Genomic DNA, 44761 nt, shown 5'->3' with positions numbered 1-44761 from the left:
GGGATTTGATTTTGGGGAGTAGGGGTTGGGTGTCAGCAACGGGCAAGATGCCCGTTCCACTAGAGAGGGATTTGATTTTGGGGAGTAGGGGTTGGGTGTCAGCAACGGGCAAGATGCCCGTTCCACTAGAGAGGGATTTGATTTTGGGGAGTAGGGGTTGGGTGTCAGCAACGGGCAAGATGCCCGTTCCACTAGAGAGGGATTTGATTTTGGGGAGTAGGGGTTGGGTGTCAGCAACGGGCAAGATGCCCGTTCCACTAGAGAGGGATTTGATTGGGGGGAGTAGGGGTTGGGCATCTTGCCCGCCTGCAGCATTCTCAACAACGGGCAAGATGCCCGTTCCACTAGAGAGGGATTTGATTTTGGGGAGTAGGGGTTGGGTGTCAACAACGGGCAAGATGCCCGTTCCACTAGAGAGGGATTTGATTGGGGGGAGTAGGGGTTGGGCGTCTTGCCCGCCCGTGAAAGGTCGATCGATAGAGGTAAATGCTTTGCGGAAAGTGTTGTTAGCGCACTTATGCGGGAATCTGTAACACACCGGAATCACATTCGGTTCATCCAACTCCAGTTGGGGGCGAATGCCTGCTGCTAAAAGTTGGCTGCCTTCAGAATCGACGATCGAATTAAAAGTGCGATCGTCCCGGCCGCTGTTAAATGCCCGCACACCGTCGGCCCAGACAATCATTTGAGGCAAATGACCGGGCTTCAAAAGCCGCTGCAGTTGAAAGTCAACTACTTGTGCAGTTGCACCGTTGACTGAAAAGTTAAATACTTTTAAGCCCGGCCGGCCTCTTTGGGCCAAAGATTGTTTTAGCTGTTTGGGATCGACACCCTGCAATGCGCGGGAACTACCGACAATCAAAACATCTGGTGGGCCGACCGCAGCAACGTAGGATAGGTAAAGTTCGAGTTGTTCGTTGAGTAAATCGCTGCTGAAGCTGACTGTACTGGCTTGCGATCGGGTTGCGCCCGCTTGCTGCTGGGAATAAACCAGGTTTCTCATGTACTCGATTACTTTTTTCTCAGCAAACGCCCGTCTGGGACTGCCGGGGGGAACGGCTTGCATCCAAGCGACGGCCTGCACCCACAGGGCGGCTACTTCGTCCCAGTCTTGTTTTGAATTGGCTGATTGAGCCAAATTAGAAGCTTGGGTGGCAAAGTTAACTGACTCCGTAAAGGCATCGTTTTGGGGGCAAGAGGGAACGCTGAGGGATTTTCTGGTTTTGTTGCGGTTTTGAGCTAACAGAGACGTTGGGGACTGCGCTAGGACGGCGGATTCGATCGAACCCGATGGCGCTGCGGTGTTGGGCGACTTCGTTGACGAACATCCCAAAGTTACGGCTAATACAGCGGCTGCGGCGCAGGTACGTTTGAGGATGCTGGTGCTGATGCTAGCAATGTAGCGGCGAATCATAAAGCTTTCAGCGATCGCGAAACATTAATAGATATTACCGTAAGCGGCCATTGGTCTGCTGCCGCGATGGTGACGTTTTGAGTATTTATGTATGGGATTCGATGACTGCTTCGGCTTGCAGGGCGATCGACCTCAATTTATCCAATGTATCCTGGTTCGCACTCTGCCACAACCCCCGCTGACGAGCTTCTAGCAATCTTTCCGCCATATCTCGCAGTGCCCAAGGATTGTTTTCTTGAATAAATGCCTGCACTTTCTCATCAAAAATGTAAGCCTCTGCGATTCCTTCATACATAAAATCCTCTACACAATTTGCCGTAGCATCGTAAGCAAACAAAAAATCAACTGTTGCTGCAATTTCAAACGCGCCTTTATAACCGTGTCGCATCGCACCTTCTATCCATTTTGGATTCACAGCCCTGCTGCGATAAACCCGCGCAATTTCTTCTCGCAGTTGCCGCACTTTCGGATTCTCAGGAATTGAATTATCTCCAAAATAAGTTTCAGGATTTTTCCCTTGCAAATTGCGAATTGCGGCCGTCATTCCGCCTTGAAATTGATAATAATCGTCGGAGTCGAGGATGTCGTGTTCGCGGTTGTCTTGGTTTTGCAGAACTATTTGCATTTGGCCGAGGCGTTTTTCAAATGCTTCGGGTGCAGAACATCCCCATTCACCCCCCCTAACCCCCCCTTGTAAAGGGGGGGGACAAGAGTTGGAATTAGCCGCCCCTTGTAAAGGGGGGGGACAAGAGTTGGAATTAGCCTCAGAACTTAATTCACCCCCCCTAGCCCCCCCTTGTAAAGGGGGGGGACAAGAGTTGGAATTAGCCCCCCCTTGATAAGGGGGGGTTGGGGGGGTACTTGTATAGGCGTAACTGCTCCAATTAATGTAAGCTTTTGCTAAATCGCTGTCGTCTGTCCAGTTTTGAGCTTCTATTATGCCTTGAAGTCCTGCGCCGTAAGCACCTGGTTTTGAGCCAAACACTCGAAATTGCGATCGCCCTTGCGCCTCTTCCTGGCTCAAACCTGTAGATTCCCAATACAAAATCTCTTCCTTAACTTGTGCGGCTAAAGGGTTGTCTTCTGCAGATTCGTCTAAATCTGCCACAGCTTTTACCGCACTGTCAAACAAATCAATTAAATTAAAAAAAGCATCGCGGAAAAAGCCCGAAATTCGCAAAGTAACATCAACGCGCGGCCGCCCCAAAACTGAAACTGGCAAGATTTCAAAATCTACAACCCGGCGCGAAGGGCCATCCCAAACTGGTTGAACTCCTATCAGCGCCAAGGCTTCGGCGATGTCGTCTCCCCCCGTCCGCATGGTGGATGTTCCCCACACTGACAAACCCAAAGTTTTCGGATATTCGCCGTTTTCTTGGGTGTATCTTTCGATTAAAGTTTCCGCAGCAACTCTGCCAACTCTCCAGGCGGTTTCTGTGGGAATGGCGCGGATATCTACTGAGTAAAAATTGCGACCTGTGGGCAATACGTCTGGTCGGCCGCGAGTGGGCGCGCCGGATGCGCCGCTGGGTATGTGCCGCCCATCTAGTCCCCGCAAAAGGTTGGTAATTTCTTGGTTTGTTTGGAGGAGTGAAGGTAAAAGATAGTTGTTTATCCACTCTAATTCTTGTTGAGTTGCTTCTCCTATTTGCGGATTTGTAACCGCAGATGAACGCGGATTAGCGCGGATATTTTCGATTAAATTATCTACTAATTCAGCGGCTATTTCTTCGAGTTCTGCTGTTAAATCGCCTGCTGTGCGCTGCTGAATTATCGAGGTTGGATCGCAGGTTAAGGGGTCGAAATCGTAGCCTGAGTCTTCTGCTAGGGCGCGGGTTATGCCCGATCGCCCGTTGGTGGGATGGCGGGCGATCGCAATTATCAAATCCCGCAACTGTCTACCTTCGGGACACTGACCAAAAATGTGCAATCCGTCGCGAATTTGGGATTCTTTGAGTTCGCAAAGATAGCCGTCTGTGCGGGTGATAAATTCGGTAAATTCCGATTTATTTAGTTGTATTCCTAAGTCTTTATCTAAGTTTTCTTTGTTGGTGAGGGCGAGAATGCGATCGCGAATCATCGGTAATCGAGACGGATCTAAGCTTTGGGCTTCGCAATATTCGTCGATTAAGGTTTCCAACTGCTGCAAAGGCCCGTAGAGTTCGGCGCGAGTCATCGGCGGTGTCAGGTGGTCGATAATCACAGCTTGCGATCGTCTTTTTGCTTGGGAACCTTCCCCCGGATCATTGACAATGAAGGGATAAAAATTTGGCATCGCGCCTAATGCCACTTCTGGATAACATTTGTTAGACAATGCTATACTTTTACCGGGAAGCCATTCTAAATTGCCGTGTTTTCCGGCATGAATGATAGCGTCAATTCCCAACTTTTCTCGCAGCCAATAATAGTAAGCTAGATAATTGTGAGTTGGTTCTAAGTCTGGGGCATGATAATTTAACGCGGGGTCAAGTTCATATCCCCGCGATGGTTGAATTCCTACAAACACATTCCCAAACTGAATTCCCGGAATCGGAAAAGACGTATTGTTACTTATAAAGTCTTGTGCATAGCTTCCCGGAATCCCCCATCTTTTACAAATCCCATCTTGCACTTCCTGCGGCAAACTAGCAAAATATTCTTCATATTCTGCCAAATCCAAAGATTGATGAACAGGCCGCAATTCGCGTCCTTCCGGGTCATTTGTCACGCCAGAAGTTAACAGTTCAATTAACTCGTTGCCGCTAGCGGGGATGTTTTCAATTTGATAGCCAGCTTGCTGCATAGCTTTGAGGATTTCTACACAGCTAGCGGGTGTATCTAAGCCGACGCCGTTGGCTAAGCGGGCGTTGCGGGTGGGGTAATTTGCTAGAATTATGGCGATGCGTCTGTTGGCGGCTGGGGTTTGTTTCATTTTCACCCAATTCGCGGTTAAATCTGCTACAAATTGAATGCGATCGCCCGCGGCTACATAGCCTACTACATCTGTTTCTAATTCGCTGTTCCAAGTCTGTACGGCTTTAAAAGAAACAGCCCTAGTAATGATTTTTCCGTCTACTTCCGGCAATGCTACATTCATCGCCACATCGCGGGGCGAAAGTCCCTGAAGTTCCGTTTCCCACTGTTCCAAACCGCCGCCGCTGAAGATTGCTTGCAATACGGGAACGTCTAAGGATTTTAAGCTGTTTTGTTCCGGTTCTTGACTGCTGAAACCGGAGACTGCAAAACTTGTGGTATTGAGCAATAATTGAATTGGTTCTGATTCTTTGGGTTTAAAATACTCTAGCAATTCTATTTGCAAATCTGGTTCCCGCAGAGAAGACACAAAGACGGGAACTGGGACTAAATTTCGCTCTGCTAGAGCTTGACAAAGTGCATCAATTGGTGCTAAGTTTCCTGATAAGTAATGAGCACGATAAAATAAGATTCCGACTTTAGATTTAGAAGTAATGTCTCCGTGTCCGCAAGTTGGGGACGAGTCAATTTGCTTTTTCCAATCATAAATTCCGACGCGGGAAACTGTTTGAGGGAGGGGCGAATTATAAGAAGTTTTCAGGCAAGTATCGGCGGCAAATTTTAGTGCGTTAACAAAGTTTTGGACTCCGCCTTCTGTGAAATAGCGCCAAAGTTGATTTACTGCTGATAGCGATACATTGGAATGGCTGATTAAATCTGGATCGGGACTATCTTCTCCTGGCATTACAATCAGTGATGCGTTGGTTTTCTGCACAGTTTCCCGCAGGATTTCTAACCCGTAAGACCAATAAGAACGCCCTCCTAACAGTCTTAATATTATGACTTCGGCGCGTTCTAAAACTTCCTCGGCATAAGTATCAATTGTTAGTTGTTGCTGTAACTGAAGCAGGTTTACTGCGCGCACTTTGGGGAATTTTGTCGGCATTTTGGATGCGGCGGCTGCGAGTGTTTGAATGTCGGTGTCAGCAGCACTAATAAATACTATTGGTGCTGGGGTTTGCTGAATAAAAATTACTCCTTCTGCTTGAGGGTTCCAACCTCCGGGTGTGGCTGCTATTTTGTGCATTAATTTTTCCTCTATATATAACAAGTCGAAATTAAACGAAGTCTCAGAGGCACAGCCTCCCGCTTAATTATGCCACGAAAAAAGCGTTCGCAGCCTCGGAATGCAAGTCGTAGGATTTTGGAGAGGACTTGCATTCCGAGGCTGCGAACCAAATTACATAAAATATGAAAATTTTATAATGTTATAAATAAAACTCCTCCCATCATGATAGCAGCCCCTAAAAATCTTTCCTGAATATCTTTTTCCTTAAAAATGAAATGACCGAACAATACACCCATTAATACGCTAGTACGCTTAACCGCGATCACTTGCACTACCAAAGTTAATGTCAAAGCTTGCATTTGAAAAAGCACTCCCATAGCATTTAAAGACCCCATAGCAGCTAGCATTGGTAATTGTTTGAGAATTTTTCGCCCTGGATTTGGGGTTTTGTGCAATAAAACTGGCAGTAGCAAGACACTGATTGTACCAAACAAAGAGAATAACCAAAAAATAGGGGATGAATTTGTAACTCCTATTTTGTCAAAATTTGAGGCAATACTCCAGAGCAATGCGACGATTAACATCAATTTGGGCCCTGGTTCATTCAGCAGTGCTGTGAATGGGGCTAAATATCCTTTAGATTTCTCTTTTATATTTAATAAATAAGAGCCTGCTACGATTAGTAAAATGCCAATATAATCAAAAAAATTTGGATATTCACCGACAATTAACGGTGAAGTTACCAACATGAATAATGGTGTCAAAGCTACCAGCGGTAGTGTTAGGGATAAATCTGATACTTTGATGGCTTTGATGTAGAGGAGGGATGTGACAGCGTTGATGCTACCTCCGATTAATAGGGCGAGCCAAAATTGAGAGTTTAATGGCGGAATTCCTGTATAAACTACCCAGGGAATCAAAAAGATGACTGAAAAAAATGAGAGAGACCAAGCGACGACATATTCGTCACTTTTTTTGAGGTTTTGTTTCCCAAAAACGTCTTTAACGGCTTCAAAAAAAGCGGTCAAAATTCCAAAAATTAACCAAGTCAACCTAAATATGCGCTCCTGACTCGCTCGTCGTTTAGCAAATCTGCTCCAATACCTGTGAGAGTAATGTTACCAGCTTCTAGCACGTAACCCCGATCGGCAATTTGCAGCGCTAAACTGGCGTTTTGTTCCACTAAAAGGATTGTAACGCCCGTGGAGCGCAGGTTTTGAATAATTGCAAAAATTTCTTTGACGATCGCAGGTGCTAAGCCTAAACTAGGCTCGTCTAATAATAGCAGTTTAGGGCGCGACATCAACGCGCGGGCGATCGCTAGCATTTGCTGTTCCCCGCCACTGAGGGTTCCTGCTAGCTGGCGACGCCTTTCTGCTAAGCGCGGAAATATCTCAAATTGGCGCTCTAAATCGGCTTTTACTGCCGCCGAGTCCGATCGAATATAGGCCCCTAATTCTAAGTTAGTTAACACGGTTTGCTGCGCCAAAACCCTCCGCCCTTCTGGGCTGTGGGCTATTCCCAATTTCACAATTTCGTGAGCTTGACGGCGGCTAATGTCGCGCCCGTTATAAATAATTTGTCCTTGTCGCAAATTAACTATTTTAGAAATCGCTCTCAATGTGGTACTTTTGCCCGCACCGTTGGCACCGATGAGACTGACAACCTCGCCTGCATTAATCGTGAGATTAATATTTTGTATGGCTTGAATTCCGCCATAATTTACAGAAAGATTCTTCAGTTCTAAGAGGATATTTTGAGATATTTTGGGTGGGCTTTCGTGCATTTTCTGTGACTTTGAGGTAGATTCCGATTTACCGTTGGGTGGGGGCGGGTTTATGAAATTATTGGTATGAGGCAATTATTGTTGGTGAAACCCGCCCCTACAGAATGCGTGAGAATGGTGCAAGATGTGAGTTTACTCGTTCCCCGGCTCTGCCTGGGAAGGCATATCGAGAGGCTCTGCCTCGATTTTTCGTGTTACCAAACGAGGCAGAGCTTCTAGATCTCGGTTCCCAGGCTCTGGCTGGGAACCCGTGAAAATTTCTACGTTTCATCTCCCAAATAAGCCTCAATTACTGCCGGGTCATTCCTGACAACAGCCGGTTCTCCCAAAGCAATAAGCTGACCGAAATGCAAGACGGCAATGCGATCGCACAATCCCATAACAAGCGGTACATGATGCTCGATCAATATTACAGTTAAATTGAATTGTTGGCGCACTTCGCGGATAAATTCGCTTAATTTGTGCTTTTCATTGGGATTCATCCCCGCTGCTGGTTCATCTAACAGCAATATTTGCGGTTCTAAGGCTAAAGCGCGGGCAATTTCTAAGCGCCTCTGGTCGCCGTAGGGCAAGTTTTTGGCTTGTTCGCCCGCGCGATCGCCCAATCCCACTAAATCCAACAATTCTAAGGCTTTTCGCTGGGTTTTGCGTTCCATTGCGTTAGATGCGGGCAAGCCGAAAATCCCCGCCAGCACCGATAAAACTGGATTGCCCGATCGACTGTGGATGTGTCGGGCGATCGCCACATTTTCTAGGACAGAAAGTTCCCGAAACAACCGAATATTTTGAAATGTTCTGGCTATACCTTTATTAGCAATTTGATAAGGTCGCAGTTTAGAAATATTTTCATTTTGATAAATCAGATTGCCACTAGAGGCAGGTATCAGTCCAGTCATTACATTAAAGAGAGTTGTCTTGCCCGCGCCGTTAGGGCCGATCAATCCAAAAATTTCGTGTTTTTTAACTGTAAAAGATACGTTGTTTACAGCAATTAAACCGCCAAAGCGACGGGTTAATCCTTTGGCTGCTAAAACAGGATTGCTTGTTGAGAGGGTAAGGGGTTCGGAAATCATAAACACATCATAGAACGAATATAAGATATCTATAGCAATCCTCGCATCATTTGTGAATTTCTTACTCCCGATCGAGCGGGTTCGGGGAGGGTTGGGGTGGGGTAAAACATTTACGACTCCTGCAAGGATTCCTATAATTATGCCTGAGACGGCGGAATGTTCTTAAAGTGGCGCTTTTTAAGCAGTATTTAGGGCGATCGATTTCACCACAGACAAGCACAAATTTAGATCGCCCGGAGTCCTGAAACAGTTTGATGAGAATGTATACACAATTATTCAAATGGCTGAGACGGCTCATCAAACACAAGGATTCTAGCCCATGACGAAGCACTGCCGACAAAGATTAGCTGCCGTAATTGCCCTCTCGTTTCTATCTTTCACATCGCCTTTGCTGTTGACTCGCAATGCTGCGGCTGAAATTGGGGATGAACCCACAGCTAATCCCAAACAGATTGCCTCCCTCACCGACAAGTTAAAGACTAACCATGAAACGGCACTTGATCCAGCTATTAAGCTGTTACGAAAAATAGGTGAACCAGCCATCCCTGATTGGATGGAAGCTTTGCAAAATCAGAATTTGTCAGTCGGCCAAAGTGCTGCTGATGTTCTAAGACAAATTCGTTTTCCTGCTATTCCTGCCTTTGTCAAAACCTTGAAAGACTCAGATGTGCCGATTGGTGCAGAAGCTAAAACTTCACTGCCGCAGCTAATTCTCTTGCTGAAAGACTCCGATGCAACTGTGCGTAGCCGTGCAGGCTATGCTTTGGGAAGGATTGGTGCAGAAGCTAAAACTGCTGTGCCACACCTAATTCTGTTGCTGAAAGACTCCGATGCAACCGTGCGTAGCCGTGCAGCCAATGCTTTGGGAAAGATGGGTGCAGAAACTAAAACTGTTGTGCCGCACCTAATTCTCTTGCTGAAAGACTCCGATGCAAATGTGCGTAGCCGTGCAGACTATGCTTTGGCAAGGATGCGTGCAGAAGTTAAAACTGCACTGCCACAGCTAATTTCCCTACTTCAAGACTCAGATGTAACTGTGCGTAGTAGTGCAGCCTCTGCTTTGGGAAGTTTCGGTGCAGAAGCTAAAACTGCACTGCCGCAGCTAATTGTCTTGCTGAAAGACTCCAATCCAAATGTGCGTAATAGTACAGCCTCTGCTTTGAATAAAATCCGTGCAAAAGCTTAAACTTCACTGCAACAGCTAATTGTCTTGCTGAAAGACTCCCATCCAAATGTGCGTAGGTAGTGCAGCCTCTGCTTTGGGGACGATTGGTGCAGAAGCTAAAACTGTTGTGCCGCAGCTAGTTCCGCTGCTGAAAGACTCCGATGCAAATGTGCGTAGCCCTGCGGCCCCGGTCTTGCTAAGTATTGCTTTTCACCTTCAAAAAAAAGAAAAAACACTAACTTCGCCGGAGTTAAATCAGGCTGTATCAAACTTAGAATCAGCCTTGAAAACTTTGGCCCAACCTGAAGCTAATTTCTGACAATCAACGATCGCAAATCTCCGTGTATACATCAATGCTCTCAAAGCTGAACAAAGCAATCGCCCCTTCATCAAATCACTTCCCAAAAGTCCCTACATCTCGGGAATTTACTTATTTTTCCTCTTCCGAACCTTTGGCATCCGCCCACTGTGGCTGCTCAAAATCTACCAAACCTTAAAACCGAAATAGCCGACGGCAGAAACATCACCGTTTTGCTAGCCCAAATCTCTGGCAACCCACTCATTGCCAAGAAAAAAGGCACAACAGACGGCAATTTCACCAGCTAATATTTTTGAGTCAATGCTGCACTATTTAAACCAAATAAACCGCAGAATAACAGAGGATAAACTCAGCGATTCCACCGCTAGATATTAACGGCAAAGATGAGAGTCAATGGCAAGATTTATTGAAGGTAGCCGACTCCCAAAATTCATCACAAGCGATCGCAGGCTTTTTGTTAGCAGTAAAAAATTGCTATCTCGATAAAATTCCCGGTGCAAAAGATACCGACTTTCTGCAGCAAGAAATCACATCGCGCTATAATATTACAATTGCCGTACCGCTTCAATCTCCTCAAGCCGTCTCGCCCGGGTAATCTTATGACGATGTACGTACCGGATTCGCAGCATTCCCAGACAAAAGTCCTCCCTACGATGTACGATCTACCCAGTGAAGACCCGGAGGAACCCGGTTTGCCTGACGAATTCCACGACTTTCAACCCGAACTGCTGCGTCTAACCTGCCGCCCCGCCAATCATCCGCCAGAACAAATATTTATAGCGACAGACCTCAATCTCTACTACGATTCTAACCATCTCAATTGGTACAAAAGACCTGATTGGTTTGTCGTCTTGGGGGCTCCGAGATTTTATCGAGGTGACGAATTGCGCCTCAGCTACGTGATGTGGCAAGAAAATGTCAGTCCTCTGGTAGTAGTAGAACTGCTGTCACCTGGGACTGAAGATGAGGATTTAGGAATCACAGAAGAAACACCAAATAAACCGCCTACTAAGTGGCGAGTTTACGAACAGATTTTGCAGATTCCTTACTACTTTGTTTTCAGTCGGTACAACAATCAACTGAGAGTATTTCGCTTGATTGGCAATCGTTACCGCGAACAAGTTTTAACCGAACCTAGATTCTGGATACCGGAATTAGAATTAGGTATAGGTTTGTGGGAAGGTTGTTATCAAGGTTGTTCGAGGTTGTGGCTGCGCTGGTACAATGCTAGTGGCGATTGGGTTCTGACTCCAGAGGAGTTTGAAAGGCAGCGAGCTGAATTAGAAAGTCAGCGAGCTGAATTAGAAAGTCAGCGAGCAAACCGATTAGCCGATCGCCTCAGAGCAATGGGCATTAATCCAGAGGAGCTGTAAAATTAAATAGCAGCATGAAATTGTGCAAGCTGCAAGCGCTGTCCATAAAAACTTATTAACTAAAAATAAATTATGCCAGACTCTACCTCACTGCGCGATCGCTACCTAGCCCTAATCGACAAAATTGTCGAAATCACCCTCAAAGGTCAAATTCGCTCCAAAGAACAAGTTTATCAAATGCTGGTGCAAGACATTAGTACCGGTACTGGCGAAATCTTTGAACGCTGTTTCGGCGAACGCCTTGATGCCGCCGAAAATCAACTCAGAAATGAAAAAGACGAAATCAAACAAGCAAAGGCAAATCGCAGCCTCCGAGCTCTCAAAACCATCCAAGGAGAATGGGAACGCTGGCAGAAAGATAACCGCGTCGATCGCGCAATTGCCTCCTCAATTCAACAAATAGTTAGTGCCGAATCTAACGCCCGCCTCTTGGCATTATTGCAAGTAATCGATCCGAATAAAGAACATCCGCTGACTCTCGCTCAATTGCAGCAATTGGCAAAATCTCTGCACCAACAAATGCTGCAAACTGCTAATCCCGAAACCGAACAAGATTTGCAGCAAATCACCGCCGGCATCGCTAAAGGTTTAGAATCTTGGCAGCGTTTGGAACCGGAACTTGTGGGCTGGATTTATCAGCCGCAGCAGCTAGGATTTGCCGGTAGTCCCGAACAAAATGGGCCTTGGGCTTTTTGGGCCAAAAAAGTTAATAGTCCCTTTACCCAGGCTCTTTTGAATACTATAGCGCTTGGTGAATCTGTAGTTCAATTTGCAGCCCAGAAATCGAGTTTAGATTTAGGCATATTGGTGGAAGTGGCGATTATATTGCAGTGCTTGCAGCGGGCGTTGGCGACATGGTTTGACAAGCAAGTTTACGATTCCAAAGTGTCAACAAAAGCTTCAATTTCTACTTACATTACTTTTGCGGTAATTTGGAGTCAGCTAGCTAGTGGGTTTAATAATTCTACCAAGAGCGGCGAGCAGTTGGCAAATGCTTGTTTTCAAGTAACTTTGCAAATTTTGCGCGCTTTTTCTCAGCGGGAATACTTTCCGCTTTACGGGGGAATTTTTGCTTCGTTTGATGGTAAAGCTCTGCGGCATACTTTAGATTATTTAGACGAACCGCTGCGGCGAGTTGAAGGCACTCAAGCGAAAGCTCGGATTCTGACGCTTTTGGGTTATTCGATGCAGGCGGCTGGGGCCTACGAGCGATCGATCTTGCTGCACAAGCAAGCGCTGGAAATTGCCCGTACCGAAGGAGACAAAGCTTGCGAAGTTGCCAATCTCAATCACATCAGCCGCAACTATGTTGCTCAAAAAAATTATCAGGAAGCGATTAATTACAGCCAGCGGGCTTTAATTATGGCACGACAAGCGGGAGAGCGGCAAGGCGAGGCAAATGCTCTGGCTAATTTGGGTTACAGCGAAGTGTTTCAAGCGCGGCAGTTGGAGGAGGTGGAACCGGAGGTTTACGAGAGTGCGATCGGTTATTTGGAACAAGGTTTGTTGCTATCGGAAAAATTGGGAGACAGGCAAAGTCAAGCTTTTTGTTCCAGCAGTCTCGGTATCGCTAAAATTGCCCTGGAAAATGCTGAAGGTGCGATCGAATATTTGCTCAAAGGTTGGCAAGCGGCTCAATTCTCAGGGGATTTATATTTGCAAGGTCTGAATTTGGCTTACTTGGCTCAAGCTTATTACAGAATCAACTCACTAGAAAAAGCGATATTTGCGGGTAGCTTGGGGATGTATACTTTGGAGCAAATTGGTGCAATGGAGTGGCGTCAATCGGCTGGTTTGTTGACAATTTTGCGGGGTCAAATGGGGGCGGAATCTTTTAAACAATCTTTGGCTAAAAGTCGAGCGAATATCATTCCGGCGATCGGTGTTGATGGCTACGATTACATCCCGGAGTTGCTGGAAAAATATCAGCAATCTATTTAACTCTTTGTGGAACAGGCCGGAAAGCCTGTTGCTAAGAGGGGTGCAAAATGTAAGTTTTAACTCACCCAATAGCTGCATTATCAATAAGTCTTTCATGGGCGGGCTCTCCTGCCCACCCCACAACAAAATTTAAGTCTTTGTGGAACAGGCATCTTGCCTGTTCATGTGTTTTTATGCACCCCAATCTCCAAATAATTAATGCTCAACTATCACCGGTGTGCCAACTGCGACTTTCTCAAATAAAGCCTGTGCGTCTTTATCAAACATTCTGACACAGCCGTGAGAAGCCGCCCCCCCGATCGACTCTGGATTCGGAGTGCCATGAAAACCAATCACATTCTTGCCATCCGTCCAAAACCCCATCCACCTACTCCCTAATGGATTGTCTGGCCCAGCAGGAATAAGTTCTCCTGTCCAAGGATTTTGCCAAACTGGATCTTTGATCATTTGCATAACTTTAAAATTGCCTGTAGGAGTTTCCCACCCGCCTTTTCCCACAGCAACCGGGAAACTGGTTTGCACCTTATTTTGTCGGTAAACATAGACGCGGCGTTCTCGCAATTTCAGCACTAAACGCACTTCCTCAATAGGATTTACCGCAGGCTGTGGTTCCTGGGGAATATAACGAAATGGTTCTCCCAAGGGCGGCAGTTCTGGGGTTCCGAGATTGGGCAATTTTGTCTCGGATGTGGGCCGCTGCGCTGCGATCGCACTATTACTTGAATTAGCCACCAATTCGGCAGTCGCCTGCTGCTGGATGCCGATCGACAGTGCGGCTGCACTCAAGCTAAGCACAATTAGCTTATTAAATAAAAATTTGCTGTTCACCATTTTTTTTTTCGCTAAACTCCTAACCAGCAGTTCCTACAAAGTTCCTATCTAATTATCCGCCAACCGCACCAGATGAGAAAAATTTTGAGATGGCTTTTTGACGGCAACTGCGCTGTACAGTTTTTAGTTTAAATTCCAGCACTGATAACTTGTAACTCAACACCAAGCTTAGGCAATAATACCAAAACAACAACGTTTTTATAAGCTCCTAAGTGGAGTTACGCAATAGAATGTCGTGAGAAAACCCGGTTTATGCGTAAATAGTGCCAGAAAATGATTAAATTTGACCTCCGACTAATTTGATTTTTTAGCCATGTCCGATTGGCGATCGACTATTCAAACTATGGCGGTGCTCTATCCGGCAAGCACAATCTGTCTTTGGGTAGAGTTCCCCCCAGCAACAGTTAGGTGGGCGGAAAAAAAACTGCAACGGTCGAGCGAATAAACTCAATATATCACGGCAACACTCTAGAGATGCCAACCGCTGAACTTGTTGTAAATCGGGAACTTATGATGTAAAATTTAGTCTTTCAATACTTGTTCGATAATCTTTTTTTGAGATTGTCATAAATTTCCTACTCTGGGGATTAAACTGGATTAGGTATAGAAGTTGGGACTTTCGTGCAGCGGAAGCAAACCCGACCCTGAATAGCAGTTAATGTGAGGTTTCAATGCGTCTTCAGAACATCAAATTATTGACAGGTGCAACACTGTCGGTGGTAATTTCGGCGGTCTCAGTAAATCCTGCGATGGCTAACCCTGCAACTCAAATAGCCCAAACGCAGACCACCACAACAGCAAACACTACAACCATTGTCGGTTTTGTCAAAAGTATTGTCGGCGATGTAGTAACTATTCGCGAAGAAAGCGCGCCGTACAGGACTCTCAGGATTCAAAGATGCGTCCTGAGAATTATTGGCCTAGTACCGGGAATGAAAGTCAGAGCCACCGTCGCCGGCTCTCAGATACAAAATATCGCGGTGATCCCCGATTATAAGGTTGTAGCCACAACGGTTGCTCGTCCCGCAACCCCAGCACCGGCACCGCGTCCGGCTCCAGAACCGCCACCGCGTCCGGCTCCTCGTCCGGCTCCGGCTCCGGCTCCGATTCCGGCTCCCCGTCCAATTCCGGCTCCGGCTCCCCGTCCGGCTCCTGTGAGAGGACTTTGGTAGACCTAGGTTATACCATTTTAGATTTTAGATTTTTGATTTTCGATTGAAAATTGGCAATGACAATCAAGCAATTTGATCCGGGGCCCCCGCATTTATCAGTGGGGTTGCTTTCTTCAATCTAAAATCTAAAATCTAAAATTGATTCAGTGATTGAGCTCAAGGTTTGGATCACAGGTCTACAGTTGCATTGTTTTGTACAACTGGTATCAATAAATGGAATTAAGCCACCGCGCCGGCGGTGGCTTAGCTGTTTAATAGCAGTTAGAATAATAGAATTGTCCAGCAATTATTGAGAAATCGCTGCTATGTATTACCTGCGTTTCTTGCTGCTAATTCTGCTGTTGCCGATGATTGCGTGCGATCGAGCTACAGATGCGATCGCCCCTGCTGTGGGCGACAACGGCCCCCTGTCGCAAATTCCCTCCCGTGCACCGCTGGCAAATGTTGGGACAAATCAAATTGTACCCACCAAACCCCTGTCGCCGCAGCCAATCCGCATTGTTGCAACTGCTTTGCCGCAACCAGGAGCCAGCGAAAGCGCCTCAAAACCTCCTCAAGTAGTACCCATTCCCGCATCGCCAGTCCTGCGAGTGCCTCCTGGCTTTGTCGTCAACGTTTTTGCTGACAATTTAGACGCTCCCCGATGGCTAGCTTTGACGCCGACAGGCGATGTTTTGGTAACAGAAACCCGGCAAAATCGGATTACACTGTTGCGAGATGCCAACGGCGACGGGGTTGCTGAGGTTCGCAAGACTTTTGCAAGTGCCCAAAACGGGTTAAATATTCCCTTTGGCATGGCTTTTGCCGATCGCTATTTTTTCCTCGGAAATACCGCTGAAGTCCGCCGATTTCCCTACACAAAAGGGCAGGAACAATTGACAGGTACTGGTCAAAAAATTGCCGATTTACCGGGCGGCGGCTACAACCAACACTGGACGCGAAATGTTGTCGTTTCCCCAGACAAGAGCAAGCTTTTCGTCTCAGTTGGATCGCAGTCTAATGCCGATGTCGAACCGCTGCCGAGGGCGTCTGTTCAAGTCATGAATTTGGACGGCAAGAACCAGCAAATTTTTGCTTCGGGTTTGCGAAATCCGGTGGGATTGGATTTTCACCCAAAAACCAATCAACTCTACACGACAGTCAACGAACGCGACGGTTTGGGAGATGATTTGGTGCCGGATTACTTGACCAGAATTCGTCAAGGTGAGTTTTACGGCTGGCCTTACACTTATTTTAAGCCGAATTTGCTCGACCCGCGCCACGCCAGAAACGGCAATAGCGATCGACCTGATTTAGCTGCTAAAACATTAATGCCAGACGTGCTGTTTCAGGCGCATTCGGCGGCTTTGGGGCTTCAGTTTTACGACGGCAAAACGTTTCCAAAAAGATTCCTGAACGGCGCATTTGTGGCGTTTCGCGGCAGTTGGAACCGGAACGCTGGAACTGGTTATAAAATCGTGTTTGTACCTTTTAATGCGGCGAATGGACGCCCTCAAGGTTATTATGAGGATTTTCTGACGGGTTTTCTCACAGATCCGTCGGGCCCGAAAACTTGGGGGAGGCCGGTTGGTTTGCTGGTTTTACCTGACGGGAGTTTGCTGTTTACTGAGGAAGCGAACAACCGGATTTATCGGGTGCAGTATCGCCGCTGAGGATTGGGCGATCTATTAGATACCGACTTTTTCAAGAAGTCGGGGATCGGGTTTTTTAGTCAGCTTCAAACCTTGCTAACTTGAGATTCGCCGGAAATTTTTTGAAAAATTAATAACCTATCTTGTTCAGCAGTTTCGCGATTTAAATCAGACAGTTCGTAATAGGAATCTGTTTCGGGCAAGTAGATTGGCGGTAAATTTTCAGGCAGGATTAAATAAGTGTTTTTCACCTGTAAATCATTATCTATATCTAATGAATATAGAAATCCGTCAACAGGATTTACAATTAACTCGTGCAATGAAACTTGTCCCTCTATGTAAAGCTTGAGAGTTAGTGGTGCAACTCTGAAAACCAACCAGCGATTGTACAAATTATCTACATCGCACCAAGAATAAAGATAGCTATCGCCGTATTCATTCTCAAAAAGCGATAGTAGCGGGCCGTCGAAATACTCTAAATTGACTATACTTCTGAGAGTTAGAGGAAATTTACTTAGTTTAAATCCTATTAATTGTTCCATATTTTTGTACCTTACAATAAATAAACAATATGTTATTACAAATTTTGCTGCTAAATCAGCAGTAGCAAATTCATGTAGGCTCAAGTGACCGTTATCATCTATTTTGGAGACAATTCCATCTGTTTTGTCGATCGCTCCTGCTGCTATGTGAGTCCCCAGAGAATCGCGCAGTTTTTTTCTTTTTTTTGTTAGTTTTAAATAACGTTTTTCGGCATTTTCCCTGGTATCAAATAATGATAGCGCATAACCTTGACATCTGGTTGCTTCAGTTTCTGGTTTTAGGTTGCGCTGCGGAGTTATTATCAGCACTGGTTTAAAGTTATTAATAGATCGTTCATCATTGGGTTCAAATACAAATCTAAAAGCCACCATTTCTTTTGGTTCATAGTCCTGTGGCGGGCATTGAGTTGAAAGCTTATCTATATATTCTTGGTGTTTGAAGCACATATTGATAATTTAAGTAGCCTAAAGGTTTTGCGATCGCGCTTTAAAATCCCGAACCGGGTTGTTTGAGAAACTCGGCTTCTTCGGGGGTTGTTTCGCGTCCTAGAATTTGATTGCGGTGCGGAAATCTCCCAAAACGCTCGATTATTTCCCAATGCTGCATCGCGTATTCAATGAGTGAATCGCTGTCAGGTTCGCCGCTGAGTTGGCGAAATCGTTTGACAGATTTTTGCTGGTTTTCTAAATTTTCGCTGTGTTGAAAAGGCAGATAAACAAATAATTTTTGTACAGTAAGCAATTCGCGATCGAAGTTATGATTAATAGCGTATTCGGCGGTGGCTAAAGCTTTGTTGTCTGTTGCGAAGGCTTGAGGCGTTCCGCGAAACATATTACGCGGAAATTGATCGAGCAGTATAATTAATGCGAGGCAGTTGTTGGGGGAATCTTGCCAGGAGTCGAGTTGACCGGAGGCGGCTAGTTCGTATTGCTGCAGAAAGCGCCATCGCACTTCTGCATCAAAATCCTCATCTTTTTCAAACCATTTCTTGTGGACTTTGCCAAACTCAGGAGAGTTCGATCGACTAAACCAAAAATCTAAAACTTCATTCATTAGCAATCTAGTAGGCGATTGATTGTTGATTAAAGCTTCTGTGTCTGTAGTTGCACAAAATGCGCTATCTGTCCAACTACAAACCGCAGCGATTAATGATTAGCAATAATCACTTATGAACCTTTGTTGTCCGGTGCTTAAAGTTACAAACTAGCAAACAGTCTGTCCCAAGTTTTGCCTCCCACAACTCCGTCTACAGGAATATGAGCTTGCCGCTGAAATCTTTTCACTGCATCTTCGGTTGTCGGACCGAAAACGCCATCAATTACGATCGGGTGTGCGGACAAGCCCCGCGCGTTCAACAACTTTTGCAGTTTCTTCACATCGTGCCCTTTCGAGCCACATTTTAAAATCCTTTTATGGTGTTTCACTGCTGGTCGATGGCAATCATCAGTGTAGCAAACTGCGGAGCCCGCTGCATAGTTGGCTCTACTTGTGCCCGTCAAAACTAATAGGGCGAGAACTGCTAGTAAATAATAAAAAGTCTGTGATCCGGCCATACTTTCCCTGTTAATTTTTCAAGCGTTTTTTGCAAGTTGGACGATTGTTTGAGGGTGAGAAACCGGGTTTCTGGGATGGGGGCATCCAATCTTGATTAACCAGGTTTCTGGCAACAGTCAACCGACATTCTACAATATAAGTGGCTTTACTGCAAAATCTCCGATCGTGCAAGTTAAATTTTGTTGCTCTTTGGTAGCAGCAAAGGTAACAATTACTTCGCAGGCAACTGCAACCGTCAGCATTACCAAGTTTCGCGCCAGCGGGTAATCGCAAACGTCATCATTTGCCGCTGAAGGAACCCGATAGTGTTGGTTCCAAATTATTTCGGAGTAATCGGCAGCTAATCCGACGTGCACGCAGGGAATAGAGGCACTGGCACAGTAATCCTTGACTGCTTGCCGCGCGACACTGTTATCAAAAGTATCGATGACTGTGGCGCTGACAGCAAGCAGCCGATCGGCATTTGCGGGTGTCAATTCTTTTGAGTGCGCGTCAATGCTGACTCCCAAAGCGCGATAGAGGTTGTTGGCAAGAATTTTGGCTTTGAATGCGCCGATGTCCGATCGATAATAGGGTTGAGTGGAAAGGTTGCGTTCCTCGATGCGATCGCGATCGATGACTTTTAACTGACAAAAGCCCGATCGCGCGAGATTTTCTGTTATATTCGCACCCAAAGCGCCCGCGCCGCACACCGTTACCGGAAAATTTTTGATCTGCGACATCACTGCGGCACTTCTGTAAAGTTGTTCGTGAAAAAATATAGTCATGGTAATCAAGAATTAGCGATTTTCGACGACTCCAACTAATGATTGCAAGTCGAAGTCTTTGTCCAATCCGCTGAGACAAATGCCAGCACTCATAACTGTCAAATCATTTTTGGCGATCGCAGAAGTGTGATGTTCTCCGGTTCCGCTAGTCCATTCAACCAGCCAGTAATCTTTGCGATCGAAAAAATCTCGCAATTCACCGCCACCCATTTTCAACGCCCGCTGCAAGCGCTTTTCTTCCCGCACTTTCGGATCGAAATCTTTAATATTTCTGGACACCAATTGGTAAACAGTTCGCATGGACGGCGTCATCCCTTTAAAGCGAACTTCTTGAGGCAAAATCAACTTTTTTAAAGCTGCTTTCAATTCCTCAGACGGCAGCGGATCGGCGCGCCTGTCAATCTCTTCAAACCACAAACAATGACCGTCCCAGCGCGCAACAATCGGCTCAAACTGCGAACCTTCTGTTACTAAATGGACTGGTACGGGTTTCGCAACACCTGTGCGCTGTTTAGCATCAGATTCGTTAACAGGATAAGCCAGCCATGTTTGCCCTTGCAGCACGTAAGCCAAGTGCAAGCGAACGGGGAGGAGGAGTTGCAAATACTCGGCCACTTGCGGCAAACTCGGCTCCTTAATTACCGCAGCAATTCTCTCATTTACTGGCCCAAAAATAGCCCATCCTTCAAAGTTGCGTGGCTGCGGTTGAAAAGTATAAACCATTGAGCTAACTCTTATCCGCACGCTTCCCCCGCGCACGCAGGGAGCCAGGAATTGGGTATCGAGTAGCTGCCCTTCTTCTGCCGCAAGTTGGCTGAGAATTCTGCGAATATCTGCCAATGGATTGACCTCCGTAATCTTACTTATTTTACAGAACGCACTTTTAATTAAAGCCAATACAAAGAATTGTAAACAATCTTGACACGAATGAATATCCTAATATAATATTGAGCGAGGATATAATTTTAACCTTGTAAATATCTCAAGTAAATATGCTGCCAAAGCTTTTTTCTAAGTTGGTTGTAGTGACAGCTCTGACACTTCCTATTTTGGGATCCGCCCAGGTAGCTAAAGCTCAGACCACCTATGGAGCTACTGCTTATTCTGCGACTTCTGGCGCCACTGGTATTAGTTGGAATCATGATTCACAGAGAGGGGCACTAAACGCAGCAGTAGCCGCCTGCAATGAAGAAACAGGAGGTGCTGACGACTGCGAAGCGCTGACCTATAATACCGATAATTGTGGAGCGATCGCATTAGGCGAAGGAGGAGCAGGTGCGGGCTGGGGTGACGACAAATCAGCAGCAGAAGCTCAAGCTCTCGCCGCTTGCAGCGAACTAGAGGGTGGCCGTTGTAAAGTGAAGCTTTCAGCTTGCAACGAATAATTAAACTGATAAAAATCGGTCGGAGTTGTTTATATTTTCGCTGGTAAAACAGCTTATAAAATGGTAAGTGTAAAGTGTTCTTCGGCGCACCTTACACTTACCATTCGGCTAAGAGTAGGGTGCACCTGGTGCACCTTACAGTTAATCTCCTACTTCGGAAGTAACTGCATCTGGTGGCAGCAAACTTTCTAATCTATCTTTAGACCAGTATTCAGTAGGATAAGCGAGTGCAATAATATCAGAGAGTCGAATCAGCCACGTAACTTGTCCGTAAGCATCGATATTTTCCGCCTGTTCGTTAGGGGGAACTATCACCAAAAGTTCCGCAAACTCCCCGAACAAATTAATCGGGATGCCACCGAAACTGCTATTATTTGTTTTAATCCAAACTTTACTGCCTCGATCGAGAGCTTCTTGGAGTCGCTGGCAGATCAAACTAGATTTTTTGACCTGGGATTTTTTGGCTTTCGACTTTTTTCCCATAGTTTTAAGAAGTTAAAGTAGTTGTATTGTGGGTTGCACAGTTCCTTGAACCGTGGGTTGAGATTTAGCGCGATCCTCTTCGTTGGCGTAGCCCCCGTAGGGGCAGGCTGCGCTAACGCGGTTTGGTATTGAAACGGACAAAATGAAAAAGGGATCTCGCCCCGTCGCTACCCCATTAGTCTAGTCTATAAGAAAGTGCTGTACTGCGATCGTAATAACAATTTAATCGCAAAATCGGGAAATGACCCCAGCTCAATAAAAATGCGACTCTAGCCAAGCTTCAAACCCTTAATTCATCAGTGATTCCCAATCTCAAATCTCAAATCTCAAATCTCAAATGGTATGACCTGCGGTGGCACTGTTACAAAGTCAGTCAACGATGCCCGTGTTTCAACTGTGTCCAAATGCAGTATAATCGGCTGAATCTTCCCAAATCGTTTAAATAAAACAATGGACTGGCGAAAGCTCATTCATCCAAACCCGAAAGCTTCAACAAGTCAACCAGCAGCGCCAGAAACTCGATTGTCTGTAGAATTTTTGCTAGGGCTCTTTGCTGCGGGATGGACTCAACAGCAGGTGTTAGAAAAATATCCTGCACTGACTTCGGAAAAGTTGCGCGCTGCTTTGGCTGGTGCGGATTCCCAGTTAGTCTCCTCCATCGCTAATCCAGAATTACAAGCAATTATTGATCAAATTAGAGAATAATTTACAATAGGGAAAAAGTTGTCGCTTGAGGATATTGAGGAAGATGTTTGGGAGTAAAGAGCGATATTAAATCTCAACTTCCCCCTAAATTTTCTCTAACTCTTTCCCGAAACTCCAACACAGCCTCAAGGGGGTCGGGGCGTTGTACATACTCTGCAATCAGTGATAAATCCAAATTCGGCAACAACTCGCTTTGCTGCATTTTTTCATATTCCTCTCCCCGAAGATGATAAACCTCAAAGCGCCGATTTTTCCAGAACCAAACCTCTCTGATTCCGAGCTTTTTGTAAACTGCTAACTTGTCCAGGCCGCCACTACTGAGTACAACCTCGATCGCTAAATCAGGAAATTCTTTTTCTGTACCGATACAATAGCACTCATCCGGTTCTGTACCGCCCTTTTTTGCTTGAATGCGGAAGGTAGTTGAACCCAATCCCCAAAACCGAGTCCGTGTTTCTTGAAAATACGCTTCTAGCAGCATCCCAATATTGGTTTTATCTCGATCGTGACGGCGACTTGGGGCCATAATTTCCAGCACTTCATCTAAATAAGTAACCCGATACCAAGGACTATCTCCGAGTTGAGTCAGTAGTTGTTCATACTGTTGCCAACTTACCCCGCTGGTAATAAATCTTTCCACGGGATCTTCGGTGAAAAGCTCTAATTCGGTTGCTAAATTTTTGATTAATATTGAAGTCACCGAACTATCCTCTTAAGTAAGGAAGGGTAGACACTGCCCACCAGCATAACTGACGGGCAATGCCTAAATTATATCACTTATCATCCCTCACAGGCAGCGACGTATCCAGAATTTCCATCAACAATTCCAGCCGCGAAGGACGACTCAACATCGGCACTAAATTAGGTAAGGAGTAATAATCACCCGCAAACGTAAAGGTTTCCACCGAGACTTGTTTGTCCTTCAATTGCTTCTGGACATATTCGCACCAAGAACCAACTCGCACAATCACAACATCAGGAATTACCCCCAAACTGCGGCAGTAATTCTGATAAGCATCTGCAAAATAAGGTGCAGCGTTTTCACCTTCATCTGTTACCAGAATGAATTGCTCGACAACCTGCTTTTTAATTCGCATTGCTTCCACCGCGCAACCGCAACTTGTGCCGCCGCCACCGCGAATGTGCTTGAAAGCGCGTTCCCAGTCTGTCAATTCGCTGCCGTTTGCTTCCACTGGATAGGGCAGGGTGTCAAAGGCGTAGACGAACAGTGCAGCCTCGGAAATGCCCGAAATCAAAGCAGCGAGACGCTTCCCGACTTCGATCGCACTTTCCATGCTTCCAGACTTGTCAATCAACAAACCGGTTGCTTTCGCAATCTTGCCGCGCTTCTTCACCTGTTCATTTGTCACCGCTTCCAGCTTCGCCGCCGTTGCTGCGTCGAAGTTCGCCCCCGCACCCGCAACACTGGCTTTGTAAGCAGAAACCCGATCGCACTTTGCCGCTTCATCCAGCTTCGAGTCAATCAACTGCTTGACTTCCGCGTGATCCATCGCGCCGCGCGACTGAATAGATTTCAAATTGTTGATGACTTCCTGCGGCGACATCGAGTTAATCAGCGCGGCCAAAACTGTTGGCGTTAGCTGTCTGATCGCACCAACTGCGATCGTATACGGAATCTTGTACTCAACAATCAAATTCGCCTGTTCCGCAGGTGTCGCCGCCTTTGCCAACTGCTTCAAAACGAATGCCAGAGAGTCTTCCGGCGGATTGTCTTTAAACAGGATAGCATTAGCGCGATCGCTCGGCTTGACGTGCAGCGTTGCGTACAAATGCTTCATCGCCTTGCGGTTGCGGATGGCGGCGCGATCGAAAAACTGTGCATTCTTTTCCCGCGATTTCAGATAGCGAGTGACAGCAGTGCGCGCGCTGCGCGGCACCTTATTCTGGTGCTGCTTCATAAAGTCCACAATCCGCGAAACCTCGTAGGGAGGGAACTCTTGCAGCATCATAAAACCGGCATCTCGGTGTTCCGTCAGCGCCGAAGTCAGCAAATTTCCGGCAAAAACTTCCTTGTGATCGCGCACGTCGCCGTGACGTTGATACCACACTGCTAAATGACCGTAAAATATTGGGTCTAATTCGATAATTAACTTGTGAATTTCTGCTACTTTTTCTAATACACGGTGAGGAGTGGTGAGCAGAGAGTTGAGCAGTTCCAAACGTAAATCGCGTTCTACTGTATTCATATTCATTGGTGTCACCTAATATTTTGCACCTATCGCCTTAGTCCGCCAGGGATTGAAATCCCTGGCTCAAAGCTAAAGTCCTCTTAAGAGGACTGAAATGCGTGTTTAAAAATGTATTTTCTGTGATTAAAAACCAACAAAAACAAATATCTTTAGTCCTCTTCAGAGGACTTTAGCTATTAGACAGGGATTTCAATCCCTGGCGGACTATTTCGGAGTCGAGTGACTTCAAATCTGGTTCAACCCAATTAATCCGAGCTTCCCAGGACATCAGACGATCGCGCGTGTAGTAGCGAAATGGTAAAGTGCCATCGGCATATTTTGCAATCAAACCGTTAGTCAGATGTACGATCGATCGATTTTGGCTTTCATCGGCGAGATACCGACGAATAGTTCGCACCCAAAACAGGGTTAGTGTTTCGTGATATCCGCTGTTTTTTGTGGTTTCAATTCCTTGAGCCGAGTTGTAACGTTTAATGCCATTGCGAATCGCATTTATCGCTTCTTGCTCCGAGTCATAACACAGATACCACAGGGCAACGGTTAAATGTGCTTCGTGCGTCCATTGACTTCGCGACAGGTTGCCTTCTTGGAAGGCATGAATCAGACTGTCTATCTCCTTGGGCGATCGGTAAATTGCCAGTCTTTTTCTCATGGCTAATACCCAATTTATTCTTGAGGACGGAAGTCTTCAATACAAACAGGATTACTTAATTATTATCCTGAATTAACAACAAAACCTTATAGCATTAAAAGTCACTTCGCGCAAGTCAAGAAAGCCGTTGTTCATACGCAGGAGTTGAACCCGCGACCATTTCCTTATGAGGGAATTGCTCTACCAATGAGCTAGTATGTAAGCTTCCTTTGTTGGGGCGCGAAGTGGAACTTTTAAGCGCCGGATAGATATAAAAATTTCAGCTATAAAAGGCAGCGCACAAGTCAGAGAAGCTTTAGCCTCGCGGCAAGTAGGAATTGAACCTACAATTCGATTTTAAGTCGAACGTTTCCAGTTTGTAAGCTTCTTTAGTTGGGGTGCGCTGCCTAATACGTGCTTTCAGTGAATTTCTAGCCGTAAACAGCTTCTGGGCGGACAATTAAATCACCGCTGGGACGGCGATCGAGCACGTAAGACTCGAAGCGATCGCCCTTGACATCAAAATGGTTGGCCAGACGTTCCTTAATAGCCTTGTCGCTCATTCCTGCCGCGATACCCAGTTGGTTTTCTGCCATGTCATAGGAACGTCCTTCAAAACGAATGTGAACCATTACCGATACCTCCTAGAGCAATTTTGGATTTGGGATTAGTAGCTTATCTGCTCTCGATTTTGGCTTTTTGTGAGACGCGGGCAAATTGCCAGTATCGGTAAAGATTCACGAAATCTGATAATCTTTACTGAAAAAAGCGCCGTTCTAAATGATAAGCTTGTTGGATTTTGCGGATTTCCTCAGCCTTTTTGGTTGATTGAAATCTGGCTGAACTTGTCTGTTCTGAATCCGCGTTAAATTCGTTAGAATTAGATTTATTCAGTACCCTCTCTGGCTTTGAGCGAGCCAGTTTGTAACCGAACAGTCTCGTATAAAGTAACAACATGACAATCGAGTCTATATTACAAGACTTTCAAATTGATGTTCGTTGAAATTTTGAGCAATATTTAGTTGTCAAGGTTCAGAATTTGCACGAAAAATACAGGTTTTTGCTTGTCCTGCGCTTTCCATATTTACATACTACATACATACTACATAGATGTCAAGGGGGTAGCAAAAGTTTTTTAGATAAAACTTACATGAGTGGCGATAAACCGGGTTTTTTCACGAAAATATTTCGTTGTTACCCGCAGATTCGGTAAAAAACCCGGTTTCTTGGGTCGGAGCGCGATCGCGAACTGTAACATCGATTAAACATCCTTAACATAAGAAATGCTGTCGCGAATATTGTGGAAGCCAGCAGACTCGTAAAGACGCAATGCACCTGATGGATTTTCAGCATCGACGCCGACAATAGCAGTAGCGACACCGGCAGCTTTCAGTCGATGCAAACCAGCGAACAACATCGCTCGTCCCAATCCCATTTTGCGGAAGCCGCGCCTAGTGCCGAGACAAGCAATCCAGCCTTCATTGCGCCCGGTACGATCGCACTCTTCCACACAAATCAGGCAGGAACAAAAACTGACAAATGTGCCGTCATCAGCAACAGCAATCAAGTCTAAATCATTTCTGTAATCGGGTTTAGCTAACTCGTGCTTAAATTTATCCACCGTTAAATCGTGATGATTCCAGTGATCGATAAACGACTGGTTGAACATTTCTACCCAAGCTGCCGCATCCTGTTCGCCGGGGAACTGACGCAGGGCAAAGCCTTCGGGGAATTGCGGTTCTGGGATCGGTTCAGAAAGCGATCGCGCCATTCGATAAAAATAGCGATCGACCTTAAAACCGCAACTTGTCAGCACAGAAATGCGATCGCAATCCTCAGCGCGAGCGTAGGTTCGCAGCTTCACGCGCCCGCCCCGCATCGCAGACACCTCGCGCATCCGCACTTCACCCCAGGCGATCGCGGCTGCTTCCACATCGTCGCCGCGCGCGTCGGGGTGGACGCGAAACCACAGCCAACCGTCAATTACTTCCCCAGGCTCAGAAACGGACAACTGAGCAAAACCGATTAATTTTTCCTCCGCATCTTCCCAAAGACGGATATCGCGGGCTTTGTCTAGAGACAGTGCATTAAATTCTTGTTGCAATTCCGAGATGGAAGTGCCTTCATCTAGCCGATCGACTTCTTCGCAAGTATTGATTAAATGGGCGATCGCAGTTAAATCGCGATCGCCCCCATAGCAGCGCGCCGAGAGATTGAGCATCATAGCTAATCACCATTCCCTGTTGTTATTCAGTTTAAAAATAGCTTGGGCGATCGCACTTTTATCGATCGACTCGCCCCAATGGTCGATCGGCATTAAAAATCCGACAACACAAACACCCCGACGCATCGAACCGCTACAGCAGTTGACTGGACTCGTGAATTGTCGCTTGCCAAATTATTTGTGTGGTGGCTGCAAATAAACAGAAAAATCGCCTCCACTTTTCCCCCATCGCTAAAGGTCATAATTCACCCCATTCTCAGCTAACCAGCGCTTGCGTTTCTCGAAATCTGGCAAAATCTGCTCGACTCTATCCCAAAACGCACGATCGTGGTGCGGTTCAATCAAATGCACCATTTCGTGAATCGCCAGATACTCAATCATCTCTCGCGGTAGCATCGCCACTCGCCAATGAAAATATAAATCTCCCTTGTGCCCGCAGGAACCCCAGCGATAGCCTAAATCTCGCACTTGCACCGAACGGGGAGAAACTTCGAGGCGTGAGACAACAGCAGCAATTTGTGTATCTAAAATCGACGAAAGGCGATCGCAATACCATCGAATAAAAGCTTCTCTCCCCTGCGCCAGCGCTTCTCGCTGCAACTCAAAACGACTTTGATACAATCTCAAAGGTGGCTTTCCCTCCACGCCATCCACCAGTTTGAGGCTGTAGCTGCGTCCCAGATAGTAAAAGCCTTCCCCGGAAACGTATTCTTTAGCAGGGGTGGGAGGATTGAAAGATTCTTTCTCGATCAGTTTACTGTGAATCCACAAGCGCTTCTCGTTGACGACTTTTTCTAATGTTTCAATTGGCACTTGTGGGGGAGTTGACAGAATTAATTGACCGTCTCGTTCGACGGTGATGCCGATCGTGCGACGTTTGGTACTGGGGCGTAATTTAAAGGAAAGGTCGCCAAAGGTTAGTGTTGTCATAAGATTAGGCGAGATCGATTTTTACGGGCAAGTTGTACCAGTTTATCTGCCACTGATTCTAATTGTTCGTAATTGACTGCATCCTTATCATCTAAATACCCGGCTATCCACTTTCTTAAATCTTCTTGAACGACAGGTCTGTCCCAATTTACCCGTCGAAGTTCTTGCCTAATGTGGTTGACAATTTCGACGGTTAGTGCTGCAAGTTCTGTGAGGTTTTTGTCAGAATGTTCGCCTAAAATATTCCGAAATGGTAGTTGAGTTTTCGGGTCTAACCCGGTTTCATCGGTCTGGCGACCTGTTTGGATTTCTTCGATATATTTCCGCAAAGCTTCTACTTTTTCTTGCCAGTTTTCGGCGAGAGATCCGAGGATTTCTTGCAGTTTATTGCTCAAGTTTTTGTAAAAAACTGGGTCTTCATCATAGTGGATATCAATGTGGTAACGGGCGGCAAATTCCATTTCGGCTGCTTGGGCTTTAATTGACCGATGCCGCTGGACGTGAGTTTTAAAATCCAGAGACATAATATCAATAGGCGGAACTTTTGGATCGATTCCTTGGGATTCAATATATTGGTCAATTAATGCCCGGACTTTTTCTTTGGCGCTGACAATGTTTAGTTTTTCATCTCGATAAAGGTCAGCGACGGATTTTTTAATTAAACCTAATTTCTTGGCATCTTTGACAAAGTTATAAGGATAACGGGCTTCGGGACGGGGTAAAATTGTGTCTAAGGTATCGAGAAAGTCTTTAAGATAATTGTTGAAATCGACTCTGAGGCTATCGTCCCTCAGCAAGTCAACACAATCATCTAAATCGTCTATTGTGCAACCGCTTTGGCTGAATAACTTAATGAGTTGCTGGTGTTTATCTTGCAATTTTGGCAACTCTTCCCGAATATCAAACCAAGCGGCTTCTGTATCTACTTTTTCGTAAATTGCTAAAGCTTCTGCTAGATTTACGCCGTAATAATCTACGACTAAGCCATATTTTTTAGTATTATCATAAACGCGGTTAACGCGGGCAATAGCCTGTAATAGTTCATATTCTTTCATTCCTCGGTCTAAGTATAAAACTTGTTCTAAGGGCGCATCAAATCCCGTCAACAGCATACTTTTAACAATTAAAACTGCTAAACTGTTTTTGGCTAAAGAATCTTTAAACTTAGCAATATTGATTTCTTGTTGACTCTTATCAGTCCACTTTTTCCAGTTTTGGTAGTCATCTTTGTCGGCAGAAATGACGGCGGCGAATTCTAGGCGGCGGATTGTTTCTAAATGTGGTAAGGCTTGGGCGAGAAAGCGAGTTTCTGCATCCAGGTCTTCTAGGGTTTCAGTGTCGAAAGTTTGCAGGATGGGGGCGCGAGTTTCTAGTTGTTGCACGAGTTCTCTTTGTGCTTCTAAAAATGCTTCTTGATAGCGGACGGCGGCGAGGCGAGTTGAGGCGACAACTTGGGCTTTGAAACCTCCGGGAAGGATACGATCGCAATAATGACGCAGCATATTTTTAGCTTTGGCTTTAATCAGTTCTCGCGCTTCGCAGACTTGGGTTTTAGTCGCGTATTTAGCTTTAATTTCCCCCCGTTCTTCTGGGGTTTTATCCTGAAATACGATTTCAAATAGTCGATCTAGGTCATCGCCTTGGGTGACTGCACCTCTGGCTTCTAACCCTTCATAAAGAATGGGTAAAGTAACTTTATCTTCTTGAGATTGGCGGATATTGTATTGGTCGATAAAATCACCAAAAATTTGCTTGGTCGTTCTCTTGGCGGATTGGACGATCGGAGTACCTGTAAAACCAATTCGCGCACAGTTGGGTAACGCTGTCAAGAGGTTTGTGTGGAGAGTGCTGGCGTGCGATCGGTGCGCTTCATCAATTAGCACTAAAATATCCTCAGAAGGATTGAGGTTTTTCGGCATAGGCTCAAATTTTTCTTCTTCTTCTGAGTCTTCACCACCTTTAAATTTTTGAATCATGCCGAAGACTAAGCCAGCACCGGGTTGTTTGAGGTAGTTTTCTAGCTTTTTGACGTTTTTCGCTTTTTGTAAGGGTTCCCCTGTCAGGACGGCTGTATCGGACAGTTGTTTTTCTAAGTCGGTGCGATCGGTAACGACGACTATCTTGAAGCGGCGCAAGGCGGGGATGGTGCGGATTTTCCGTATCAGGTACACCATTGTCAGGCTTTTGCCCGACCCTTGGGTATGCCAGATGATACCGCCGCGTTGGTCGTCGGTGCCGTGTTGGGCGCGGGTTTGGTTGTGCAGGAGTCGCCCGATTGCTTCGTGGACGGCGCGATATTGTTGGTAACGGGGAATGAGTTTAATCGTGCGTCCGCCGCTGGTTTTGAAGAGGGTGAAGTTTCGCAGGATGTCGAGGAGGTTGGCGGGTTGTAGCATCCCGGCGATCAGCATTTGGCGCGAGTTGAGTTCGGGAAGAACCCCCCTAGCCCCCCTTGCTAAGGGGGGAACTTCTTCTGTCGCCTCCGGTGTTAAGGGGGGAACTTCTTGTGCTGCTTGCTCTTGCTCCCCCCTTAGCAAGGGGGGCTGGGGGGGTCTAACGTCTTTCCACTCGACAAAATGCTCGTAGTTCGCGCCGATCGTTCCTGCTGCCGCCCGATGTTGAGAGGCGGCTATCATTAACTGGTTGTAGTGGAATAGCTTTTCTGCGCCTTCGGGTTGGCTGCTTCCCCGTTGGTTGGAATATTGCAACAAATCGCGGATTGCTTCGGTGATGGGCTTATCCAGTTTGGGGCTTTTGCACTCGATGACGACGAGGGGGATGCCGTTGACGAGTAGCACGATGTCCGGGACGATAAACCCCCCTTTGCCTGTTGCCCCAGGGGGGTCTACTCGGTATTGATTGATGGCTAGGAAGTCGTTATTTTGGGGATGCTCGAAGTCGATGAAGTGGACGGTGCGATCTTTGCCGTCTTGTCCCTGAACAGTGGTGCCTTTGAGGAGTAAATTTGTAGCGGCTTGATTGGCTTCCATTAGTCTTTGTGCGCCCAGACGCTCTAATTGACTCGCGGCGGCATTGACTTGGGTATCATCGAGCCAAGGATTGCCGTTGTCATCGAGGTTGATGCGCTTGATGGCGGTTTTTAGCCGATCGCCAATTAAGATTTGCTTGAAGTTCTCGCGATCGGTAATTTGGGGATTATCCCAACTGCCTTCGATATGCTGCCAACCCATGCTGATAAGTTGGTCTATGGTTGGCTTTTCAGAGTAGATATATTCTGGCGTTTGTTGGGGCATTGTTCCAGTAAAGGTAGGTTACGAGGGTCGATCGGCTGCATCGATCGCCCAATTCACTTAAGGCGTTTTCATGCGGCCCAATAGTTGCCACTCCTGCATTGGATTGACTTTGACCATGACGAATAAGCCAGATAGACACGGTTTGATATTTCCTCTCATTTAATGGGTGAAAATCCCACGACTAGCTAAACTTTATCACTTGCAGGGGTGAATTTATCGGCATCTTGAACCCGTACTTTTCCGGTTAATAAGTCGTGCATCAGTCCTTGTTTTTGGAGTTTGAGCTTGTCGCGGTATGCTTCTTCTGTGCGGATGCGAGAGTCATGTACATCAAGAACAGCAGCAATTCTTATTTGTTCCTCTGGCTTCGGAATAGGAACCAACATAGCTCGAATTCGTAAAATGCCAAATGCTGGCTGAGATGTTGAATGAGTTTCAAATTGGATTTGTTGCTCAACAAAATTAGATTCCAATAGCCACATGACGAAAGAAGCGCATCCTCTCGGCTTTATCAAAACAGTATTGGCGTTCAGCGCATATCTTCGTCCTATTTGTGTCAAAAACTTAGGCAGTCCAATTGTCCCAATCTTGCCAAAAATTATGTCTCCAGGTTCAATAGAAAAGCGTTGTTGCTGCTTTGTAACCGCAGCCGATGACACTTTTCTGCACCCATTAAAGTCAATTGAACCATCAGGGCGAAAGTCACCAACTCCGATGTAAGGCTCTCCATCGTTTACCTCTGGTGGTGCGCGATGATCTGGCTGTGGATCAATGGCCTCAGCTAACTTTTCAAATTTGTCCACTTCCCAATCTTTCGGAATTCGTCCCAGTGGTGAGTCTTTGAACTGTTCGGGGTGTCCGATCGCATCCCTCAATTCCCCATTCTCATCTAACCCCCGTGTCAGCAAGTCGTGCAGCAGTCCAGCCTTCATCTGCTTGAGCTTGGCGATGATGGAGGAGGTATGTGCGATCGTGGAGTCGATCGAGTGGAGAATGTCAGCAATTTTGCTTTGTTCTTCAACAACTGGCTTGGGAACTACATTCGCTATAATCCGATCCGGCGAAGTATGTCGCACCGTTGTACCTGTTGCATTGCTGATGATGTTGCGGCTCACCCTGTCGCTATTCATCACGAGCAACAAAAAGCGCTTGTCCCACGTATTGGGTAGCTTTAGGACAATCTTCCCTATTCGTTGGTTGTGTAAGACTCGAAACGGTAATTCTAGCAGGACAACTCGCCCCAAAATAAGTGTTCTGGGCGAGAGGTCAGTCATTACAATAAGGAGTTCTCCCTTTTCTAAGACAGTACCATCGGGAATTAACCCTCGATAATACTTAGTATTATTCTCATCAAAATAAAGTCCCCCGTCTCTGTGGAAATTACCAGGAACTAAAAGTACATCTCCGGGAGGTTCATCAGCAAAATATTCACCCTCGAAAGCGTAGCCATGAAGTATATTAATCTCATTCTTTAGAGAAACAATCTCCCAATCTTTCGGAATTTTCCCTAAAGGCAAATCCTTAAACTCCTCAGTTTTAACAACAGTCTCACGCATAACCCAACCCACTTAAAAACTTACTCAACTGCTTCGCCGCTGCATCCCGTTCCGTTTCAATATCCTGCAACGTCACCCGATACTTATCCCACCAAATCTCAACCGCCACAATCACCTGCTGACGGTGAGCCGTGACATATCGCTCCAACTCAGCCGTTAAGCCATCCTTGAAAATCGCCAACACCAACCCCTGACAATCTTCATCCGTCAACGCCGCACGTTTAGCAGACAAACGCTTCTCCACTTCTTTCTTCAGCCTCCTCAGTATCCCCTTCGCTTCATTCAATTGCTTTTTAATTTCCTTATAGGGTTCCAGTTGTTTCTCAATCTCGGCAATTTCCGCTTCCATCGGCTCAACCGTCGCCTCAAGTTCAGCGATTTTAGCCGCATTCAACAACGGCGAATTCTTCCTTAAATCCTTAATTTCCTTCTTCGGCTCCTTAATCGAACCTTTCAGAGACTTGAGCCTTGTCTCCAACTCCTTAGCAAAATTAACCGCCTCCGACTCCTCCTCACTGGCTTCTCCCTCCTGGGCTTCTTCCCCCCCTTCAAACGCAACCTTAAGCTGCTCTAACTCGGCAATTCTCGCCTCAGCGTCCGCAATTTCCTCCAGATATTCCGGCATCAACCGCACCACCAGCTTATGATTTAGCGGGTCGAACTTCGTCTGATTTTTCTGCGTATCATCATCCTCTTCCAAAGCATCCCGAATCGTATCCACCCAACTATCAACCAACCCGCCAAAATCCGATTCTGAGAGCGTTCTGAGTTCATACTTCACCTCATCCCACCAACTCGCCACCACACCCGCCACCTTGAAGCGGTCAAGTAAACCCACAGGTTCCAGGCTATCAACAAACGAATGCAAAAACTCCCCTCGCAGTTCCATCACCTTCTTCGTTTTCGGCAACTCGCCCAAATCTGGTGCATGAAGTTGCCACCAAGCAGCAAAAACACTATAAAGCTTACCTTCTTGTTGTTCAACGCCAGCATCAGATTCAATAAATTTTTTAATCTGCCCTCTTTCCGTAATAGAGGCAATAAAATCTAAATAATCCATTAACAACGCTCCACTAAAATCCTAGTTGGATCGAATCCATGCGCCTCTAACAATAGACGCTTTGCCTCTACCTCAACTTTAGGAATTCCCCCCAATAAATGAGCTTTCACATCCTGCGGTTCTGGCGGTGGCGCATTGTCCGCATAGCGGCGAATATTGCAGTTATAATCATTGTCTGCTAATTCCTGCTTTGTCACCACAGCCGAATAACCCGGTAAAGCCTTAAAATTTTCAAACACCCAGGTAATTTTTTCAATATGTTCGGGGCGCAAATAATTCTGAGCGCGACCTGCATAAAATTCCGCATCGGCATTAATAAATAATACCTGATTTTTACGTGCCGCAGGTTTGGCCTCTTTACTGCCACGCATCACTAAAATACAAGCAGGAATCCCCGTCCCATAAAATAAATTTGGCGGCAAACCAATCACCGCTTCTAAACGATCTTTCTCAATCAAACTCTCGCGAATTTTCTTCTCTTCTCCCCCCCGAAACAGCACCCCATGAGGCATTACCGTCGCCATCAGCCCATTATCTTTTAGCACCGCCATCATGTGCTGAGCAAACATTAAATCTGCTTTTTTCCCCGTTTCGGGACAAAACCCATGGGTAAACCTTTCCTTAAATGCTATCCCTTCAAGGCTATAGTTTTGGGAAAAAGGCGGATTGCTAATTACTCGGTCAAACCGCATGAGTTCCCCGCCTTCAATATGTAAGGGATTAAATAGCGTATCATCATTGTGAATATCCGCGTCCCGAATCCCATGCAGCAGCATATTAATCTTACAAATTGCCCACACGCCGCCGTTATTATCCTGCCCGTAAAGCGCTAAATTTCTGGCATCGCCGCCGCACTCTTCAACATATTGCTTTGCCAGAATTAATATACCTCCAGAACCACAACAAGGGTCATAAACAGACATCCCTGGTTGTGGTTTCATCAGCCGCACCATCAACTGCACCACTTCACGCGGCGTATAAAATTCGCCCCCTTTCTTCCCTGCAGAATCAGCAAAATCTTTAATCAAATACTCATAAGCAGCACCCAATAAATCGGGAAAAACTAAATCTTCATTTCGCAATCGATACTTACTAAAATGTTGAATTAATTCGCGTAATTTAGAATCAGAAATCCGACTTTTTCCCACCTGACGATTAAAATTAATGTGACCTAATACTCCTGCTAAAGCTTGGTTCTTATCTTCCAGAGAACCTAAAGCTTTATTCAATCCATCTGCTACTTTTTCATGTACTTCATCGCGAATATAAGCCCATCGCGCTTTTTCCGGTACAAAAAAAGCCTCTTGGTAACTCATGGGATTTTCCGCCCTCTGTTTCGCCTCTTCTGGCGTGCGTCCCCGTGCCAGATTCTCCTGTATAATTTGGTCGTAACGTTGCTCAAACACATCGGAAGCGCGTTTGAGGAATAGCATCCCAAAAATATACTCTTTGAACTCCGAAGCATCCATATTACCCCGCAGGATATCGGCGGCGGCAAACAGATGTCGTTCCAGTTGTGGCAGAGTTAGCTTACCCATGAAAATATACTTAATTTTAAGTAAAAAATATTCCTGATAAATGCGATCGCATTGGAATGATTAAACCGCAGAGTACGCAGAGAACGCTCTTGAAGAGAACAGAGAGATGAATAATTCCGATGCTAACGGATTTGATATCAAAACTCAACCCCACAGACAGACAATACTTGATCGCCGCCAAGGCCGCCCAATCACACCGAGAGTAATAAACACTGGGCCCCGTACCCGTCCCGGTAATCGCAGAACAATCCCCTGATCTCGCCAATACTGCAACTGGCAAAGGGTGCAGCCTGTAATATGAGCCGCCTGCTTGCTGGTAAAAATGATGGGAGTAGAAGGACTTGAACCTTCGACCTTGAGATTAAGAGTCACCTGCTCTAACCAACTGAGCTATACTCCCGCATCTAAACTATTATAACACAACAGTTCTGAAAAATCAACTATTTTTGTAAAAATTTGTGGCGATCGCCCTTACTGCAATATTTAATTTAAGTTCGATCGCCCCGATCCCACATTTGATTTAAGCGCGATCGACCTCAAATACCTCCCCAGAGTTGTGCAAAACGTGCGGCCGACCATCCAACCCAATCTGATACTTAGCCATCTCCACTCTCGACTATTCGCTTGACTCCATCAAAGCGTTCTACTGCATCCCCACAGAAAAATTTGCTGTGAATTAATGAGTAAGGTGGACTTTTGCCCACCCTACTGATTCTAATTGGTTCCGAAAGCGTCTACTTGAGAATTCGGGAGACGACACCGGCGCCCACAGTGCGATCGCCTTCGCGGATGGCAAAACGCATATTTAACCCTCTAGCTTCTACTTTCGGCCTTTAAAAATGGGTGGTATAGGAGTTGAACCTATCTAATACCGGTTAAAAGCCGGGTGCATAACCGCTTTGCTAACCACCCTTAAAAATTCAGCGTTTGTCTAATTCCTAAAAAATCCTTGTGTAGTAAACACTTCAGTCCTTTTTTGCCTCCAGCCATTGCAACGGATAAACTCCTGATTGCTAGTGCTTCACTCGATAATGAAGCAACATAAAACCGTTGCTATAGATTTTGCGATCGGCAAGTTCCAAATTTGTCGGCTTGATTGCACCGGAAAAAACAGGAATTCCCGCTCCGATAACTACCGGATTCAACTTTACAATCATCTCGTCAATCTCAGAAAAAAGAGTTGCCGCTAAACCGCCACCACCGCAGAGCCAGATGTCTTTACCCGTTTCTTTTTTCAATTCCTTAACCAATGCAACAGGATTGTCCGAAACAAGTTCAATATTCTCATCAGGACTGGCTTCCATAGTGCGCGAAAAAACATACTGCTTCAAGGTGGGATAAGGATTAGTTACACCAACATTTAGCCCTACCTCATAGGTTTTCCGTCCCATCAAAACCGCATCAAACTGCTTGTTTTCTGCACGAATGCCTCGTGCTTCCTGAAAGTGAGCGGGAAAAGTTTCAGGAAAGGAATCGAACAAATCAGCGAAATGCTCCCCTGACATAGGAAAACAATCAAATGAGCCATCTTCGCGAGCAATAAACCCGTCAACGGTGCAAGCAACGTAATATTTTAGTTTTCTCATGTTTAATCTTTTTTATTAAGTTGTTTGGTTACTGCTTGCTTCTGAATGTAACTAATATATCCAATCGTTCCCTTGGTTAGAGATTTGCGATCGACCTTTTTATTTGTTAAGCCATTTTATCGCGCTGCGCCCGCATCCCTACAGACGATCGTAGCAAGGTGCGATCGGTACTCCGAAAGAGGATAAGCTGGTGTCAACTAAATATGACTGCTTGAAATGGCTGACAAAGAAGAGACTGCTGTGATTAAAGTCACAGTTCCCAAGAGTTTGCACGAAAAACTGAGAAAAATCTCCCAGCAGACAGGAGTTCCTATGTCCACTCTGCTAGTCATGGCAGCCGTCAAGGAATACAACCTCGTGGACGAAACTGAGGCTAAGTAACTTTTGGTATACTGCAAGTACCCTTAAAAGGTACTATATGGTATATTTCAGGAATAGTCAACCCTGGAGGTGTGCTTGTGACTCAAGATGAACTCGAAGCCCTTGTCGATGAACTCGGCTTAGTGTCAGTCGTCAGCCTGCTGGCAAATATCTGCCACAACAAAGCCCGACAAACCTTGTGCCTGAAGGGACAAGGGGCTACTCCTTATACCGCTTGGAACAGTAACGGCTTCTTGCTGAAGCAGTTGATGACCAGACTGCGGCCAATCGGCAGCTACGATCGCGATTTAGACCTCAAGAACAACTGAGGTTCTGAGGTTCAACCCGTGCAAGTGCGTAAAGCATTGGTTTTAGTCGGTTAACAGCCGAGTATGTATGCTTTAACTGTTAGGGCACGGGTTGAAACTCTTCGATTTGGACTTGAACCTTGAATGGAGAGGACGGGACTCGAACCCGTATCGACAGCAACTTTCAGGAAACGCGCTTCCTTACTGCCCACAAGCAGACGGGAACTGCCCCCATCTCGGACTGTTAATTCCTTTCAGTGCTTCCGCAACCTGTTGCCCGTTGGCCTTTTCAGGGAACGTCGCGAAGCAACTTTTTACCCTACTCAACAAACCCGATCGTCCTTTTGGGAGCCGCTTTTCCAAAGTTTTTACGGTGCCATTCCACTTAGGCTACCTCCCCGCAATTTTTCTCAGTATATGAGAGCAAATTTTGTGCAAAAAATTAACCATCATCCTCCATTATTTATATATAAAATCATAAGAAATCCACCGAGGAGGTACTGCCCCTCCTATCTCTGCGTTATCAGCACAGCGCCGTACTTTCTGGCTCCCGGTGGTCAAAAGGAAGATGAAGGAATCGAACCCTTACAGTTACCTGTACCCCAGTTTTCAAGACTGGTTGCCAACCATTTAGCGGCATCTTCCAAGGGGTGTCTGACGGGAATTGAACCCGCTATTACTGGTTCCACAAACCAGCGCCGCGACCGCTTTGGCTTCAGACACCGCAAGTGGAATCAAGGAGAATCGAACTCCTAACCTCTTGCGTGCAAGGCAAGCGCTCTACCAATTGAGCTATGACCCCAGTTTTGCTGGATGCTGGTCGGACTCGAACCGACATTTTCCTAGTTGCGAACTAGGCGCTTTTCCGATTAAGCTACAGACCCAAAGTTGGTGGATTGCGATCGGATTTGAACCGATATCTTTCTAACAGCCAGTTAGATGCTTTACCAATTAAGCTACGAACCCCAGACAGCAGGAGCGGTAGGACTTGAACCCACAACATTCGAGGTAGAAGCTCGACACTCTATCCAGTTGAGTTACGCTCCCATGTTTTTTGTTAGTTTGCGCGATTCCCTACGGGATAGCTGCGCTTCACGCATTTTGACGTGCAAGTTATCAGAGCATTGCGTTTTCTCAGTTACTAGAGGGACTCCGCCGATGAGTTATTACACACTCTTTAAAGGATGGCTACTTTTAAGCCAACCTGCCGGGTTCATTGCACTCCTCGTTCGCAAACGCCCGCTGAATTTGACAGCGTTACCTTTCCTCTCGTACTAAAGTATGTAGGCTCCAAAGATTGGGATACGCAAAGGGCGATCGCTCTTAATATAAAATTTAATCATTCAATGGAATCAACCTCCTTAAATTAAAGCAAAAACAACGAGAGTGGTAGGACTCGAACCCACAACATCCGCGTCCGAAGCGCGGCGCTCTATCCATTGAGCTACACTCCCATAAATTGGTAGTCCTGACAGGAGATTACCCCGCGTCTGCTTGTAAGGCAAACGCTCTACCATCGAAGCTCAGGACTACAAAAGCGGATGATGGGACTCGAACCCATGCGCTGAGAATGGCATACTCAGATGCTAGCCTTTACATCACACCCGCAAACCGATTTGAAATTTGAGATTTAAGATTTTGGATTGAATAAAACCTCTGGTGATTTTAGATTTCGGATTGAAATAATCCTCTTTTGTAGCCAAGCGGATAACGGGACTTGAACCCGTATCGCGAGTTTGGAAGACTCAGATGCTACCGTTGCACCATATCCGCATTTCAATTAGTTTTACCGATTGCAACTATTGAATCTCAACATACAGCCTCTACAATATTGTCAAGTAAGTTTGCGTTGGACTGATGGGTAAAATTATTAACCGCTGATTTTTCCAATCTAATTCAATTCCCAACGCTTCCAAAGGAATCACGCCTAATAGAGGATTCATACCTCCCGGCAATTCCAAACACTCAAACGTTCCTTCACGTCCTACCAAAGAAATTTTAGCATCCTGAAAAATTGTGGCTTTCCCAATGCCATTAGCCGTCTCTACATCCACTTCTTTGAGCAGCGACAAACCGAGTTGGGCAATACTCTGCGGTGGTAAGCAAAGAGTGGTTGCCCCTGTATCAACTAGCACATTATCCAGAGTCACGGAACGTACTTGTTCGGGAGGGATTATCCCGCGTTCTACATTTGCCTGGTCGATCCGGTTAGTCACGGTCAGTTTGGTAATAATTTTTCCCATTGAGGTGTTGTCAGTGGCTAGCATAGTTTAACCTTGAACTACTCTACCTCGATGATGGCAATTTTTTGGAAAAATTAGTACGATCGCCCTTAGCTATTTGCTAAACTAGCGCTCGGAGATAAAACACATGAAACTTATACTTACAGCACCCAATCCCGAACTATTCGCCGCATTCCAAGATCATTTTTTCTACCTACCCAATGTCGAAATTACCAACAAACGTTTCGAGGATTTAACCGAGTATGACTGTTTGGTTAGTCCCGCCAATTCATTTGGCATGATGGATGGCGGTATCGACGCAGCTATCGTTGGTTTTTTCGGTCATTCTCTGATGGTTAGGGTTCAGCAGCATATCTTGGAAGACTATTTAGGCGAACAACCCGTTGGCACGTCATTCATCATCGAAACTCACCATCCCAAACATCCTTTTCTCGCTCATACTCCCACCATGCGCGTACCTATGTCTGTTGTGGGTACAGACGTTCCGTATGTGGCAATGTGGGCAATGCTATTAACAATTAGGCGCTACAATCGACAGGCAGAACGTAAAATTGAGAGTGTCGTTTGTCCGGGTTTAGGAACGGGGATAGGCAGAGTTCCTTATCGCGAAGCCGCGCGGCAAATGGCACTGGCTTACGACTATTTTGTTTATCCGACGCCGTATGTAAACTGTTTTGTTGCCGCAGAACGACAACTGCAAATTTGGGAAGGTGGCGATCGCAATTCTGCCTAAATAGCGATCGCACTTTCCCAAGCAGGTGGCGAGATTTGAACTCGCAAGAAAGCTTTACAAGAGCCTCATGTTGCCAGTTACATCACACCTGCATTTTTGGTGGCGGGGGCAGGAGTTGAACCTGCTATGAAGAGGCTTATGAGACCTCCAAGCCTACCCAGGCTACTTCACCCGCGATGTCACCAAATACCCCTGACTGGCATCGAACCAGCACTAACTAGATCCTAAATCTAGCGCCTCTACCGATTGGGCTACAGGGGCAAAACCGATTTGAGATTTGAGATTTGAGATTGAATAAAACCTCATACCCCTGACAGGCCTCGAACCTGTAAGACGCTCATTCTGAGTAAGCGATGTTTTCCAATTACATCACAGGGGTAAAGTCGGGATGGTTGGATTTGAACCAACGACTCCATGCTCCCAAAGCATGGCTTCTGGCCGCTGAATTACATCCCGTTCATGCTCCAGGTGGGAGTCGAACCCACAATCAAAATAGAACAGATTTTAAGTCTGCCGCGTCTGCCAATTCCGCCACAGGAGCAAGTAGAAATTTAGTAAAAAATTTGGTACTCGGGAGTGAGATTTGAACTCACACAACACAATTTTTTAAATTGTGGCCTCTGCCAATTGGGCTACAGGAGTGTAATCGATCTGCTTTGGTAATAGCAGAACTGGGAAGGCAGGGATCGAACCTGCATTTTTCCGCTTTCAAAGAGCGGTGCCATACCGATTAGGCGACTTCCCAATAACATTTACTCAACTGACTAAATATTTAGATATTTAATATTTTTTGTTTCGGTTCCAATATCCTCTTGGCGGTTTCTGAATTCCATAAGTCTTACACCATTTTTCTATTGCCTTGCCACTGACACCAAACTCTTTTGCTAAGCAAGTGGTTGGTTTTTCCCAAAGCATTTTTTCTAGCTCTTCTTTAGAGGGACGCTCAACTTTTCTGGCTTTCATATGAGGAACTCTTTTGTTCTGGTGAGCTATGTCATTATTTGCTTCCGGCTCTCTGCGTTTACTTCCATAATTTTCAGTTTGTCTGTGACAGTTAGGGCAAATAAATCTCAGATTTTCTTGCCTATTATCTTGCCAATTCCCATTGATGTGATCGATGTCTAAAACTAACTTCTCTCCTAACCATTCACTTTGCACCAAACATTTATTGTTTTCACATTTATACTCTCTCTCAATCTCCATTAATGCTCTTCTAAGTTGGAAGGTTGGTGTTCTTTGATTGCGCGAACTTAGAACCAAAATTTCTTGGGAAGGCTTTTTGGGATTAAGCCCTTTCAAACTTTGATCGGATTGTTTAAAGTGAGAGGTATCAATACCCAACTCTTTAATCCGCTTAGTTATGTGACCATGACTTCCACCACCTGCTATACCAAGTTGCCTTAAAACCCCACTGATAGAAAATGAATGTTTAACAGCTTCTTCCAAGATTTCTTTGGTGTATTTCATGAAAAGTGTAGAACTCAAGTAATTATTATTATAAATGAGTTCTGCATTATGCTTTACCAACTTTTTAACGTTGTGTAAAATGGCTGCCCCAGTAGGACTCGAACCTACAACCTAGCGGTTAACAACCGCTTGCTCTACCATTGAGCTATAAGGCAACGCAATCCCCCAAGTCAGTATCGAACTGACAACCTCTTGTTCTTCACACAAGCGCTCTACCAACTGAGCTATCGGGGGCAATTTCAACGGAGAGGACAGGATTTGAACCTGCGTCGGTGTTACCCGATTCTGTTTAGCAAACAGGCGCCTTAAGCCTCTCGGCTACCTCTCCTCAACGAGCGAGAACGGAGGGATTTGAACCCTCAATCTTCAGTTTTATTAACTGAGATGTTATCCGGCTACACCACGCTCTCTTACTTTGCAACTGTGGATTAAATACAGTTGCAAATGGGCCGGGCTGGAATTGAACCAGCAACGCTTTAAGCTGCTGTTTTACAGACAGTTTCCTACACCAATAGGAGAGCCGACCCAGAAAAATTGGAAGTGCTGACGGGAGTTGAACCCGCAAATCACTTGGGTGAAAACCAAGCGGCTTAAACCATTTGCCTACAGCACTATAAATTGGCACAGGAACTGAGATTTGAACTCAGAATGCTGGTTTTGGAGACCAGAGTGTTGCCAGTTACACCATCCCTGCTTTTGGTGGCAGTGGCGGGATTTGCACCCGCATTGACCAAGGTATGAACTTGGCGCTTTACTATTAAGCTACGCTGCAATGTCACTTTCGCTTCGTTCCTTTTCAAAGTTAAAAATTTCAATTAAAAGACTGTTAGTTTAATCTTTTAATTTCTAATTTTTAATTTCTGATAGGGAACAGAGGTTAGGGCGGGATTTGAACCCGCGAAAATCGGTTTTGCAGACCGACGCTTTGAGCCACTCAGCCACCTAACCTGGGAGTCCCGACGAGGTTTGCACTCGCAATCTTCTCCTTGAGGGGGAGACGGCTTGACTTTTGCCTACGGGACTTTGACGGGAGTAACGAGACTTGAACTCGCAACCTTTCGCTCGACAGGCGACTGCTCTGACCGGTTGAGCTATACCCCCGCGAAAATGAACAATATTTTGTCCTTGAATTACTGAAGTTTGGACGGGTGGCGGTTGATTCCGCGTACTACAACCCGATCGGGCTATTGTTGCCGGAGTCTACACCGCCGATGTCCACAATTATGTGACACGATTAACTTCCTATTCAGTTGTCAAGGTTCATATTGCTAGTGGGGTAAGGCTTTGAAGCTCTTTTCCCTTCGCCATACATTTATACTACATTGCGTAATACAAGACTGTCAAGGGGGTAATACAACTTTTTTTAAAATTGGGTTTTTAAAAGGGGTGTCGATCGCTCCAACTAACCCTCTGCATTCCGCAAAGTCCTTATATATCAAGGATTTTTCTGCTAAATAGGTGGTGTGGCGCAAGGTAAATCTGATGCTGAAACTGTACTACACTCCAATGTCTCTGAATTCTCGCCGTCGCGCGAGGTGGCACTTCTGGAAAATGCGATAATCAGCTTTTAAATATCAAATACTACAAATCAAACCTTGACTGAATTGCCCTTAACTCCCGTGCCCGCATCCACAGAACCCGATCGCCCAAACCTTCCTCACTGGCTACACTCCTTGGATACCTGTCCGAGTACCAACAGTTGGGCGATCGCCCGCGCGGCCCAACTCCACCACGGAGATGCAGTATTTACCAAGCGGCAAACCAGCGGGCGCGGCCAACACGGGCGCACCTGGCACGCCCCAAGCGGTGTCTTGACTGTTAGTTTTGTACTCGAAAACCTCAGCCCCACTCTGTTGCCGGGACTCAGTTTAGCAGCGGGTTTAGCCGTGATTTACGCGATCGAAGATTTGGTTCCCGACTGTCGCGATATGCTGCGCCTGAAATGGCCAAACGATGTCTGGATCGATCGCCACAAATTAGCCGGAATTCTCTGCGAAGCCACCAACGGCAATGTTTCTGGCAAAACTCGCGCCGTTGTGGGAATTGGACTCAACCGCTGCGTAGATTTTGCGGCTGCGGGATTGGATGAAATGGCGATCGGCAATGCGGTAAGCTTGCATTCTATTGCTAGTACAGTACCAGATGAACTGTGTTTGCTCGATCGACTGCGGCACTATTTACTCGAACTAGCCGATATGTTTTCCACCACAGACAAGCCAGCCTCCAAGTCCGGTTTAGCGCTACTTTTGCCGGAATTGCGCCGCCGCGATGCGTTGATTGGCTGCCGGGTGGCGATCGAACTTTCCTCAGAAACCATCTGCGGAGAAGCCGCCGGAATTGATGGAAGCGGCCGCTTGTTAGTATGCTTGGCGGGCGATCGAATACAACCCTTTACATCCGGTCGAGTTCGATTAATTTAAGAGGAAGAAGGAAGAAGGAAGAAGGAAGAAGGAAGAAGGAAGAAGGAAGAAGGAAGAAGGAAGAAGGAAGAAGGAAGA

At 46.0% G+C, this 44761-nt stretch carries 40 protein-coding genes and 30 tRNA genes; 15 read left to right on the top strand and 55 right to left on the bottom strand.

All coding sequences use genetic code 11. From position 1 onward, the window contains the following. The 5 genes from QUB08_RS23520 to QUB08_RS23500 all read right to left on the bottom strand — a co-directional run. The coding region (locus tag QUB08_RS23520) for a hypothetical protein (RefSeq protein WP_333227566.1) at positions 1–1414 on the bottom strand (1414 nt) is incomplete at its 3' end. 85 nt (positions 1415–1499) lie between these two features. After that, a complete protein-coding gene (gene cobN / locus QUB08_RS23515) occupies positions 1500–5453 on the bottom strand; it encodes a cobaltochelatase subunit CobN (RefSeq protein ID WP_333227564.1) in 3954 nt (1317 codons plus the stop codon). Positions 5454–5626: 173 nt separating this feature from the next. Continuing rightward, entirely contained in the window at positions 5627–6487 is an 861-nt protein-coding gene (locus QUB08_RS23510) for an EamA family transporter (RefSeq protein WP_333227562.1), read from the bottom strand. After that, positions 6484–7221, bottom strand: a complete 738-nt coding sequence (locus QUB08_RS23505) for an ABC transporter ATP-binding protein (protein WP_333227560.1) — start codon at positions 7219–7221, stop codon at positions 6484–6486. The genes QUB08_RS23510 and QUB08_RS23505 overlap by 4 nt, the downstream gene beginning before the upstream one ends. A gap of 260 nt (positions 7222–7481) precedes the next feature. After that, entirely contained in the window at positions 7482–8294 is an 813-nt protein-coding gene (locus QUB08_RS23500) for an ABC transporter ATP-binding protein (RefSeq protein ID WP_333227558.1), read from the bottom strand. Between the two features lie 319 nt (positions 8295–8613). Here QUB08_RS23500 and QUB08_RS23495 point away from each other — a divergent pair, with 319 nt between their 5' ends. From QUB08_RS23495 to QUB08_RS23470, 6 genes are all read left to right on the top strand, one after another. Beyond that, on the top strand, positions 8614–9480 hold the full coding sequence (locus QUB08_RS23495) for a HEAT repeat domain-containing protein (RefSeq protein WP_333227556.1): 867 nt from the start codon (positions 8614–8616) through the stop codon (positions 9478–9480). Between the two features lie 46 nt (positions 9481–9526). After that, a complete protein-coding gene (locus QUB08_RS23490) occupies positions 9527–9778 on the top strand; it encodes a hypothetical protein (protein WP_333227554.1) in 252 nt (83 codons plus the stop codon). A gap of 149 nt (positions 9779–9927) precedes the next feature. After that, positions 9928–10065: a hypothetical protein gene (locus tag QUB08_RS23485; RefSeq protein WP_333227552.1), complete on the top strand. Its 138-nt coding sequence runs from the start codon at positions 9928–9930 to the stop codon at positions 10063–10065. Positions 10066–10184: 119 nt separating this feature from the next. Beyond that, the gene (locus QUB08_RS23480) at positions 10185–10373 is read left to right on the top strand and encodes a hypothetical protein (protein ID WP_333227550.1); all 189 of its coding nucleotides are present in this window, start codon (positions 10185–10187) and stop codon (positions 10371–10373) included. A 4-nt stretch (positions 10374–10377) separates the two neighbouring features. Beyond that, the gene (locus QUB08_RS23475) at positions 10378–11151 is read left to right on the top strand and encodes a Uma2 family endonuclease (protein WP_333227548.1); all 774 of its coding nucleotides are present in this window, start codon (positions 10378–10380) and stop codon (positions 11149–11151) included. A gap of 72 nt (positions 11152–11223) precedes the next feature. Beyond that, positions 11224–13092: a tetratricopeptide repeat protein gene (locus QUB08_RS23470; protein ID WP_333227546.1), complete on the top strand. Its 1869-nt coding sequence runs from the start codon at positions 11224–11226 to the stop codon at positions 13090–13092. A 195-nt stretch (positions 13093–13287) separates the two neighbouring features. Here the strand turns inward: QUB08_RS23470 and QUB08_RS23465 are convergent, their stop codons facing one another. Further along, complete coding sequence (locus QUB08_RS23465) at positions 13288–13923, bottom strand: L,D-transpeptidase (protein ID WP_333227544.1); 636 nt, start codon at positions 13921–13923, stop codon at positions 13288–13290. Between the two features lie 671 nt (positions 13924–14594). Here QUB08_RS23465 and QUB08_RS23460 point away from each other — a divergent pair. Continuing rightward, entirely contained in the window at positions 14595–15095 is a 501-nt protein-coding gene (locus QUB08_RS23460) for an autotransporter (RefSeq protein WP_333227542.1), read from the top strand. 305 nt (positions 15096–15400) lie between these two features. Further along, entirely contained in the window at positions 15401–16747 is a 1347-nt protein-coding gene (locus QUB08_RS23455) for a sorbosone dehydrogenase family protein (RefSeq protein ID WP_333227540.1), read from the top strand. A 65-nt stretch (positions 16748–16812) separates the two neighbouring features. Here QUB08_RS23455 and QUB08_RS23450 read toward each other — a convergent pair whose 3' ends face one another. The 5 genes from QUB08_RS23450 to QUB08_RS23430 all read right to left on the bottom strand — a co-directional run bounded on the left by QUB08_RS23450 (position 16813) and on the right by QUB08_RS23430 (position 20430). Beyond that, on the bottom strand, positions 16813–17715 hold the full coding sequence (locus tag QUB08_RS23450) for a DUF6575 domain-containing protein (RefSeq protein WP_333227538.1): 903 nt from the start codon (positions 17713–17715) through the stop codon (positions 16813–16815). Positions 17716–17755: 40 nt separating this feature from the next. Continuing rightward, complete coding sequence (locus QUB08_RS23445; RefSeq protein ID WP_333227536.1) at positions 17756–18322, bottom strand: DUF924 family protein; 567 nt, start codon at positions 18320–18322, stop codon at positions 17756–17758. Positions 18323–18465: 143 nt separating this feature from the next. Next, positions 18466–18822: a peptidoglycan-binding domain-containing protein gene (locus QUB08_RS23440; protein WP_333227534.1), complete on the bottom strand. Its 357-nt coding sequence runs from the start codon at positions 18820–18822 to the stop codon at positions 18466–18468. 129 nt (positions 18823–18951) lie between these two features. Beyond that, a complete protein-coding gene (locus QUB08_RS23435; RefSeq protein ID WP_333227531.1) occupies positions 18952–19590 on the bottom strand; it encodes a ThiF family adenylyltransferase in 639 nt (212 codons plus the stop codon). Positions 19591–19602: 12 nt separating this feature from the next. Then, positions 19603–20430 carry a hypothetical protein gene (locus QUB08_RS23430; protein WP_333227529.1) on the bottom strand — a complete coding sequence of 276 codons (828 nt, stop codon included), beginning with the start codon at positions 20428–20430 and terminating at the stop codon, positions 19603–19605. A gap of 152 nt (positions 20431–20582) precedes the next feature. On the opposite strand from QUB08_RS23430, the gene QUB08_RS23425 reads away from it, so the two are divergent. Further along, a complete protein-coding gene (locus QUB08_RS23425) occupies positions 20583–20975 on the top strand; it encodes a DUF4189 domain-containing protein (RefSeq protein WP_333227527.1) in 393 nt (130 codons plus the stop codon). A gap of 141 nt (positions 20976–21116) precedes the next feature. On the opposite strand, the gene QUB08_RS23420 is transcribed toward QUB08_RS23425, so the two are convergent. Next, positions 21117–21458 carry a hypothetical protein gene (locus QUB08_RS23420; RefSeq protein ID WP_333154440.1) on the bottom strand — a complete coding sequence of 114 codons (342 nt, stop codon included), beginning with the start codon at positions 21456–21458 and terminating at the stop codon, positions 21117–21119. 450 nt (positions 21459–21908) lie between these two features. Here QUB08_RS23420 and QUB08_RS23415 point away from each other — a divergent pair, with 450 nt between their 5' ends. Beyond that, entirely contained in the window at positions 21909–22163 is a 255-nt protein-coding gene (locus tag QUB08_RS23415) for a DUF433 domain-containing protein (RefSeq protein ID WP_333227526.1), read from the top strand. A 73-nt stretch (positions 22164–22236) separates the two neighbouring features. Here QUB08_RS23415 and QUB08_RS23410 read toward each other — a convergent pair whose 3' ends face one another. The 7 genes from QUB08_RS23410 to QUB08_RS23380 all read right to left on the bottom strand — a co-directional run bounded on the left by QUB08_RS23410 (position 22237) and on the right by QUB08_RS23380 (position 27228). Further along, positions 22237–22863 carry a Uma2 family endonuclease gene (locus QUB08_RS23410; protein WP_333227524.1) on the bottom strand — a complete coding sequence of 209 codons (627 nt, stop codon included), beginning with the start codon at positions 22861–22863 and terminating at the stop codon, positions 22237–22239. Between the two features lie 73 nt (positions 22864–22936). Next, positions 22937–24376 (bottom strand): hypothetical protein, encoded by a 1440-nt coding sequence (locus QUB08_RS23405; protein WP_333227568.1) that lies wholly within the window; start codon positions 24374–24376, stop codon positions 22937–22939. A 166-nt stretch (positions 24377–24542) separates the two neighbouring features. Beyond that, positions 24543–25025, bottom strand: a complete 483-nt coding sequence (locus QUB08_RS23400; RefSeq protein ID WP_333227523.1) for a hypothetical protein — start codon at positions 25023–25025, stop codon at positions 24543–24545. Between the two features lie 132 nt (positions 25026–25157). Next, positions 25158–25226, bottom strand: a tRNA-Met gene (locus QUB08_RS23395). Positions 25227–25327: 101 nt separating this feature from the next. Beyond that, positions 25328–25476 (bottom strand) — tRNA-OTHER (locus QUB08_RS23390). Further along, entirely contained in the window at positions 25436–25636 is a 201-nt protein-coding gene (locus tag QUB08_RS23385) for a hypothetical protein (protein WP_333227521.1), read from the bottom strand. The genes QUB08_RS23390 and QUB08_RS23385 overlap by 41 nt, the downstream gene beginning before the upstream one ends. A gap of 629 nt (positions 25637–26265) precedes the next feature. Further along, complete coding sequence (locus tag QUB08_RS23380) at positions 26266–27228, bottom strand: GNAT family N-acetyltransferase (protein ID WP_333227519.1); 963 nt, start codon at positions 27226–27228, stop codon at positions 26266–26268. On the opposite strand from QUB08_RS23380, the gene QUB08_RS23375 reads away from it, so the two are divergent. Then, positions 27218–27427, top strand: coding sequence for a hypothetical protein (locus QUB08_RS23375; RefSeq protein ID WP_333227517.1), 210 nt, complete (start codon positions 27218–27220; stop codon positions 27425–27427). The genes QUB08_RS23380 and QUB08_RS23375 overlap by 11 nt on opposite strands. 32 nt (positions 27428–27459) lie before the next feature. Here QUB08_RS23375 and QUB08_RS23370 read toward each other — a convergent pair whose 3' ends face one another. The 8 genes from QUB08_RS23370 to QUB08_RS23335 all read right to left on the bottom strand — a co-directional run bounded on the left by QUB08_RS23370 (position 27460) and on the right by QUB08_RS23335 (position 37152). Next, complete coding sequence (locus tag QUB08_RS23370) at positions 27460–28158, bottom strand: SprT family zinc-dependent metalloprotease (RefSeq protein ID WP_333227515.1); 699 nt, start codon at positions 28156–28158, stop codon at positions 27460–27462. Next, positions 28155–31412, bottom strand: a complete 3258-nt coding sequence (locus QUB08_RS23365) for an HsdR family type I site-specific deoxyribonuclease (protein WP_333227513.1) — start codon at positions 31410–31412, stop codon at positions 28155–28157. Before QUB08_RS23365 ends, QUB08_RS23370 begins: the two co-directional genes overlap by 4 nt. 185 nt (positions 31413–31597) lie before the next feature. After that, positions 31598–32968: a restriction endonuclease subunit S gene (locus QUB08_RS23360; protein WP_333227511.1), complete on the bottom strand. Its 1371-nt coding sequence runs from the start codon at positions 32966–32968 to the stop codon at positions 31598–31600. After that, positions 32961–34028, bottom strand: a complete 1068-nt coding sequence (locus QUB08_RS23355) for a hypothetical protein (RefSeq protein WP_333227509.1) — start codon at positions 34026–34028, stop codon at positions 32961–32963. Before QUB08_RS23355 ends, QUB08_RS23360 begins: the two co-directional genes overlap by 8 nt. Continuing rightward, entirely contained in the window at positions 34028–35566 is a 1539-nt protein-coding gene (locus QUB08_RS23350; RefSeq protein WP_333227507.1) for a class I SAM-dependent DNA methyltransferase, read from the bottom strand. Before QUB08_RS23350 ends, QUB08_RS23355 begins: the two co-directional genes overlap by 1 nt. Positions 35567–35892: 326 nt before the next feature. Further along, a tRNA-Lys gene (locus QUB08_RS23345) sits at positions 35893–35966 on the bottom strand. A gap of 440 nt (positions 35967–36406) precedes the next feature. Beyond that, positions 36407–36478 (bottom strand) — tRNA-Lys (locus tag QUB08_RS23340). A 101-nt stretch (positions 36479–36579) separates the two neighbouring features. Then, entirely contained in the window at positions 36580–37152 is a 573-nt protein-coding gene (locus QUB08_RS23335) for a dihydrofolate reductase family protein (RefSeq protein ID WP_333227505.1), read from the bottom strand. 216 nt (positions 37153–37368) lie between these two features. Between QUB08_RS23335 and QUB08_RS23330 the strand changes: the two genes are divergently transcribed. Then, entirely contained in the window at positions 37369–37533 is a 165-nt protein-coding gene (locus QUB08_RS23330) for a ribbon-helix-helix domain-containing protein (RefSeq protein ID WP_333227503.1), read from the top strand. A gap of 77 nt (positions 37534–37610) precedes the next feature. Then, positions 37611–37841 (top strand): hypothetical protein, encoded by a 231-nt coding sequence (locus QUB08_RS23325; protein ID WP_333033740.1) that lies wholly within the window; start codon positions 37611–37613, stop codon positions 37839–37841. A 541-nt stretch (positions 37842–38382) separates the two neighbouring features. Here QUB08_RS23325 and QUB08_RS23320 read toward each other — a convergent pair. The 11 genes from QUB08_RS23320 to QUB08_RS23270 all read right to left on the bottom strand — a co-directional run bounded on the left by QUB08_RS23320 (position 38383) and on the right by QUB08_RS23270 (position 40087). Continuing rightward, positions 38383–38465: transfer RNA gene (locus QUB08_RS23320), tRNA-Ser, on the bottom strand. A gap of 4 nt (positions 38466–38469) precedes the next feature. Then, positions 38470–38543 (bottom strand) — tRNA-His (locus QUB08_RS23315). Positions 38544–38549: 6 nt separating this feature from the next. Further along, positions 38550–38622 (bottom strand) — tRNA-Ala (locus tag QUB08_RS23310). An 8-nt stretch (positions 38623–38630) separates the two neighbouring features. Continuing rightward, positions 38631–38704 (bottom strand) — tRNA-Ala (locus QUB08_RS23305). Between the two features lie 5 nt (positions 38705–38709). Next, a tRNA-Ala gene (locus QUB08_RS23300) sits at positions 38710–38786 on the bottom strand. Between the two features lie 7 nt (positions 38787–38793). Beyond that, a tRNA-Arg gene (locus QUB08_RS23295) sits at positions 38794–38867 on the bottom strand. A 334-nt stretch (positions 38868–39201) separates the two neighbouring features. Then, positions 39202–39274 (bottom strand) — tRNA-Arg (locus QUB08_RS23290). Between the two features lie 6 nt (positions 39275–39280). Next, positions 39281–39351, bottom strand: a tRNA-Val gene (locus QUB08_RS23285). Positions 39352–39356: 5 nt separating this feature from the next. Then, positions 39357–39428: transfer RNA gene (locus tag QUB08_RS23280), tRNA-Gly, on the bottom strand. A gap of 94 nt (positions 39429–39522) precedes the next feature. Next, positions 39523–39593: transfer RNA gene (locus QUB08_RS23275), tRNA-Gly, on the bottom strand. 50 nt (positions 39594–39643) lie between these two features. Next, positions 39644–40087 (bottom strand): retroviral-like aspartic protease family protein, encoded by a 444-nt coding sequence (locus tag QUB08_RS23270; protein ID WP_333227501.1) that lies wholly within the window; start codon positions 40085–40087, stop codon positions 39644–39646. A 103-nt stretch (positions 40088–40190) separates the two neighbouring features. On the opposite strand from QUB08_RS23270, the gene QUB08_RS23265 reads away from it, so the two are divergent. Further along, positions 40191–40796, top strand: a complete 606-nt coding sequence (locus QUB08_RS23265; protein ID WP_333227499.1) for a macro domain-containing protein — start codon at positions 40191–40193, stop codon at positions 40794–40796. 20 nt (positions 40797–40816) lie between these two features. Here the strand turns inward: QUB08_RS23265 and QUB08_RS23260 are convergent. The 17 genes from QUB08_RS23260 to QUB08_RS23180 form a co-directional block, all read right to left on the bottom strand. Then, a tRNA-Thr gene (locus QUB08_RS23260) sits at positions 40817–40888 on the bottom strand. Positions 40889–40983: 95 nt separating this feature from the next. Continuing rightward, positions 40984–41057, bottom strand: a tRNA-Leu gene (locus tag QUB08_RS23255). Positions 41058–41179: 122 nt separating this feature from the next. Beyond that, positions 41180–41252: transfer RNA gene (locus QUB08_RS23250), tRNA-Pro, on the bottom strand. Between the two features lie 4 nt (positions 41253–41256). Continuing rightward, positions 41257–41337, bottom strand: a tRNA-Leu gene (locus QUB08_RS23245). 130 nt (positions 41338–41467) lie between these two features. Beyond that, positions 41468–41541, bottom strand: a tRNA-Gln gene (locus QUB08_RS23240). A 35-nt stretch (positions 41542–41576) separates the two neighbouring features. Next, on the bottom strand, positions 41577–42263 hold the full coding sequence (locus QUB08_RS23235) for a hypothetical protein (RefSeq protein ID WP_333227497.1): 687 nt from the start codon (positions 42261–42263) through the stop codon (positions 41577–41579). A gap of 80 nt (positions 42264–42343) precedes the next feature. After that, positions 42344–42418: transfer RNA gene (locus tag QUB08_RS23230), tRNA-Asn, on the bottom strand. A gap of 6 nt (positions 42419–42424) precedes the next feature. After that, positions 42425–42497: transfer RNA gene (locus QUB08_RS23225), tRNA-Phe, on the bottom strand. Positions 42498–42506: 9 nt separating this feature from the next. Beyond that, positions 42507–42591 (bottom strand) — tRNA-Ser (locus tag QUB08_RS23220). An 8-nt stretch (positions 42592–42599) separates the two neighbouring features. Continuing rightward, positions 42600–42673, bottom strand: a tRNA-Tyr gene (locus QUB08_RS23215). A gap of 35 nt (positions 42674–42708) precedes the next feature. Beyond that, positions 42709–42790 (bottom strand) — tRNA-Tyr (locus tag QUB08_RS23210). A gap of 8 nt (positions 42791–42798) precedes the next feature. After that, positions 42799–42876: transfer RNA gene (locus tag QUB08_RS23205), tRNA-Glu, on the bottom strand. A gap of 6 nt (positions 42877–42882) precedes the next feature. After that, positions 42883–42957 (bottom strand) — tRNA-Trp (locus tag QUB08_RS23200). 3 nt (positions 42958–42960) lie between these two features. Beyond that, positions 42961–43035: transfer RNA gene (locus QUB08_RS23195), tRNA-Met, on the bottom strand. Positions 43036–43137: 102 nt separating this feature from the next. Further along, positions 43138–43211, bottom strand: a tRNA-Cys gene (locus QUB08_RS23190). Then, positions 43212–43286, bottom strand: a tRNA-Glu gene (locus QUB08_RS23185). A gap of 4 nt (positions 43287–43290) precedes the next feature. Next, positions 43291–43364 (bottom strand) — tRNA-Asp (locus tag QUB08_RS23180). Between the two features lie 494 nt (positions 43365–43858). Here QUB08_RS23180 and QUB08_RS23175 point away from each other — a divergent pair. Then, positions 43859–44683, top strand: coding sequence for a biotin--[acetyl-CoA-carboxylase] ligase (locus QUB08_RS23175; protein ID WP_333227496.1), 825 nt, complete (start codon positions 43859–43861; stop codon positions 44681–44683). Positions 44684–44761: the final 78 nt, after the last annotated feature.

Origin of the sequence: Microcoleus sp. BR0-C5 (genome assembly GCF_036705045.1) — a bacterium.
GTDB lineage: Bacteria > Cyanobacteriota > Cyanobacteriia > Cyanobacteriales > Microcoleaceae > Microcoleus.
Note: the sequence above shows the minus strand (reverse complement) of the source record. Positions and strands in the feature narration are given on the sequence as shown.

Bases quoted from the DNA above. Each gene is read 5' to 3' on its own strand.
- QUB08_RS23495 (WP_333227556.1), top strand. From the start codon at position 8,614: ATGACGAAGCACTGCCGACAAAGATTAGCTGCCGTAATTGCCCTCTCG.
- QUB08_RS23365 (WP_333227513.1), bottom strand. From the start codon at position 31,412: ATGCCCCAACAAACGCCAGAATATATCTACTCTGAAAAGCCAACCATA.
- cobN (WP_333227564.1), bottom strand. From the start codon at position 5,453: ATGCACAAAATAGCAGCCACACCCGGAGGTTGGAACCCTCAAGCAGAA.
- QUB08_RS23380 (WP_333227519.1), bottom strand. From the start codon at position 27,228: ATGATGCTCAATCTCTCGGCGCGCTGCTATGGGGGCGATCGCGATTTA.
- QUB08_RS23445 (WP_333227536.1), bottom strand. From the start codon at position 18,322: ATGAATGAAGTTTTAGATTTTTGGTTTAGTCGATCGAACTCTCCTGAG.
- QUB08_RS23350 (WP_333227507.1), bottom strand. From the start codon at position 35,566: ATGGGTAAGCTAACTCTGCCACAACTGGAACGACATCTGTTTGCCGCC.
- QUB08_RS23465 (WP_333227544.1), bottom strand. From the start codon at position 13,923: ATGGTGAACAGCAAATTTTTATTTAATAAGCTAATTGTGCTTAGCTTG.
- QUB08_RS23270 (WP_333227501.1), bottom strand. From the start codon at position 40,087: ATGCTAGCCACTGACAACACCTCAATGGGAAAAATTATTACCAAACTG.
- QUB08_RS23490 (WP_333227554.1), top strand. From the start codon at position 9,527: ATGTGCGTAGGTAGTGCAGCCTCTGCTTTGGGGACGATTGGTGCAGAA.
- QUB08_RS23440 (WP_333227534.1), bottom strand. From the start codon at position 18,822: ATGGCCGGATCACAGACTTTTTATTATTTACTAGCAGTTCTCGCCCTA.
- QUB08_RS23405 (WP_333227568.1), bottom strand. From the start codon at position 24,376: ATGAATATGAATACAGTAGAACGCGATTTACGTTTGGAACTGCTCAAC.
- QUB08_RS23370 (WP_333227515.1), bottom strand. From the start codon at position 28,158: ATGACAACACTAACCTTTGGCGACCTTTCCTTTAAATTACGCCCCAGT.
- QUB08_RS23235 (WP_333227497.1), bottom strand. From the start codon at position 42,263: ATGAAATACACCAAAGAAATCTTGGAAGAAGCTGTTAAACATTCATTT.
- QUB08_RS23460 (WP_333227542.1), top strand. From the start codon at position 14,595: ATGCGTCTTCAGAACATCAAATTATTGACAGGTGCAACACTGTCGGTG.
- QUB08_RS23330 (WP_333227503.1), top strand. From the start codon at position 37,369: ATGGCTGACAAAGAAGAGACTGCTGTGATTAAAGTCACAGTTCCCAAG.
- QUB08_RS23455 (WP_333227540.1), top strand. From the start codon at position 15,401: ATGTATTACCTGCGTTTCTTGCTGCTAATTCTGCTGTTGCCGATGATT.
- QUB08_RS23415 (WP_333227526.1), top strand. From the start codon at position 21,909: ATGGACTGGCGAAAGCTCATTCATCCAAACCCGAAAGCTTCAACAAGT.
- QUB08_RS23420 (WP_333154440.1), bottom strand. From the start codon at position 21,458: ATGGGAAAAAAGTCGAAAGCCAAAAAATCCCAGGTCAAAAAATCTAGT.
- QUB08_RS23475 (WP_333227548.1), top strand. From the start codon at position 10,378: ATGACGATGTACGTACCGGATTCGCAGCATTCCCAGACAAAAGTCCTC.
- QUB08_RS23505 (WP_333227560.1), bottom strand. From the start codon at position 7,221: ATGCACGAAAGCCCACCCAAAATATCTCAAAATATCCTCTTAGAACTG.
- QUB08_RS23435 (WP_333227531.1), bottom strand. From the start codon at position 19,590: ATGACTATATTTTTTCACGAACAACTTTACAGAAGTGCCGCAGTGATG.
- QUB08_RS23400 (WP_333227523.1), bottom strand. From the start codon at position 25,025: ATGAGAAAAAGACTGGCAATTTACCGATCGCCCAAGGAGATAGACAGT.
- QUB08_RS23335 (WP_333227505.1), bottom strand. From the start codon at position 37,152: ATGAGAAAACTAAAATATTACGTTGCTTGCACCGTTGACGGGTTTATT.
- QUB08_RS23385 (WP_333227521.1), bottom strand. From the start codon at position 25,636: ATGGTTCACATTCGTTTTGAAGGACGTTCCTATGACATGGCAGAAAAC.
- QUB08_RS23470 (WP_333227546.1), top strand. From the start codon at position 11,224: ATGCCAGACTCTACCTCACTGCGCGATCGCTACCTAGCCCTAATCGAC.
- QUB08_RS23500 (WP_333227558.1), bottom strand. From the start codon at position 8,294: ATGATTTCCGAACCCCTTACCCTCTCAACAAGCAATCCTGTTTTAGCA.
- QUB08_RS23265 (WP_333227499.1), top strand. From the start codon at position 40,191: ATGAAACTTATACTTACAGCACCCAATCCCGAACTATTCGCCGCATTC.
- QUB08_RS23355 (WP_333227509.1), bottom strand. From the start codon at position 34,028: ATGGATTATTTAGATTTTATTGCCTCTATTACGGAAAGAGGGCAGATT.
- QUB08_RS23360 (WP_333227511.1), bottom strand. From the start codon at position 32,968: ATGCGTGAGACTGTTGTTAAAACTGAGGAGTTTAAGGATTTGCCTTTA.
- QUB08_RS23425 (WP_333227527.1), top strand. From the start codon at position 20,583: ATGCTGCCAAAGCTTTTTTCTAAGTTGGTTGTAGTGACAGCTCTGACA.
- QUB08_RS23450 (WP_333227538.1), bottom strand. From the start codon at position 17,715: ATGTGCTTCAAACACCAAGAATATATAGATAAGCTTTCAACTCAATGC.